Origin of the sequence: Streptomyces sp. NPDC048269, assembly GCF_040652395.1 — a bacterium.
In the GTDB taxonomy this organism is placed as follows: Bacteria; Actinomycetota; Actinomycetes; order Streptomycetales; family Streptomycetaceae; genus Streptomyces.
This window is the reverse complement of sequence record NZ_JBEZLW010000022.1, coordinates 56,898-110,660: the sequence shown is the minus strand read 5'-3', so window position 1 is coordinate 110,660 and position 53,763 is coordinate 56,898. Positions and strand designations below refer to the sequence as shown.

General features: G+C 69.2%; 43 protein-coding genes and 8 pseudogenes (1 of these 51 cut by a window edge). 18 read left to right on the top strand and 33 right to left on the bottom strand.

Annotation, left to right across the window (positions count from 1 at the left end; all coding sequences use genetic code 11):
* Positions 1-138 precede the first annotated feature (138 nt).
* Positions 139-303, bottom strand: coding sequence for a hypothetical protein (locus AB0D48_RS23485; protein ID WP_362400123.1), 165 nt, complete (start codon positions 301-303; stop codon positions 139-141).
* 708 nt (positions 304-1,011) lie between these two features.
* Between AB0D48_RS23485 and AB0D48_RS23480 the strand changes: the two genes are divergently transcribed.
* Positions 1,012-1,548, top strand: coding sequence for a GNAT family N-acetyltransferase (locus AB0D48_RS23480; protein ID WP_362400150.1), 537 nt, complete (start codon positions 1,012-1,014; stop codon positions 1,546-1,548).
* Here the strand turns inward: AB0D48_RS23480 and AB0D48_RS23475 are convergent.
* Positions 1,532-2,406 (bottom strand): annotated as a pseudogene (locus tag AB0D48_RS23475) (IS5 family transposase). The gene AB0D48_RS23480 and the pseudogene AB0D48_RS23475 overlap by 17 nt on opposite strands.
* A gap of 1,050 nt (positions 2,407-3,456) precedes the next feature.
* On the opposite strand from AB0D48_RS23475, the gene AB0D48_RS23470 reads away from it, so the two are divergent.
* From AB0D48_RS23470 to AB0D48_RS23455, 4 genes are all read left to right on the top strand, one after another.
* Positions 3,457-4,713, top strand: coding sequence for a hypothetical protein (locus AB0D48_RS23470; protein WP_362400120.1), 1,257 nt, complete (start codon positions 3,457-3,459; stop codon positions 4,711-4,713).
* Between the two features lie 700 nt (positions 4,714-5,413).
* Positions 5,414-5,893, top strand: coding sequence for a pentapeptide repeat-containing protein (locus AB0D48_RS23465; protein ID WP_362400117.1), 480 nt, complete (start codon positions 5,414-5,416; stop codon positions 5,891-5,893).
* Positions 5,894-5,975: 82 nt separating this feature from the next.
* On the top strand, positions 5,976-6,356 hold the full coding sequence (locus AB0D48_RS23460) for a pentapeptide repeat-containing protein (RefSeq protein WP_362400114.1): 381 nt from the start codon (positions 5,976-5,978) through the stop codon (positions 6,354-6,356).
* Positions 6,357-6,505: 149 nt separating this feature from the next.
* Positions 6,506-7,516, top strand: a complete 1,011-nt coding sequence (locus AB0D48_RS23455) for a recombinase family protein (RefSeq protein WP_362400111.1) — start codon at positions 6,506-6,508, stop codon at positions 7,514-7,516.
* A 15-nt stretch (positions 7,517-7,531) separates the two neighbouring features.
* On the opposite strand, the gene AB0D48_RS23450 is transcribed toward AB0D48_RS23455, so the two are convergent.
* The gene (locus tag AB0D48_RS23450) at positions 7,532-7,819 is read right to left on the bottom strand and encodes a hypothetical protein (protein WP_362400108.1); all 288 of its coding nucleotides are present in this window, start codon (positions 7,817-7,819) and stop codon (positions 7,532-7,534) included.
* Positions 7,820-7,890: 71 nt separating this feature from the next.
* Here AB0D48_RS23450 and AB0D48_RS23445 point away from each other — a divergent pair, with 71 nt between their 5' ends.
* Entirely contained in the window at positions 7,891-8,346 is a 456-nt protein-coding gene (locus AB0D48_RS23445) for a hypothetical protein (RefSeq protein WP_362400105.1), read from the top strand.
* Between the two features lie 97 nt (positions 8,347-8,443).
* On the opposite strand, the gene AB0D48_RS23440 is transcribed toward AB0D48_RS23445, so the two are convergent.
* From AB0D48_RS23440 to AB0D48_RS23425, 4 genes and pseudogenes are all read right to left on the bottom strand, one after another.
* Positions 8,444-8,923 (bottom strand): hypothetical protein, encoded by a 480-nt coding sequence (locus AB0D48_RS23440; protein WP_362400102.1) that lies wholly within the window; start codon positions 8,921-8,923, stop codon positions 8,444-8,446.
* A gap of 745 nt (positions 8,924-9,668) precedes the next feature.
* The gene (locus AB0D48_RS23435; protein ID WP_362400099.1) at positions 9,669-10,091 is read right to left on the bottom strand and encodes a hypothetical protein; all 423 of its coding nucleotides are present in this window, start codon (positions 10,089-10,091) and stop codon (positions 9,669-9,671) included.
* Positions 10,088-10,918 (bottom strand): hypothetical protein, encoded by an 831-nt coding sequence (locus tag AB0D48_RS23430; protein ID WP_362400096.1) that lies wholly within the window; start codon positions 10,916-10,918, stop codon positions 10,088-10,090. The genes AB0D48_RS23435 and AB0D48_RS23430 overlap by 4 nt, the downstream gene beginning before the upstream one ends.
* Before the next feature lie 55 nt (positions 10,919-10,973).
* Positions 10,974-12,028: pseudogene (locus AB0D48_RS23425) on the bottom strand (transposase); the annotation flags it as partial.
* A 5-nt stretch (positions 12,029-12,033) separates the two neighbouring features.
* Here AB0D48_RS23425 and AB0D48_RS23420 point away from each other — a divergent pair.
* Positions 12,034-12,684 (top strand): annotated as a pseudogene (locus AB0D48_RS23420) (pentapeptide repeat-containing protein); the annotation flags it as partial.
* A 129-nt stretch (positions 12,685-12,813) separates the two neighbouring features.
* Here the strand turns inward: AB0D48_RS23420 and AB0D48_RS23415 are convergent.
* From AB0D48_RS23415 to AB0D48_RS23405, 3 genes are all read right to left on the bottom strand, one after another.
* Positions 12,814-13,029, bottom strand: coding sequence for a hypothetical protein (locus AB0D48_RS23415; RefSeq protein WP_362400093.1), 216 nt, complete (start codon positions 13,027-13,029; stop codon positions 12,814-12,816).
* Positions 13,030-13,241: 212 nt separating this feature from the next.
* Positions 13,242-13,916, bottom strand: a complete 675-nt coding sequence (locus AB0D48_RS23410; RefSeq protein WP_362400090.1) for a hypothetical protein — start codon at positions 13,914-13,916, stop codon at positions 13,242-13,244.
* 160 nt (positions 13,917-14,076) lie between these two features.
* Positions 14,077-14,298: a hypothetical protein gene (locus AB0D48_RS23405; protein ID WP_362400087.1), complete on the bottom strand. Its 222-nt coding sequence runs from the start codon at positions 14,296-14,298 to the stop codon at positions 14,077-14,079.
* A gap of 1,492 nt (positions 14,299-15,790) precedes the next feature.
* Between AB0D48_RS23405 and AB0D48_RS23400 the strand changes: the two genes are divergently transcribed.
* A complete protein-coding gene (locus tag AB0D48_RS23400) occupies positions 15,791-16,072 on the top strand; it encodes a hypothetical protein (protein WP_362400084.1) in 282 nt (93 codons plus the stop codon).
* Positions 16,073-16,292: 220 nt separating this feature from the next.
* On the opposite strand, the pseudogene AB0D48_RS23395 reads toward AB0D48_RS23400, so the two are convergent.
* From AB0D48_RS23395 to AB0D48_RS23385, 3 genes and pseudogenes are all read right to left on the bottom strand, one after another.
* Positions 16,293-16,577 (bottom strand): annotated as a pseudogene (locus AB0D48_RS23395) (Ku protein); the annotation flags it as partial.
* Positions 16,578-16,642: 65 nt separating this feature from the next.
* Complete coding sequence (locus AB0D48_RS23390; RefSeq protein WP_362400082.1) at positions 16,643-17,878, bottom strand: FG-GAP-like repeat-containing protein; 1,236 nt, start codon at positions 17,876-17,878, stop codon at positions 16,643-16,645.
* A gap of 299 nt (positions 17,879-18,177) precedes the next feature.
* Positions 18,178-18,744 (bottom strand): transposase, encoded by a 567-nt coding sequence (locus tag AB0D48_RS23385; RefSeq protein ID WP_362400079.1) that lies wholly within the window; start codon positions 18,742-18,744, stop codon positions 18,178-18,180.
* Between the two features lie 372 nt (positions 18,745-19,116).
* Here AB0D48_RS23385 and AB0D48_RS23380 point away from each other — a divergent pair, with 372 nt between their 5' ends.
* Complete coding sequence (locus AB0D48_RS23380) at positions 19,117-19,710, top strand: Imm21 family immunity protein (RefSeq protein ID WP_362400076.1); 594 nt, start codon at positions 19,117-19,119, stop codon at positions 19,708-19,710.
* A gap of 199 nt (positions 19,711-19,909) precedes the next feature.
* Here the strand turns inward: AB0D48_RS23380 and AB0D48_RS23375 are convergent, their stop codons facing one another.
* The 4 genes and pseudogenes from AB0D48_RS23375 to AB0D48_RS23360 form a co-directional block, all read right to left on the bottom strand.
* Positions 19,910-20,398, bottom strand: a complete 489-nt coding sequence (locus AB0D48_RS23375) for a hypothetical protein (protein ID WP_362400073.1) — start codon at positions 20,396-20,398, stop codon at positions 19,910-19,912.
* A gap of 2,318 nt (positions 20,399-22,716) precedes the next feature.
* The gene (locus AB0D48_RS23370; protein WP_362400070.1) at positions 22,717-25,641 is read right to left on the bottom strand and encodes an ATP-binding protein; all 2,925 of its coding nucleotides are present in this window, start codon (positions 25,639-25,641) and stop codon (positions 22,717-22,719) included.
* The gene (locus AB0D48_RS23365) at positions 25,638-27,479 is read right to left on the bottom strand and encodes a hypothetical protein (RefSeq protein ID WP_362400067.1); all 1,842 of its coding nucleotides are present in this window, start codon (positions 27,477-27,479) and stop codon (positions 25,638-25,640) included. Before AB0D48_RS23365 ends, AB0D48_RS23370 begins: the two co-directional genes overlap by 4 nt.
* Positions 27,480-27,742: 263 nt before the next feature.
* Positions 27,743-28,235 (bottom strand): annotated as a pseudogene (locus tag AB0D48_RS23360) (IS110 family transposase); the annotation flags it as partial.
* 568 nt (positions 28,236-28,803) lie between these two features.
* Between AB0D48_RS23360 and AB0D48_RS23355 the strand changes: the two are divergent.
* The 3 genes and pseudogenes from AB0D48_RS23355 to AB0D48_RS23345 form a co-directional block, all read left to right on the top strand.
* Complete coding sequence (locus AB0D48_RS23355; RefSeq protein ID WP_362400064.1) at positions 28,804-29,181, top strand: hypothetical protein; 378 nt, start codon at positions 28,804-28,806, stop codon at positions 29,179-29,181.
* A 1,358-nt stretch (positions 29,182-30,539) separates the two neighbouring features.
* Complete coding sequence (locus AB0D48_RS23350; RefSeq protein WP_362400061.1) at positions 30,540-30,923, top strand: hypothetical protein; 384 nt, start codon at positions 30,540-30,542, stop codon at positions 30,921-30,923.
* Positions 30,851-31,003 (top strand): annotated as a pseudogene (locus AB0D48_RS23345) (ATP-binding protein); the annotation flags it as partial. The gene AB0D48_RS23350 and the pseudogene AB0D48_RS23345, both read left to right, overlap by 73 nt.
* 127 nt (positions 31,004-31,130) lie before the next feature.
* Here AB0D48_RS23345 and AB0D48_RS23340 read toward each other — a convergent pair.
* The 3 genes from AB0D48_RS23340 to AB0D48_RS23330 form a co-directional block, all read right to left on the bottom strand.
* A complete protein-coding gene (locus AB0D48_RS23340) occupies positions 31,131-31,538 on the bottom strand; it encodes a hypothetical protein (protein ID WP_362400154.1) in 408 nt (135 codons plus the stop codon).
* 833 nt (positions 31,539-32,371) lie between these two features.
* Positions 32,372-32,914, bottom strand: coding sequence for a TetR-like C-terminal domain-containing protein (locus AB0D48_RS23335; protein ID WP_362400058.1), 543 nt, complete (start codon positions 32,912-32,914; stop codon positions 32,372-32,374).
* Positions 32,883-33,317 carry a hypothetical protein gene (locus AB0D48_RS23330; RefSeq protein WP_362400055.1) on the bottom strand — a complete coding sequence of 145 codons (435 nt, stop codon included), beginning with the start codon at positions 33,315-33,317 and terminating at the stop codon, positions 32,883-32,885. The genes AB0D48_RS23335 and AB0D48_RS23330 overlap by 32 nt, the downstream gene beginning before the upstream one ends.
* A 1,311-nt stretch (positions 33,318-34,628) precedes the next feature.
* Here AB0D48_RS23330 and AB0D48_RS23325 point away from each other — a divergent pair.
* The 4 genes from AB0D48_RS23325 to AB0D48_RS23310 all read left to right on the top strand — a co-directional run bounded on the left by AB0D48_RS23325 (position 34,629) and on the right by AB0D48_RS23310 (position 37,509).
* Positions 34,629-35,291, top strand: a complete 663-nt coding sequence (locus AB0D48_RS23325) for a signal protein (RefSeq protein ID WP_362400052.1) — start codon at positions 34,629-34,631, stop codon at positions 35,289-35,291.
* Positions 35,292-35,440: 149 nt separating this feature from the next.
* Positions 35,441-35,737, top strand: coding sequence for a transposase (locus AB0D48_RS23320; protein ID WP_362400049.1), 297 nt, complete (start codon positions 35,441-35,443; stop codon positions 35,735-35,737).
* On the top strand, positions 35,734-36,402 hold the full coding sequence (locus tag AB0D48_RS23315; protein ID WP_362400046.1) for a transposase: 669 nt from the start codon (positions 35,734-35,736) through the stop codon (positions 36,400-36,402). Before AB0D48_RS23320 ends, AB0D48_RS23315 begins: the two co-directional genes overlap by 4 nt.
* 411 nt (positions 36,403-36,813) lie before the next feature.
* Entirely contained in the window at positions 36,814-37,509 is a 696-nt protein-coding gene (locus AB0D48_RS23310; protein WP_362400043.1) for a peptidoglycan recognition family protein, read from the top strand.
* Between the two features lie 16 nt (positions 37,510-37,525).
* On the opposite strand, the gene AB0D48_RS23305 is transcribed toward AB0D48_RS23310, so the two are convergent.
* The gene (locus AB0D48_RS23305) at positions 37,526-38,842 is read right to left on the bottom strand and encodes a M1 family metallopeptidase (protein ID WP_362400147.1); all 1,317 of its coding nucleotides are present in this window, start codon (positions 38,840-38,842) and stop codon (positions 37,526-37,528) included.
* A gap of 1,338 nt (positions 38,843-40,180) precedes the next feature.
* A complete protein-coding gene (locus tag AB0D48_RS23300; RefSeq protein ID WP_362400040.1) occupies positions 40,181-40,675 on the bottom strand; it encodes a 2'-5' RNA ligase family protein in 495 nt (164 codons plus the stop codon).
* Positions 40,676-41,528: 853 nt separating this feature from the next.
* On the opposite strand from AB0D48_RS23300, the gene AB0D48_RS23295 reads away from it, so the two are divergent.
* Together AB0D48_RS23295 and AB0D48_RS23290 are read left to right on the top strand one after the other, a co-directional pair.
* Complete coding sequence (locus AB0D48_RS23295) at positions 41,529-41,813, top strand: hypothetical protein (RefSeq protein ID WP_362400037.1); 285 nt, start codon at positions 41,529-41,531, stop codon at positions 41,811-41,813.
* Positions 41,810-42,403, top strand: a complete 594-nt coding sequence (locus AB0D48_RS23290) for a hypothetical protein (RefSeq protein WP_362400034.1) — start codon at positions 41,810-41,812, stop codon at positions 42,401-42,403. The genes AB0D48_RS23295 and AB0D48_RS23290 overlap by 4 nt, the downstream gene beginning before the upstream one ends.
* Positions 42,404-42,490: 87 nt before the next feature.
* Here AB0D48_RS23290 and AB0D48_RS23285 read toward each other — a convergent pair whose 3' ends face one another.
* The 11 genes and pseudogenes from AB0D48_RS23285 to AB0D48_RS23235 all read right to left on the bottom strand — a co-directional run.
* Entirely contained in the window at positions 42,491-43,135 is a 645-nt protein-coding gene (locus AB0D48_RS23285; RefSeq protein WP_362400031.1) for a hypothetical protein, read from the bottom strand.
* A gap of 23 nt (positions 43,136-43,158) precedes the next feature.
* Entirely contained in the window at positions 43,159-43,857 is a 699-nt protein-coding gene (locus AB0D48_RS23280) for a hypothetical protein (RefSeq protein WP_362400144.1), read from the bottom strand.
* A 156-nt stretch (positions 43,858-44,013) separates the two neighbouring features.
* Positions 44,014-44,223: a CU044_2847 family protein gene (locus AB0D48_RS23275; RefSeq protein WP_362400141.1), complete on the bottom strand. Its 210-nt coding sequence runs from the start codon at positions 44,221-44,223 to the stop codon at positions 44,014-44,016.
* A 344-nt stretch (positions 44,224-44,567) separates the two neighbouring features.
* Entirely contained in the window at positions 44,568-45,368 is an 801-nt protein-coding gene (locus AB0D48_RS23270) for a polysaccharide deacetylase family protein (protein WP_362400028.1), read from the bottom strand.
* Between the two features lie 1,566 nt (positions 45,369-46,934).
* Positions 46,935-49,307: a methyltransferase, FxLD system gene (fxlM, locus tag AB0D48_RS23265; protein WP_362400138.1), complete on the bottom strand. Its 2,373-nt coding sequence runs from the start codon at positions 49,305-49,307 to the stop codon at positions 46,935-46,937.
* A gap of 66 nt (positions 49,308-49,373) precedes the next feature.
* Positions 49,374-50,003: pseudogene (locus tag AB0D48_RS23260) on the bottom strand (M15 family metallopeptidase); the annotation flags it as partial.
* Positions 50,004-50,351: an NUDIX hydrolase gene (locus AB0D48_RS23255; RefSeq protein WP_362400025.1), complete on the bottom strand. Its 348-nt coding sequence runs from the start codon at positions 50,349-50,351 to the stop codon at positions 50,004-50,006.
* 297 nt (positions 50,352-50,648) lie between these two features.
* On the bottom strand, positions 50,649-51,095 hold the full coding sequence (locus tag AB0D48_RS23250; protein ID WP_362400022.1) for a hypothetical protein: 447 nt from the start codon (positions 51,093-51,095) through the stop codon (positions 50,649-50,651).
* Complete coding sequence (locus AB0D48_RS23245) at positions 51,079-52,104, bottom strand: phosphotransferase (RefSeq protein WP_362400019.1); 1,026 nt, start codon at positions 52,102-52,104, stop codon at positions 51,079-51,081. Before AB0D48_RS23245 ends, AB0D48_RS23250 begins: the two co-directional genes overlap by 17 nt.
* The gene (locus tag AB0D48_RS23240; RefSeq protein ID WP_362400016.1) at positions 52,101-52,991 is read right to left on the bottom strand and encodes an aminoglycoside phosphotransferase family protein; all 891 of its coding nucleotides are present in this window, start codon (positions 52,989-52,991) and stop codon (positions 52,101-52,103) included. The genes AB0D48_RS23245 and AB0D48_RS23240 overlap by 4 nt, the downstream gene beginning before the upstream one ends.
* An 85-nt stretch (positions 52,992-53,076) precedes the next feature.
* Positions 53,077-53,763: pseudogene (locus tag AB0D48_RS23235) on the bottom strand (ABC transporter ATP-binding protein) (it continues 1,093 nt past the right edge of the window).

Below are 53,763 nucleotides of genomic sequence, written 5' to 3'. Positions count from 1 at the left end.
GCCCCACATATACTCTATCTTATCGGCGCCCCCCCCCCCCCCCCCGAGCCCCGTCGCTCTCTCGCCTGCGCCGGCGGGGGGGGCGCGCCCCCGCCTGGCCCCCCCCCACCGCCCCAAACGGCCTGGCACGCCTTCAGATCAGCCGCCGACCTGTTCGACCATGGCGTCGATGCCTTCGTTGTCCTCCAGCCCGAGCGACGCCGCCGTGTCAGTGGGAGCGAGCCGATCCCCATCGGCCAGGAACCGCACGCTCGAAACGGCCTTGCCCGTTTTCGTGTAATACGCATCCATCAGCTTCTTCATAGGGATGTCTGGGGGTGACGTTGCGACCGCCCGGTGGAGCCGATGCTGGCGCAGGCCGTGGAGTCGGTGCCGGGCCCCGGTGTGCCGGGCTGGACGTCACGGTCGAGGACGTGCCGCGGTTCAGGGTGGCCGCAGCGCCGGCCGAGCGGCGGGAGCGGTGCCCCGACCCGTCTGTGTCACCGTCAGGGTCGGTGCGGCGCCCGACCGTGCATGATCGGTTCGGTGAACTCGCTCGCCCGGCAGGAGGTAGGTGATGAGCTACCTGCGCCCCTGAACCCCACGCCTTATAGCGACCGAGGACAGGCGCGAGGGGTGAGAGAGCCCAGGGGCCTCCTGGCGACAGGAATGCGCTACTGGTCCTCGCTTGGCGTGTCGAAGGATCGCCCCCGCCCTGTCCCGTGCGGGCACACCCCGTCGATGGTCTACCTTGACGCGCTGGACACCGCCCCGTTCGAGCCGCCGGCCACGGGAGCCTCACCACACCGTGTGGTCACGGCCCTGGACCCCGGCATGCTCGCACTCGCCGCCGAACGATCTTGGGGCGCAAACCCGTTGGGCATGCCGGTCGAACCACCCGCAACTCCAGAGCAGTGCTCGGGCCCACCGGGCTCCTGGCCGTCACGCAGCTGTGCGTGCTAGGGCGTGTATCGAAAGTGCCTGGTGAGGATGACGGAGAGCCCTTTTGTGATCAAGAATGATTGGATGGTCATGCTTGAGACTCCCCGTTTGATCCTGCGTCGCTGGCGCGAGGAAGACGTTGCGCCCATGGCTGCCGTCAATGCCGACCCCGAGGTCATGCGGTGGATCCGTGACGGCGGCGTCCTTGACGAACAGCAGACTCGCGGCCGGGTCCAGGCGTGGGAGAGCGAGTGGGAGTCACAGGGCTTCGGCCTGTTCGCCGTGGAGATCCGGTCCACTGGCGAGCTGGCCGGGTTCACCGGCCTTTCGGTGCCCAACTACTTGCCGGAGGTACTGCCGGCGGTTGAGGTCGGCTGGCGGCTGGGACGTTCCCACTGGGGGCAGGGCTTGGCCACCGAGGCCGCTGCGGCCGCTGTACGGTTCGGGTTCGAAGAGCGAGAGCTGGAGCGGATCGTCAGCATCGCTCAAGTGGGCAACGACGCCTCCGAACGGATCATGACCAAACTGGGGATGCATCCGGTCCGTGAGACCGTCAATCCCGCCGGTGGTCGGCGAGTACGGGTGTTCGAGTTGTCGTCGGACCAGTACGTCACAACCACTCGTTGATAGCCGCTACGAGGACGGTCGCCTCGTAGCGGACCGCGAGTTTGTCGAAGCGGGTGGCCACAGCTCGGTGCCTTTTGAGTCGGTTGATTCCACACTCGACCGCATGCCGAGCCTTGTAGTCCTCGGCGTCGAATCTGGGCGGCCGGCCACCGAGAGCGCCCAGCTTCTTGCGGTTACGTGCCTGGTCGGCCTTGTCCGGGATGGTGCAACGGATGCCGCGTCGGCGCAGGTAGGCGCGGTTCCTGCGGGAGGCGTACGCCTTGTCAGCCCTCACGCGATTGGGACGGACACGTGGCCGGCCGGGCCCGATGTGGGGCACGCGTACCTTCTCCAGCACGCGTTCGAACTGCGGCGAGTCACCGCGCTGCCCAGCCGTGATCACGATCGACGTAGGCCTCTGGCCCTGTTCGACGGCCAGGTGCAACTTAGTTGTGAACCCGCCGCGCGAGCGTCCCAGCCCGTGATCTCCGGGCTCGGTGAAGACACCTCCGGTGGTTCCTTTTGCAGGTCACCCCGCTTGCGGGCGCCGGCCGCATGCTGGTGAGCGCGGCACACCGTGGAGTCGACGCTCAGGTCCCAATTGACCGCACCCTTCGCGTCGGCCAGGGACTGGAGCCGGGTAAGGACCCGGTGCCAGGTGTCATCCCGCTGCCAACGGCGGAAGAGGTCGTAGATCCGGCCCCACGGCCCGTACTCGACTGGCACGTCCCGCCACGGCACGCCGGTACGGACCCGGAACCTTATACCGTCGATCAGCTGCCGCCGGGGCCAGACGGGCGGCCGCCCCGCCTTCATCCCCTTCGGCAACCACGGCTCCAACACCGCCCACTGTTCATCCGTGAGATCTCCCCGACCCATGAACCGTGATCATCCACAGCTCAAGATCCACTTTCGATACACGGCCTAGGTCCGGACCGCTCGCACACCGCCGCGCTGGCTCGCGCACACACCGCCCAGGCCAAGGCGACCACCACCCCTACGACCCACGCCCGGCCCACGCCCGGCCCACGCCCGGCCCACGCCCGGCCCACGCCCGGCCCACGCCCGACCCACGCCTCACGGCGCCGGGCGACCGGCGAGCCGGCTCGATGGCGAGACGGACTGCCTCAGGTTCCGGACAACGGCTGGAAGTACGCGCACCGATCACCCCGGCCAACGATTGCGCCTCGGCCCGGTAGCGGCCGCGGTGATCTACGGCGGGTGCGCCGATCGCCCGGCCTGGGCAGCGGTGCGACGGCCGGTAACTTCTCGGCGACATGGTTGATGAACTGGCGGGTGTGCTCCGGGCTTAGGCACTGGGCCTTGAAGGGCACGAAGTCCAGGCGCCGCCCCACCACGGAAACGGTGGCCGCTCTGCCGGGTCAGCCGACGGTCGCAGCCAGGCGCTGCACGCCGGCCGGGGCTGGGCAGCCGGGAGCTGTCGGAGCGAGCGCCTGGGCTGCCTCGGCGGCATGCTCCGATGGGGGACGGGGGTAGCCGGACCATACCCCTCGCTCCCTGTCGCGTCGCTGTGTGCGGCGTGAGGCAGGCACCGCGCGCGCGGTTTTCCGGGCGGGGTCTGCAGTCGTTGGGGCGGGTGTTGGCCGTCGGCGTGGCGTGGGAGAAAGAATCGATTCGGCCAACTTGCCCTGCTCTAGCCTCATCTTGGGCGTTTGCCCTGAGTATCGGATGAGGGGCTGTCATGACCGCGAGGAGCCGGCACTGCAAGACGTGTCGACCGGCGTGGAAGACGGGGACAGGCATGGAGACCGGGTCCTGTACTGGCGGTCGCCGCAGCCGATCGCTGCCAGCCGCTCCCGGCTTGGACGGGAACGCGCCCCTGGTGCCCACCGCACGGCCTACCCCTCCGCCACTGCCCGCCGGGCCGCCTTCGACATGACCAGCCACACACGAAGGAGTCGTCGCACTATGTCCACGCCAGTTGTCAATATCTGGGACGCCCGTACCCCGGGAGCCCGCTCCACCACCGCGAAAGCACCCACGAGCGACGCGACCTGGAGGCTCGAGGGGCTCCGGGCTCAGGGGACCGCCTGGGTGTACTACAGCTCACCGGACCAGAAGCACCTCAGGCGGCCGGTGATCCTGGCCGACGGCTTCTCCATGGGCGCCAGCAGCCTCGACATGCTGTGGGACGGCCTGGAGAACGGGCAGTACCCGTTCGTGTCCAAGCTGCGCGAGCAGGGCTTCGACGTGATCCTCCTCGGATTCGACGAGCGTTCCGCGTCCATCCTCGACAACGCCGAGCTCGCGATCGCCTGCATCCGCAAGGCGATCGCCGAGCGCGAAGGCTCGGCCAAGCTGACGGTGGGCGGCTTCAGCATGGGAGGACTGGTCACCCGCTACGCCCTGGCCAAGATGGAGACCAACAAGGAGGAGCACGAGACCTCCACCTACCTCTCCTACGACACCCCGCACCGCGGCGCGTGGCTGCCCATCGCCGTCCAGGCGTTCGCACACTTCGTGAAGGACAACTGGGGCGACACCCCCAACTACGGCGAGCACCTCAGCCGCTTCTCCCACATGGTCAACAGCCCGGCCGCGCGCCAGCTGCTGCGCTGGCACATCGCCACCGTCGGCGCCGAGGCAGGCGAGGACCAGGAGCGCACCGACTTCCTGGAGGCCCTGGAGCGGGTGGGAACCTGGCCCCAGCGCCCCCGCCTGCTCGGTGTCGCCAACGGAGTGGGCACCGGAGTCGGCAACGGCATCCCCGCCGGCACGCCCGCGATGATCAGCCACGGTGAACACCTGGGCGGCACCCACCTCGACACCCAGGCGGAGGGAAGCCCCGTCGTCGCCCAGCTGTGCAAGGCGGGCGACCGCCCGATCGACGTCTCCACCCGTGCAATCCCCGACATCGACGGCGCCCCGGGCGGCCTGTTCCCCGAAGCCGCCCTGTTGCCGGGCCGCCCCGCCAACTTCGGGACCGCCGCCATGCTGGTCGAGCTCCTCGAGGGCCAGGCACCGGAGCTGGTGTACAACGCCACCACGTTCGTGCCTACCGTCAGCGCTGTGGCGACGGGCGACATCGACAACCGCGACACGCTGTACAGCAAGGTCGACCGGGACTCCAGCGAGCTCCACGACTTCGCGTGTGCCGGCGACAATCAAGGGCACACCGTCATGACCGAAGAACTGGGCCAGTGGATCGTGGACCAGCTCCGCTGAGCAACCACCAGTAGGGGCGTCTCCCATCGGGGTGCGGAGACACCAGCAGGCCCCGGGGCCAGCCCCGGGGCCTGTCTCCATTTTCGATGGCGAATTGCTGGTGTGGGATGCCGAGGCCGGGCAGCTCAGCTTCGAGGGGTTACAGCGCCCGCAGCCCGCAGTCGTACCGCCCCCGGGCTGACGGCCCGCTGGCCGGCCTGCTTCGTGGCGTTCGACGTCCTTCAGGCCGACGGCGTCGAGCCCTCACCCTGCCCTACCGGGAGCGCCGCCGACGACTGAAGGTGCTTTTCACGGCCCGGGCTCTGACGGCGGCCCCGTGGACGCTTCGCTCCGGTTCAAGCGGCTGCGCCTGGACCTCACGGCCGAGGATGTACCCCGGTTCGGCCAGGGTCCGGTCGCGGCGTCGGGCTGACCGGCGCATCCTGCTGCCGGTCTCATCGTTTGGCTGGGCATGAAGATCCTTGCTTCCTGGTCGGCCCGGTCGTCCGGTGCCCGTTCGCCGGGGGGCGGGGACTCTCGCTCCCGCCTGGTCGTCCATGTGCCGTAGAGCGCTGCGAGGGCGGCGGCGATCACATCCAGCCATTCACCTGCCGCATCAGGGCGGTGGTCCAGAGGATCGGGGTTGGTGCCGCACACGCTGGAGGCACGAGTGCAGCCACGGTCCTTGCAATTGCCCACTCCCGCTTGATCTCTTCTCCTGGTGACCACGACCTCGCCGAACCTGGAACTGCCGCCCTGGCCGCACTGCGCCGTCGGAGCAAGCCCGGAGGATCCCGTGGGCTGTCGTGGCCTCATCGTCGACCCGCACGACGCCTGCCTGACCCACCTGCCGGAAGCCTTCCGCGCGACGTACCTGGCCGGCCTGGCCCCCGACACCGAGATCAATCACTCCGGCACGACCTTCACCGGTGATCTGCTGCATCGGCTGCTCCACGCGCTCAGAGACCCGCGCAGGGGGCATCTGTCGGTCAGTCATGCTCGCTTCGAAGCCGCCACGTTCTCCGATACAGCAGACTTCGGCGGAGTGGCCTTCACGGACGTGTGGTTCGACGGAGCGATGTTCTGCGGCGATGCTGTCTTCCGCGGGGCGTCGTTCGCCGGGAACGCCGGGTTTAGGAAGGCGACGTTCGCAGGAAGCGCCGGCCGACGCTGCGTTCGTCGGGGCGGCTTTCTCCGGTGACGCCTGGTTCGGTGCGGCGGCTTTCTTCCATAACGCCCACTTCGACCGTGTTACGTTCGCCGAAGCCAGCTTCCGTGGTGCCGTGTTTTCCGGGAACGCGGGGTTCAGCAGGGCGGCGTTTTCCGGCAGGGCTCTCTTCGACGAGGCGGTGTTCTCCGGAGGGGTTAGTTTGCGCGAGGCGGTGTTCTCCGGTGAGGCCGGGTTCGGCGGAGCCCGGTTCGTCGGTGACGCCTGGTTCGGCGTGGTGACGTTCGCCGGCAGCGCCTGGTTCAGCTCGGCGACACTCGCCGGAAGCGCCCGCTTCGACGCTACGAGGTTCTCCGGCGAGGCCGCCTTCCACAGGACGGCGTTCACCGGCGGCGCCCGCTTCGCCGGGGCGGTGTTCTCCAACAGCGCCGATTTCGGCGGGGCGGTGTTCTCCGGTGACGGCCTCGGGGACCAACGGAACAGTGGTTGGCGGTAGCGCCGCTTCCGGTTCGCGCGTCTCACAAACGAACATCTGTGAGAGTTCTGCGAGACCCCCCGGAGCGATCACGTTTCCGCAGGTCGCCGTTCGCGAAAGTCCTCTCGAAACCCGCGCGTTGTGCGAGGCACTTCTGAGAGACTCCGGCTATGGATCTCACGCCCGATCAGGCCGCATTGGCGGTAGAACGTCACGACTGCCCGAACTGTGACGCGCCCGCCGGCAGCGCCTGCCGCACCCGGGGCGGGAAGACCGCCGCGAAATACCACACCCCGCGCTTCGTCCTCGTCCCCGCGCTCCGGGAGGAGCTGGAGATCCCCGTCCCCGCCGACCGGCACCCGGGCCGCGCTTGGAAACCGGGCCCCGCGCTCGCAGTGGTGCCCGCGCCCCGCACCGAGCGCCCGGTCCGGATCGGGTACGCCCGCACCTCGACCGCGCGGCAGGAGCTGGCGAGCCAGCTCGAAGCCCTCCACCGGGCGGAGTGCCACAAGGTCTTCAAGGAGCAGATCAGCACCCGCATCAAGGTGCGGCCCGAGCTGGAGAAGGCGCTCGCGCTGGCCCGCCAGTTCAAGGAAGCCGCACCCGAGACGCCGGTCATCTTCACCGTCCACGAGCTGAAGCGTCTTGCCAGGAACGCGGCCGAGCTGATGATGCTGTCCGCTGAGCTCCAGGCCGGTGGCATCCAGCTCGAACTCCTTACCGGTCCGCTCACCGGGATCTACGACCCCAACGGCATGGGCGCCATGTTCTTCGCCGTGCTCGCCGTCGCCGGGCAGATCGAGCGCAACTACATCCGGGAGAAGACCCTCGAAGGCCAGGTCACCGCAGCGGCCAAGGGCAACCACGGCGGACGGCCGAAGGTCATCGACGACGACATGCTCACCTTTGCCGTCGCGCTGAAGGACAAGGGCGTCCCCGTCCCGGAGATCGCCAGGAAGCTGGTCATCAAGACCGGGAAGAACGCGGGCAAGAACCCCTCGGTCGCCTCGCTCTACCGGGCATTCGCCGAAGCCGAGGCCGCCGCGACGGACGACGGCCTGCCGCTGCGGCCCAAGCCCGTCCGCATCCGACGGCCCGAGGACCCGCTCACCCCCGAGGAGATCGACCTCCGCGAACGCCTCCAGGCCGAGCCCCACCCGAACTCGGAGATCCGCAGCTAGAGCCCATGATCGTTCTCAGCGCCAACGGCTGTACCGATGTTCCCCAAGGCCGGACTCGCCCGTCTCCGGGTCCGTGCAGCACACCACGAAGAGCAGCTGCAGGGTGCGTACGCAGAGCTGCGCGAGCTTGGCGACCTGGCAGTCCAAGAAGCAGACGCCCCGCCCGTGCAGCGTCTGCAGTGGCGCATTCAGGACGGCGAACACGCGCTCAACCAGTCCGAGGTCGCGATGGCGCTGACTGAGCATCGGCTCGACAGCCTCCGAGAAGGCGCCTGACAGGCGGTCCCGGTCAGCCAAAGTCACCTATCCGTAGGTTATTTTGACTGCCTTCTATCTCAAACCGACCTATCCAGAACGAACGAAGGGGGAACATCATGAGCATCACCAGGACCGCACGTAGGACGCGGGCCAAGATCGCCGCGTCCATCGCGGCCCTGGCCGCGGGCTCACTCATACTCACCGCCTGCAGCGGAAGCAGCGACAGCGCCAGCGCCAGCAAGCTCGACGGTACCTACTACATCAAGGACGTCAACCGCACGTCCCACCTCGGCCAGCTGGTCGTCAAGGGCAACAGTGTCTCGCATCATGAGTACGACTGCGATGGTGTCTACGAGAAGCCGGACGTGACCAGCACCGGCGAGTTCAACAAGGATCAGTCCCAGATCATCTGGACGGTCGCCGGAGAGGACAGCCGCAACAAGCGGACCGGCAGCGAGTCAATCGCAACCAGCAACACCTCGATCAGCATCAGCGGTAGCGCGTACGTGCGTGACAACTCCGATGCTGGCAAGGCTCTGCTGGACGGCTTCAAGACCAAGTGCGGGAAGTAACGTCGACGTCCCGCTCGGCCGGCCAAGCAGCACAGAACCCCGTGGGCATCGCGTCCACGGGGTTCTGTCCTTCCTCGGCTGGTCAAGCCTCTGACGTCTACTCCTGAAGCTGCTGCGCCCGGTATTCCTCGATCGTCTCCGGCGGCCGGCCGTACTTCGGGGCATGCTGCTCGACGAAATCGAGCTCGGCCCATGCTGCTGGCCTCCGAATCCTCGACTGGGCGGCCACCACGACGAACACCACGCTGACGCCGATGTTGGACGGACACCACCCAGTCAGCAGCACCATCAGCACCACAGGCAGATCGTCCTCGATCGGCATGGTGACCAAAACGCCCAAGCCTGCATCATTGACCAGAATGCTCGACACGTACCCCTCGATCGTGCCGGCCAGACGCGCCAGGGTCCGCGGCTCGTCGCGATGCCGCACGGCGCGTACCATCTCGCCGACGAACACCACGGTGGTCACAGCTGCCACAGTGCTCAGTGCCAGCTCACGGATTCCGGTGATCCACCATCGCGCCGAGCGCCACCAGCCACGCGGGAACTCGCCGCGAAGCCTTGATCCGAGCCTCATGCTCCCCTCCTTCTCACGCGCCTCAAAGGACGACGCACCCGGTGAGGTTGATCGTTCTCACCGGGTGCGTCAGGCCTCCACGCTCGCCCTCGATCGGACGATCAGTCCTCCTCGCGCCGGCCTCGGCGGAGGCCACCGGCCGGCCGCTGCTGCGGCTCCGGGGTCTCCAAGCTCTGAGGGGTCGGATCGGCAATCCGGCGCGGACGCGGAACCGGAGCCTGCCGCGGCGAAGGAGCCGGTGCAGGAGCCGGCGGCCGCGGAGCATGAGCCCGCGGGGAAGGCGTCTGGCGCGGCGTCGACGTCGACGCCTGGATCGAACCCGGCTGACGCGCTGCCTGCGTCCGAGCCGGAGTCCGCGCACCAGGCGCAGCCGGAGTCTGACCCACAGCCGGAGCGCCGGCTCCTGGCTGCCTCGGAGCCGAGGCGCCGTCGCGGCGGGCGTTGATGACGGACAGCAGCCGGTCACGGTTCGCCTGCGCCTCGGCCTGCTCCTGCCGTGCCCGGGACCGGATGGGGGTCTGGGCCTGAGCCGGGGCAGGGGTGCCCTGAGCGGAGCGCGTCGGACGCGTGCTCGGCGCACCCGACTGCGTCGGAGCAGGAGCCGGGGCAGGCACAGCGTCGCTGCTGAAGCGCTGCGGTGCAGCCTGCTGGTTGCTGCCCTGTTGGCTCTGCGCACCCTGGGAACCCGTGCCGAACTGCGTCGGTCCCGTCTGACCGGCGACAGTCTTACGGTCGCCGCTGGTGGTCACAGAGTCGGTGCTACCCACACTGTTCTGGCCCTGAGCCCCACGGCGAGAGCTGACGGATCCGTGGACGAGGCCAGAACCTCACCGGCGATGACCTTGTTGCCGTCCGAGGTGTACCCGAGGATCGACAGGCCGCCCTGGTTGCTCAGACCCTGCGCAGTCTGCTTGTCCGAGCGCGAGCTGCCCGCTCCACCACTCGTCAGCTGCAGCGGACTACCCTTGTCGTCGGGTCCTTCGCTACCGGGCGCGCTCTGAGCACCGGCGGGACCACTGCCGACCGGCAGAGCCTTGACGTCGTCACTGCCGCCGCCGGAGCCACCACCACCAGGGCCACCATCCAGCGCCGGGCTGTCCGGGCCATCCGGTCCGTCCTGGCCGTCATCCCCGAGGGCCAGCGGCTGCTGACCAGCGGTCAGTGTCATGGCGTCACCGTTCGTGCCGCCGGCGTTCGTCGACGCCGTCTTGCCCGCGGGCTTGCCCGTGCTCGGGGACGCCGGACCGCTGGTCTTGCTGTTGAACCCGTTGGCGAGCTTGTTGCCCATGGCCATACCGCCCCAGCCCCTGCACCCGCGGCCAGAGCAGGCATCAGCCCGCCCTTGTCCGGCTTCGGCACGGTGTTCGTCTCGAGGAACTTGTCCACGAGCTTGGTGACCACCTCGTCCATCGCCTGCAACACAGCCTTGCGCACCCGTAGCAGGGCGAAGGTGATGCCCATGATCACCAGCGAGGAGATCAGGGTCAGGATCACTACGATGATCCCGCCGAGCGCAGCGCTGCCCCACAAGCCGCTCGGGCTCGTGAAGCTCGACACGGGTCCAGCCATGATGTCCGGGACCGAGATCAGGAACTCCGAGACGAACTGGTAGATGAACAGCGTGAGGAGGACCTCCAGGATCAGCGCCATGGAGTAGACGATCACTTTGGCGATCGCCTGCATCGCGCCCAGCGTCGCGAACGGCACGGCGGCCACCAAGCCGAAGATCCGCTTAACCGAGCCAGCCAGCATGCCGATGGCGTACCAGAAGCCAAGCAGGACGATGGAGCCCAGGACCGTGGCCGCGTTGCTCCAGTACATGAACTTCGCCGGCCCCGTACCCACCTGGCTGACGGCCATGTGGCTCTCGCGGGTGAACCCGCTGGTGGCGTTGTTCGACGAGTACATGGTCAGCGAACTGGGGCTGAACCCGGTGTTGAGGTAGTTGTACGCCGTCAGCGGGGACAGGTTGCACGAGGAGGGCGTCTTGCCCACCGTAAAGCCACAGCCCGCAGGAGCAGATCCAAGGCCAACTGGCGACGCCAGGGTCCTACCCCTCGTCGTCCTCGTCGAGCTCGATCGCATCCGGGTCGCGTAGCGGCCGTAAGCCGCCGCCAGCCGGGGTGGAGACGGTGAAGCTGTAGCGGCCGAGAACGTTGAGGTTCTTGTGCTTGAGCGGGGATAGCCGGGCGATGTCCTCGTCCTTGATCTCGTAGCCCTCGGCGCGGAGCTGGGCGACAGCGGCGTCGATGTACCGGGTGGTCCACAGGACCACGGCGTTCAGGACCAGGCCGAGCGAGCCGAGCTGGTCTTCCATCCCGTCCCGGTACGCCTGGTGGATGGTGCCTTCTTGCCGTGGCAGATGTCGCGGGCGAGCTTGTGGCGGGACTCCTGGACAGTGAGCTGCTTGTGCATCTGGCGGCGGTAGGTGTCGTCGACCGGGTCGACGACGGCGAGCAGGTGCAGGGTCTTGGCGATGCGCCCGTACTCGGCGAACGCCTGCCCCAGCGGGGTGGGGTGGCCTTCGCGGCCGAACATTCGCAGCAGGTCGTAGGCCCTCACCTGGTTGGTGACCAGGGAGCCGGCCACCCGCAGCATGTCGGGCCAGGCGGTGAGGACCTTTTTCACGTTGACCTTGTTGCGGGCCAGCGACTCCAGCGGCCCGTACCCGCCCGCCGTCTCGGCGCCAGGCATCTGGGCCTTCCAGAACCGCTGGTCTTCGAGGTCCTTGAAGCGCGGGGAGAAGCGGTAGCCGAGCATCTTGAAGATGCCGAAGACCATGTCGGAGTAGGAGGAATTGTCGGTGGCGACCATCTCCGGCTTCACTCCGCCGTCTAGGTTCAACAGGGCGTCCAGGATGAACAGGGAGTCGCGTGGGGTGCCGGGCACGACCATCTGCCCGATGTCGATGACCTGGTCGTTGATGGCGTTCAACCAGGTGATGCCCTTCTTCTTCGCGAAGTACTTGGGGCTGGGGGCAGCGTTGATGGTGCGGACGGGGACAACGAAGCGCAGGCCGTCGACGGAGGCGAGCAGTCCCTTGCCCCAGTACTGGACGATTGGCACCAGGGCCTGGGCCTCGATCAGCGCGGCGTTCGTCGCGGCGATGGCCGACCCGCTGGACACAGCGCCGCACCCTCGCTGAGGAACACCACTGGCGCGCCGGCACCGGTTCAACCGGCTGGACACCTGCGTCTTCAGGGATGTTTCGCCAACAGCCTGCTTCTCTCGCCCCCGTGTACCGCCAGCTGCGTAAGTCCTTCGAGGACGCCAAGAACGAGCCGGACGCGGCAGACTTCTACTACGGTGAGATGGAGATGCGCCGCCACGACGGCGACCGCCCCCGCCCCGAGCACGCGCTGCTCACGCTCTACTGGGCCGTATCCGGCTACGGTCTACGCGCATCCAGGGCCCTTGCATGGCTCCTGGGAGCCATGACCGTTACCGTCCTGATCATGATGCTGTGGGGCATCCCCCCGGATGACCCACAGGCCGTGACAACCGGACACCTGACCGGACAGCACATCTCACTGACCACGGAAAACCCCACCCCCGTGAACCCTTCCGGCCCGCTACGCTCCCGACTGACCTCCCAGCGCTGGGAGAAGTCCCTGCGGATCGTCGTGAACTCGGTCGTCTTCCGCTCCTCCGGCCAGAACCTCACCACAACGGGCACCTACACCGAGATGGCATCCCGCCTGACCGAACCCGCGCTGCTGGCCCTTGCGGTGCTTGCCGTGCGCGGACGAGTCAAGCGGTAGGAAGCGTCGGCGGAGGGGCATTCAAAGGCGAAAGAAGGGATGGCTGTCACCGGTGATGCGGATCTCGAATTTTGGCTCTGACCGGAGTTCCGTGAAGCCGGGATCAACGGAGTGGGCCACGACTGGCCGTCAGGTGTCATGGCCAGCCAGCCAGCCAGCCAGCCAGCCAGCCAGTACGTAGTCGCAGTACTCGTCGCCTGCTACGGACTGGTCTACCCAGCGTTCGCGTGCTGCTCCAGTTTGGGCCTCGGCAGCGTCCAAGGCGGCGAGGGGATCGTTCGTGGTTGCCAAGAGGAGGCCGAAGTCCTCTTCCTCGTCCTGAAGCAGCGGTGGCAGCGAATCCATGTCGCCAGTCAGGGGTTCGCAGTCGAGTGCACGTGCAGATAGACCTCGCAGTAGGTCCCTTGGACCGGGTGTATCGCGACCCAGTGGATCCCCAGTCTCTCGGCCGACAGTTGAATACGCGAGCCCACCAGCACCGGGGATCCAGAACGGCGCCGGCCCCCTGCCCCGCGCTGTGGCGGGACGGGGGGCCGGTGTCACGCGAGAGCCGTGGCTCAGCCTGCCTGGACGAACGTACGGCCGGTACGGGACCCGTCGGAGCAGGAACGCTTCTCCGCAGCGGTCATCTTGCGGCTCTTGACCACCACCGCATTGGTCTTGCCGTCGGTGCCGTTCTTGGCCGGACCCGTGATGGTGTCCTGGAAGAACCAGAAGTAGTGCCCCCACTTGGGGCTGTCGTAGTGGGTCTGCCAGGTGCCGGAGACCCTCTGCATCACCTGGGCGCGCGAGATCCAACCCACCTCGCCGGGCTTGACCGTCATGTTGAGCGAGCTGCTCTCCGAATGGGTGCTCGACCAACTGTGGCTGTAACTCGCCGTTATGCTCAGGTCAACGATGCCCGCGATCTTGCCGCCCGCAGTGACGGAGACGCCCAACGAGTCGGTGGAACCCACCGTGTCGTCCCAGGTCATCGTCTGGGTGGAGTCGGACGAACTGCAGTTGTACAGCGAATCCGACACCTGTCGGAGCTCACCAAGGTACGCCTCTTCGAGCTTGGGCGAGTTGAACGTGCACTTGCCTTCGCCCGAACCGCAGTCCGCCATGAGCTGCTGTCGTGTCGGCTGGTCGGCGGCGGACGCCGGAAGGGCCGTCGCCGCAGCGACGGCGCAGGCCGCCACCGTCATGGTCAGCGCGCGGGCTACGCAGCGCCTGACGCGGGTTGTTGTCATCGTGGTACCTCTCACCGTGCCGGGGGGTCGGTGAACGGCCGTACGACGGAGGCGATTTCGAGCGCCACCAGCAGCACGAACGATCACCGCCTGTTGCTACTGAGATTTTCTCGGCCGGTCCGAGGGGTACGGCGCGAATGAGTCAACCCGCGGCACGAGTTCAGTGCTGTTCGACGCGGCTTGGAGCCGGGCGGAGCACCGCGACCTCCGGGCCGAAGGACCCTACGAGCCGCCCACCGGGCGCAGCCCCGAGCGCGCCCACCGGAAGCGGGAACAGGTACGTGTCCTCAACGGTGCGTCCGGTGACCAGGTCCACGAAATGCAAGCTCTGGCCTTGGGCGGTTGCCACCACCGGCCGACCGTTCCTGACGGTGATGGCCATGGTCCCGTTCGGGTCCATGTCACAGGTCGCGCCACCGATCTGCATCATGGTGGCGTGAGGAGGCGGCGTCGATGAGGGCGGCGATGAACATGCGTGGCCCGGGCGGCACGGTGGAGCGACAGTTCGTGCCGGAACCGTCCACAACCTTCTCCCGGGTCTGCTCACGCAGCAGGGCCGCCGCGGTGGGCGCTGCTGCTCGGGCCTGACCCGCGCCACAGACCGGCGTCGTACGCAGCGGCCGAGTGCCGCCGTCGGCGGATGACGACAGCCTTCCACGCGATCAGCGGGCCGCCACCGTCGGTCGCGAAGAGCGGCCCCAGCCAAGGGCGTCTCACCAGTCGCCGAGGCGGCGGCTGAATTGGCCGTCTACGGGCAGGGGCCCGCCTGCCCCGCGCCGCCGGCCGCCCGGCTCTTCGGTGGCCTGGATAATGGGCCGCCCTAGCTGTCCCGGCGGGGTCGAGCCATCGACTCGGCATAAGGGGGTCTGCTGTAGAGCCTTGCAGCGGTCGCAGGGGGGCTTCCTCCGGCCCCGTACCGACAACACGGCTGGTGTGTTGACTGCACCGACGACGATCAGTTCCACTCTGCCCTGCCCGGCCGGAGTCCGGCGGCAGATCAGTCGGTGGGGCCTTCGAGGAAGTGACGGAGGTCGGGGGCAAAGGATGCCATCTGCTCAACTTGATCACAGCCCGCCGACGGGTCCCGCGGCGCCACCGCGTACACACCCATTGGGGACGGCACCACTGGTCCGATCCGCTGACGCCTCCGCGAGGCGTCCCACCACCTGTGATCCCGATCCCCACGATGGCCGAGGTAGCCCGGAACGGGACCCACCGGCATCGTGCGATCCGGTTTCGAGAAAGAGCGGCCTTACATGAGCCCCGAGCACAAGACCAGTACACCCCTTGGACCCCTGCCCAGACGCAGCAGCTGGCTGACTGGCGGCACCCTCGCCTCGCTTGCCCTGGTACTCACGGGAATCGCCGGCCCCGCCGTCGCCACCGCCCAAACCATCCAGGCCACCGAAGCAGTCCGCACAGCGAGCCCCACAGGAGGAGGCGACGAATGCCGGCCGGATCACAACCGGCCCGATGACTACTGGCCCCGGACAGTGGCCGGCGAGGACGACGACCACGAGTGCCAGCCGGGCGCCACCGGTCCGACGGGCGCCACCGGCCCCCAGGGTGAGCCCGGTGCAACGGGCCCTACCGGTCCAGCCGGCGCTACCGGCACCCAAGGTGAGCCCGGTACCCCGGGCGCCACCGGAGCCACGGGCGCCACCGGAGCAACAGGCGCCACCGGCGCTACCGGCGCCACCGGCACCCAAGGTGAGCCCGGTACCCCAGGCGCCACCGGAGCAACAGGCGCCACCGGCGCTACCGGCACCCAAGGTGAGCCCGGTACCCCAGGAGCCACCGGAGCCACGGGCGCCACCGGAGCCACGGGCGCCACGGGCGCGACCGGCGCCACGGGCGCCACGGGCGCGACCGGCGTGACGGGCGGCAGCGGCCCTATCAGCACCCACGAGGTAATCGGCAACTTCACAACGACACCGGCGGGCAATTTCGGGACGGCTACTGTCACGTGTCCGCCCGGCGAGACCGCGATCAGCGGCGGTTTCTTCCTGTCCGGGAGCGTCTTTCCCTTGCGGTCTGAGCGGACCACCGTCAACACGCCCGGCGACACCTGGCTAGTCGACTACCAGAACACCAACACGATCGCCGCCGGCGGCGCCGCCACCGTGATTTGCTCACCCGACGCGACAGGGAGCTAGCCTCCGCCCCCGGTCGAGCCCGGCCGCGCCAAGCGGGCGCTGAGCACCGCTGAGGAGCCGGGGCCCTCTCCGCGCGCCGGCCTTCCTGCCCGACGCCCACGTGGCTGATCGAGCGGGGGGTCGGAGCGGGCCGGCTGCCGGTCCGCCCGCACGCCGGGGACTGCTGGGACACTGGTCGAACAGCAGATTCGAAGACGCGGGGGCTAGCCAGCGCCCATGCTGCCGAACCCAGGACCCGGAGCAGCCCGAGCCGCTCACGGTCCCGCATCGCGAACTTGGCCACCGCCACCTTGCTGCTGCGCCCCAGGGCCTGGCGCAGCAGCTCGTACGGCTTGGCGGCGACGCCCTCGGCGGCCAGGTAGTGGGAGGCGCCGATCTGGATCGGGCCGATGGACGAGGCCGGGACGAACGCCACGATCTCGATCGCCTTCGCCATGGGCAGCGGCAACGCGTCCAAGTCTTCATCACTGACCGGGACGATCGTGCCGACCGCGGTCTCATAGCCCCCGGGGTGACCTCACTCTGGTCCAGCTCACGGCCGTCCAGCCTAGGTCAGCCCCGAACCCCGTGTCATTGGTGCAGAGAAGGTGGCAGCGGGCGCACGGCGCTCGGTCTGCGACGGGGGCCGGGCAGGCCGCCGCTGACGGCCCCGGACCGCGCGACGGTGTCGCCGGGTATGCCCTGGCGGCCGTCGCGGCCGCCTGGCCGCGGAGGAGCAGCCATGCTTGGCCGGCGACTGCCACTGCGGCAACTCTTGGGCTGCCCGCTCATACCTGGGTCGGGGTGCCGGTGGTGGACACGGGCCCGGCCGGCCGGCTGCGCGCGGTGGCCGTGGCCGTGCCCTTGAAGGGGAACAGGTTGCCGGAGGTGTCCCGGGCGAGCAGGTCGGCCCGCCCGTCGCCGGAGTAGTCGCCCGCGCCGACGAGCGCGTCGTAGCCGTTCCAGCCGGTGCTGACCTTGATGCGCGCGCCGAGCTTGGTGTACAGCGCACCGTCGCCGGGGTGGAGCCACAGAGTGCCGCCGGAGTTCGCGGCTGAGCAGGTCGTCCTTGCCGTCGCCGGTGAGGTCACCTGGGCCGACCATCATGGTGTAGTTCCTCGTCGTGCTGACCCGCCGGCCGCGGATGTACAGATCACTGCCGATGTTCCGCACGTAGCTCGCGTGGTTGTGGTTGTTGAGCGTGGTGGCGTACGTGTTCCGGGATCTGGGCGTCTCGGTGCCGGCCGCGACCGGCGGCATCAGGTAGTAGCCGTTGGCCAGGGCGCTGTACTTGGCGAGGGTGTTGTTCGCTTCGGTGGCGAGGTTCTGTGCCTTGCCGTAGAGCTGCGTGGTGCCGGCGCCGACCATGAACTTGTTCCGTTCCCACCCGCTGCCGTAGTAGGTGGGGGCGGCGAACTTGCCGCCGCCGATCGACTTGTAGAAGTACTGCTTGCCGTCGCGGCTGCGACCGATCAGGTCGCTCATACCGTCGCCGTCGCCGTCGAGGTCGTCCGGGCCGCTGATCACGTTGTACGTGTTCCAGCCGGTGCCGACCTTGACGCGGGCCTTGAGCGGGGCGGTGGCGCTGCCGGCCCCCTTGTGGAACCACAGCTCGCCGCTCAGCGTACGGGTGAGGACGTCGCCGAGGCCGTCGCCGTCGACGTCGCCGACCAGCTGGTCGCACATCCCCCAGCCGGAGCCGACCTTGACCCGCGTGTTGAAGGGTTTGCTGACGCTGCCGGTGCCGGTGTACAGCCACAGGTAGCCGGCGTGGTCGCGGACCAGCAGGTCGGGGTGGCGGTCCCCGGTGAGGTCGCCGGTGGCCATGACGCGGTTGTAGATCTGCCAGCCGCGGCGTGCCGCGGTTTGCCGGCGGTCACCCGCGCCGACTCCGTGGCGCGGCCGGTCAGGACGACGCTCGGGTACTGGCGGTCGTTGCGCGGTGCGGCCGCGGAGACCGGCTCCGCGGTGGTGTGTGCCGCCCGCCTCCACCACCACACCCACGGCGACGCATGCCGAACACCCCACGCCACAGACGACTCTCTGATGCCCGAGCGACCGGTCCACCGATCGGGCCCCGGCTGGCGCTGCGGGGTGGCGGTGCTCGGCGGCGTGAAGCAGGACGGCTAGTTGTGCGCAGTAGCCGCACGCTCGTTCGGCTGGGTGCAGAAGCCCAGAACCCGGGCTACCGCGGCCCTGAGGTTGATGCCCCTATGGATGTCAACCGGCGTTCTCGGGGCGTCCTGGCTGGCCGGCCGGAGTGCTCGGGGAACGATGAGCCGGTAGATCTCTCGTGCGACATAGCGTTTGAGACGTCGCCGCAGGTAGTCGCGGGACCGGTCGTCCCAGCGCAGACGACTGAGGACGATGCGGTAGAGGGCAGCGTTGGCCTGACGGTCACCACCGCGGTTCAGCCTGCGCCGCTGGGTCTTGCCAGAGGACGCCTCGACCGGACTGGTGCCACATAAGGCCGCGAAGGACGCCTCGCTCGCGAGCCGCTCCGGGTTGTCGCCGGCCGAGATGAGAAGGGCTGCGGCGCTGTCCGGACCGACACCACGAACGTCGAGCAAGCCCGGCGTACTGACTTCGACGGCCTCGGCTATCCGCTCGTTGAGATCGTCGATCTCCTCGGTCAGGTGCTGGATCCGGCGGGCCAGCAAACCGGTGGCCGTCGCCGGGCTGGGGGCGGTCAAGACTGTGACGGTGCCTGTCGCGAAGGCCCCTATCGGGACACGTCCCCTGCCCGGCGCCAGCAAGTACCGCCCCAAGCAGTGGCCGACAGATCAAACTCAAGGCACCAGGGCCAGTCGTAGCGCGAGTCAGGCCACCGCTCGGAGCGGCACCCGAACATCCTCACAGTCGTAGCGGACCTTCCCGGTCGGCACCCCTCTGATATGCGGGTCTCGATGTCGAGCCACTGGTCGTGCCGACCGGGGTGAAGTGTCCGGTCTCATGTGACCCGCTCGGATGTGATCAATGTTGGGCTGCCCGCCGAGAGGTGTCGGTGAAAGCTGTTTTTCGCAGCCCGAGGAAGCATTGTCAGTGGCCGAGGAGACACTGGTCTCATGAAGACCTCCTCGCCCAGCGCATCCTGTTCAGCCGAGCCTTCCCTGACGTGGGTCGAGTCGATGGGCGGTCCGCTGATAGCCATACCCGTTTCCGCATTGGACGGCTGGTGGGGTTGCACGGAGTCGGGGATGGTCATAAGTGACGGGGATGTTCGGGACGATTACGACCGCGCCTGTGACGTGGAGGGTCTGGCCGGAGTGATTGCTGTTGGCGAGGAAGGTCGGCGAGGGCTCGTCCTGGCAGACGAACCGGCCAGGAGCTGCTATCTGCCGGGACACCACGCCTTCGTCCGCTGGCTCGCAGCCGACTCCGAGGCCGATCTGATCGCCGCAGCCAAGGTTGTCCTCGCCGACCCCACCACAGAGTGGGAGGAGTGCGGTGTCTGGGAGACGGACGGCCCAGCGGTGCTCATGGACTCCGTCACTGCCGGGGCTGAATTGGACGTTGAGTACCCCGACGGCGGAGGGCTGCCGGAACAGGCCCCTGTCACGATAGGGCCCGGTCGCTGGACAGTCCGCGCCATCCACACCTGGGCAAACGAGGACACCTCGGTGGGCTTGGTCCAACTTCTGCCCGTGCCCGAGAACTGACGGGAATCAGGAGGCGTCGCCGTCGAGGTGCTGGAGGAGTCCATCGAAGATTGCTCCCGCGCGACCTCATGGCGGCGCCACAGCCACATGGCCAGGCCCGTCGCCGGCGCGGAGGCAGGAGGTCGAGCCCAGGACCACCCCCAGGATCACGCCCGCGTCCTGGGTCAGCCCGTCGTCCTTGAGACAGCGAATCCGCAGGTCACTCGTCGCCGGGTGAACCTCCAAAATCTTGGGCCACCTCGCGCACGTCCGCGTCGACGTGGTCACGTGCTCTCGCACACAGCGCCCGCAAAGCAACGTGAAGCCCGAGGTGCTGCAACAGCTCTGCCATGCGCCGATAGGCATCGCCGTCATTTTCCTTTTCCAGCAGATTCCACACCGCGTTAGGAAGGACCTCTTCGGCCTCGGCGTAGGGAAGTCTTCCGAAAAGGTTGCGGACCCGGAGCGTGTCCCGATCACTCAGCGCGACGACGAGGAGCTCATCCACCAGTGCTGAGGTGAAGTCTGTGTTGAGTGACCCAATGATGAACAGGGCTTCTCGTCGCGTATCAAATCCCGCAAGAGCCACTCTGGCGGAACCCAGTACTGCTGACCGGTCCCGTCGCAGCTCAGGTAGGGATCGTTCGAATGCTTCCGCAGCACTGGCCGCATTCAGCCAGTATTGCCATTCTTTCTCAGCGTCACTCACAGGGTCACTTCCCCTTCGGTTTGGTTCCACGAAATTCCCACGGAAGTTTGGCGACTTCCGCTATGAAAGTTTCTGCCGACATGGGGCGAGTTGGGTAGATAGTGCGATGACCCCACGGCTCAGGGCCTCCTACATCCTCGCCATCTGCGTGGACCCCCAAGCCTTCTGGCATTTCATACCCTGGCGGAAGGGCGAGATATTTGCCAGTCAGTGGCGCTCTGTCGGGGTCTATATAGGCCGACGCCCCGCGAACTTTATCAGATGGTGCTTTAGGTGCATAAGGGCCGACGATTTGATCTGTTGATTCAACACCTAGATCCCTCTCCGGACGGACTGGGCGGGGGGTTGTTCTGTTACCGAAGGCGTGTAGCTTTTCCTCAACTCCCGGACCGGAGTCGGGCATGTCCTCAACTGAGTCAGGTGAATCGGCAAGGGCGGGCGCACCATGCTCTGCTGAGCCCAAGCCATCCCCCTCCGCCGGTTCTGCTCCGTCGTCTTCTCGGGCGCCATCCGTAGCCATGCCTTCGGCCGCCCTACTGCCGCGCGCGGGCTCGACAGGATGATTTGCTGTTCGCTCCTCTTGCAGGGACGGTTCCGTTAAGGAGCCGTCCTCGTCGTTCGCGCTCGCCGAAACACGGTCGGAATCGCCTCCTGCTCCGGTCTCGAAAGGCAGAACGCTGTCACTGTCACCGTCACTGCCATCGGCGCCTGAAGCCCCGGACGCCTCGTTGCGCTCATCAAACGCCAAGGCGTCCTGCTGTAGCACGGTCCCAGGCATGGCTTCTGGCACTGGTTGTGGTGCCTGATCTCCGCCCGTGAGTTCATCTTCGGAGTCGCCCGCGGCAGTCCGCCCCGCGTTGCTGTCGCCCCTACCGTCCCTTCGGGGACTGTCGGTGGCCACCACGCTGTTGAACTCTCCCTCGTCACTGCCCTCAGGGCCGTCCCCTTCGGACGCGCCGCCGTCGGGATCTGTCGACTCGTTCCGGCGCGAAGTCTCGGGGCGCTGATCCGGCGCGCGGGTGCCTGAACTCCGGTCCCCCCTCTCGCCCCTGCCCGGGGCCGCCGCGGGGCCGGACTCGGCGCCAGCGGTGGTTTCGGAGACCACTGCCCCTACGGCCGCCGTGACGGCGCCAGCCGCCTCCGCAACCGCCTTGCCCCCGGCCGTCGTGATCTTGACAGCGCCCTCAGCTGCGGCGTTCATGCCCGTATCGGCACCGGAGCCGTCCGATTCCACCGCGGGAGGGCTGCTCCCGTCGGGGTGCTCGTTCGGCTCGGAGCGGCCATCGGGGCTGTGCTCCGGGCCCTCCGGTTGCCCGGAGCTCTCGGGTTGTCCCCCTGCGCCGTCGCCCGGATGTGCGGGCCTTTGCTGCGGCGCCTCCCCGCTCGACGGGTCGGATTCGCCGGCCCGGTCCTGGCCTGGTCCGCCTTCCTCGGCGGGGCGGTCTGGAGCCCCTCCGTCGACGGGCTCCTTCGGATCAGCACCCGGTGTTCCCGACGAAGGGCTGTCCGAGCCTTGCTGAACGGGTTCCGGCTGCCGATCGGGACGTTCGGCGGTGGCCTGCGGTTGCGTCGCCGACTCCGTGTCAGCCTCGGCGGAATCGTCTGCCCCCGCCGCCCCCTTCCCTTCCGGCTGCTGGTCCGGGACCTCCCGATCGGACGGGACCTGGTCGGGCCGCTCAGGAGGCGTTGACCGGCTGCCCGTGTCCGCATCCGAAGGAGGGTCCTGGATCTCATCCACCGGCGGCCGGGCCGGTTGGTCCGGCCCGTCCGGCCCGTCAGGTTGGTCAGCCCGGTCCGGCTCGTCCGGCCTCGGGCGGTCCTCGTCCGGGTGCTGGCGTGCAGGCGGGTCCTGGGTGTCGTCGTCGGCCTGTGGCAGAGGCTGGTCCTGGGGGGTGGCACCGTCGGGCGGCGATGTCCCGTCGTCCACCGGCGGATCGTCGTCGAGGTCCTCGTCGCTGAACTCGGCACCCTCCGGAGGGTGTTTCCAGTCCTCCTCCTCGCCTACCGGGGGCTTCTCGTTGCGTTCGTACGTCTCGTGCTCCACTTGACCGACGTGCTCGTCACCGGACGCAGGGTTGGCTTCAGCCTTCCAGCTGTCGTCGTCCCCGGCCTTTGCCTTTTCGTTCTTCTCGTAAGGCTCGTTCTCGGTGTCATCGGTCCCGTTACCTGCCCCGGAGCCCCTTGCCTCCCGGCCCGAATCCTCGTCGCTCGCGTAAGGGTCGTCCGCGCCCTCCTTCGGCCTGCCCGAATCGCCTCTGTCCTCGTTCGCCGTGGGGTCCGGCAATGGTGGGGGCGGCGTGTCCGAACCGAATCCGTGATCACTCATCGGCACACTCCTCGACGAAACGCCCCACGAGCCGGGACAGGGCGGGAGCAAGTGGCTCGCCCGTGCAGGCGAGTTGGAAGGCGCGTGTCACTTGGGTCTCGGTGACGCCGCCGGTGAGGGCGAGGACCGCGTCACGCATACCGCTGACCCTGACGTCGCCGACCCGCGCGGCGACCCGGTCGTCCGCGTACTGGGGCAGTTCCTGGATCTCGTTGACGCGGGCCGTCGGAGTGGTGGCGGTGAGGACGAGGCCCCGTGTGGCCCAGTCCGCGACCTCCGCGCGGTCGATGGTGTGCCCGGGTCCCTGCCTCCGGGCCCTGTGGAGGGACAGCAGAACGTCCCGCCAGCGGTAGTTGCCGTACGCGAACCGGCGCGGGTCCCCGGTCGGCGGAGGCCCGTATCCGAGGGCGTGTGCGAGCTGAGTGATGAGGCGGTCGGCGAAATCGCCGGGGTCCACCTCGGCGCGCATGTGGGGCTCGCGGGCGCTGGTGGCGCGTTCGGCCGCATAGGCGAGGACGCACTCCCGCTCGCGTACGGGCAGGGCGGTGAGTCGTTCGCGCAGGACGGGTGCGGGATCGGGGGCCGCCATGCCCATGGCCTGCGTGGACGCCACGGCCTCGGTCCAGAGGACGAGCAGGGGGTCTGAGCTCTGGTAGGTGGCGTCGTTCATCGCGCGCAGAGTGCAGGGACTCGCATGGCACCCGGCGGAACACAGCGGGCTGCGGCTGCCCAGGAGGGGCGGGGCGGTCTTGGCCTCGGCGGAGCTTTCACGGTGTTCGTCGTGGGGGACGGCCAGGAGGACGGGGCGGTCCATGCCGTCTGCGGTGACGGCCGCCCGGCCCGGCGGGAGAGCGACGACGTACTCGCTCTGTTCGCTCTGGAGGTTCATGGTCGCGCCGACCGCCTGCCGGTCGTCCGCGGCCGGGAGCCGGTGCATGACCTTCAGTGCGCTGTTCTTGATGACGTCGGGGAGGATCTTGCTGGGAATCTGTTCGACGATGACGACGCCCTCGCCGTAGGCGCGGATCTCGGCGAGCAGAGAAGCGAAGAGTTCGACGGCCGCTGCGGCCGGCCCGTCTTCGACGTTCTTCAGGAGCCTGTGGGCCTCTTCGACGACCACGATGTGGCGCAGCGGGCTGCTTCCGTTGCCGTGGTGGACGCGTAGGTGTTCGACGAGCCGGATCAGGACGGTGCCGATGAGGAAGGCCTTGTCCTGGTCGTTGGTGATGGATTCGAGTTCGAGTACGACGTTGCCTTCGAGGAGACCGGCGATGTCCAGGGGGTGGCCGCCTTCGAAGAAGCGGCCGGGCGTGCCTTCCCTCAAGCTGCCGATGCGGACGTCGACGAAGCCTCTGACGTCTGCGGTGACTTCCTTTCCGTATCCGATGGTCTCCACGACCTGCTGTGCGGTCTTCTGGAGGTCACCAAGGGTGGGGTAGGGGGCGGTGCGCGGTTCGTCGGGTTCGGTGAGGCGGAATTTGGGTTTGTGGGCGGGGCGTGGGTCGCCTGTGACGAGGTCCCAGCCGGCGGCGGTGTAGCACTGGGTCAGGGCTCGGGCCAGGACTTGCGGGAAGGGCTCGTGGCCTTCGAAGGCGGCGAGGAAAAGTGCTCGGACGAGGTCGACGTGGCTTTGGAGGGGGAAGCCGGGCTCTGGTTCGAGGGGGTTGAGGGAGGCGGGGGCGACGTCGACGGCGCCGGGGCGGATGACGGTGACGGAGCCCTTGTCGCCCAGGCGGCCGGCCATCCGTGCGTATTCGGCCTTGGCCGGTTCGATGGCCAGCCAGGGGATGGGGTGCTCGTGCGTGGCGAGCGCGGTGAGCAGGCTTCGTACGGTCTGGGACTTGCCGGAGCCGGTCGCCCCGCAGACGAAAGCGTGACGGTTCAGGGTGGGCCGTGAGATCCGGAGTTCGTCCGAGGGGTGCAGGGACTCGTCGAGTATGCGGCCGAGTGTGAACCCCTCGTCCTCGGTGTCCTCGGCCGTGACGTCGAAGGTGCTGGGGGTGATGGTACGGATCCCGGGCAGCTCCCGGGCGGGTGGTCTGGCCAGTGCCGCGACCAGGTCGGCAGGGGCCACGAACGGCGAACTGCCTGGTATTTCCGCCGAGAGCACCGGCAGGGCGAGTGTCTGGTGCAGGGGCGCTGTCCGCCGGGTGGGAGCGAGGAGGTACGGAAGCTCGTCGAGGTCGCCCGCACCGCACAGGAGAGCCGCGGCGGCGTGGGCGGAATTCGTGTCCTGACCCGCCACGAGGACGTGTACGTTCCACAGGCCCGTGCCGAGTGCCAGGGTCAGCTCGCGGTGGCGTGATTCTGCCCGTTCGAGAGAGAGGCGGTCCATTGCGGAGTTCTCGCGCTGGCGCAGGCGGGGGATCTGCAGGCTGAGGGCCGTGCGCTCCTGTTCGAGCCGTTCTGCTGGAAGGGGTTCGGCGATGACCAGCCAGGCGAAGGCGTTCGGGAGGTGGGCGACGGCGTCGTCGAACGATCCGCGGCGTCCGGCGGGCAGCACTCGGTCGTCGCTTCCCAGGCGCAGTGCGTCGTGAAATCCGGTGCAGCGCAGCCAGTGGGGGAACCGGTCGAGGAGTTCGGCGACCTCGCGGGGGTCTGCCGGGTCTGCCGTGGCACCCGGCGGGTAGAGCACGGACCTGCCGGTGTCGGTGGAGGGAGGGAAGAAGGGCCGTCCGCCGACGAGGATGTGCAGGGGCTTGCCGGGCCCGGGCCGTACCCACGCCGTGGCCATGGCTGCGGACGGCCCCTGTAGGCCGAGTACGGCGTGGGCTGCGGTGACGGCCGCCGTCAACTGTGCGGGGGTGCGGTCCTCTTCGCCGGGGTCGTCGGGGCGCCGGGGCAGGGTCCTGATCCGGTGGAAGCGGTAGGACCCGAACGGGTCAACCGCCCCCTGCGTCTCGAGGTCTTCTGTCACGGCAGGGCCGGCCGGGGCAGCGTGGAGAGCCGGGGCAGTCCGGCAATGCCCGGGTTGCAGTCGGCGAACACCGCACGCCGCCCGTGGGGGCCGGCTTCGACCACCACCATCCCCGTCGCGGGAAGAGCCTGCAGCTGGGTGGGCTCCACCGTGAACTCGTAGACCCGTGAGAGGTTCTCACCGTGAGTGGTTGATCGGGCCGTCGAGGTGTTGGTGGTTTCCTGCCAGCTCCGCGAGAGCGAGGTGGTGAACGTCCGCGAGGTGCCCCAGTTGCGGCCGGACGTGGCGCTCAGGAAGCCGCTGCGGGAGAAGGAGCCGCCCTTGTTCGACCCAGTGGACGTGGATTCGGCGTCCTGCTCCCCGTAGCTGCTGCCGCGTCCCTCGGTGAACGTTTCACCGACCTGCTTGGTGAGCTGGTTGACCAGGAATTTGTAGTCCTGGCCGATGAACTGCGCCGCGTCGCGGGCCTCATGGCCGTTGCCGATCCGCATGAAGATGGTGGCGCTGTCCGACCCGCCTGCCACCTTCACCGTGTCCTCTCGTAGGTGCTCGAACAGCAGGGTCAGCCGGATGTCGGCCGTCCGGGCCTGCCGGGCCATCGACTCCAGGGCGGCCCGACCCAGCTGATCGGCCCCAGCGATCACCAGCATCCCGGTGCCCCCGGTGAACCGGCGCTGCCGCAAGTGGTGCAGCAGCTGGAAGAAGGCGATGCGGTCGGTCAGGTCCTTGCGTCGCTCGACGCGGTCGTCGGTGGCGAGGATGGTCAGCCGGCCCGGCTGCCACAACTCGGAAAGGGCCAGATTGACGTCGGCCCGCGCGGGCGACTTGGCCATGAGCTCCATGAGGCCGCGGACATGACGCAGCTCGTTCTGGATGCGTTCGCCTTGCCCCACGAAATCGATGGCCTGCGACAGTGCCTCGACTTCGCGCGGGCTGAGGGGTCCGCCGTCCGCGCCGGGTTCGTAGATGCGCAGCAGTACCCGCAGTCCGGCGGCTAGCCTGGCGTAGGTCACGGGTGCCTCGAGTGACCGGGCGGTTGTCTCGATCAGCTCGGCGTCGATGGAATGCAGGTCGACTTCGGCGGCCTCCGGCCGCATCGACCGCAAGGCTTCAGCCAGGCACTCCGCAAGTTCCTCAGGGGTGAATCCGTCGAGCAGGTCTGCGGTCACAGTGGCAGCCGGCAGCGGAACGTGCTGCACATGAACGTCGCGATGGGCGGCCAGGACCGCCAGCTCGAGCGCGATCGACTGCTGGCTGAGGTCCATGACCAGCACAGGCTGCCCGCTCGCGAGCAGGGGGCCGCCGACCGTGGCCAGTAGACTCGCCCAGCCGTTACCGGTCCCGCCGAACACGTCGATGCGGCCCGGCCGGGAATCCAGCCGCAGCGGATACCAGAGATCGACCTCAGCTGAACGCAGTCGGTGCTCTGCTTCGTGCTCCGCCAGCAGGCTCTGCCAGTGGTTCAACCTCTGCTGGTGCTCTCGCCACAGCCGCTCGCGCCGGCGTTGCGCCGCGCTCCGGGCAGCAAGGAGAGTCAGCCGCGGAGTCATGAAGATCGCCGTCAAAATGATCAGCAGCAGGAGGCCGTACCAGACGCCACCGAAGACCCCGATGCCAAGGGTGAGCACGATCGCGCACCCGATGCCCTTACCGGACTTCTGTCCGGCCGCCGTTTCCCTGCGACGCAGATCCGGATCCGACGGCTCCTTCCATACCGGTGGCGTGTTCGCCAAATGGTGAGGCACGAGTACGGGCGGCTCAACATACTCCCAGCCCCATCGCTCCTCACCCGCGAAGACCTGCTCGGCCAGCTGCCCGCCGCCTTCGTCAGCCTCCACTCCTACGCCCCCGTCACTCACTCGCCGCTCCTCCCCATGCCTGCCCGGAATCGCAGGTATGCCACGAACCCGGTCACGCAGTCATCAACTTGGCCTGAAGAAACCGCAATTTAGGCTCGATGTGGACAACGGTCCGACCGAAGCGTGGAGAAGATCTCCGCTGGCGTCCTGACCAGAGCGGACCTTGGCGAGGACCTCGACTGCCCCCGGTGGACGCCACCGTCTGCCGGGCTCACCAACACGCCGTCGGAGCCCGGCCTGGGGTGGAACTGGGTGAGCAGGCCGCGCATCCGGTTGGAGGTGCGGGTGGCTTCTGCGGCGAGGTCCTGGTCGAAGCCGGTCAGGACGGTGAGCTCTGCGGTGACTTCGTCGATCAGCTCGAGCGAGCCAGGGTGTGGGGCATGGTGCGGGTGGCGTCCGCGATGACCGCGGCGTCCTTCGCGTCCATTTTCGCCTCCCTGGATAGAAGTCGGCGATCCGCCGCATCGCGAGTCCGGGCAGGTAGGCGACCTGGCAGCCCGCGTCGCGGGCGACGGTCAGCGGCAGGGCGCCTACGGACGCGGGCTGGTCCACGATGACCAGTACGGTGCCGAACTTGGCTTTGAGTTGGCCGAAGACGGCCCGCAGCTTCGGTTCGCTGTGGGGCATCGGCTTGTCGAAGACCTTCTTCCCGGCCGGGGTGAGCCCGTGACCGTGGTGTGCGGTCTTGCTGACGTCCATCCCAAGGAAGACGTCCACGCCTTCGGCGTCCAACATCGCACTCTTTCCAGGTGGTTGACCGTCTCGTCTCGGCGCAGGGCCCGCGCCCACGCTCGGCGAGCCGACACCCTCGGCGGGGCGGCCCGCACTGCTGCGCTCACTCCTTGCTGGTATCCGGGTCCAGACTGCCGGCTCGCCGCCGCGCCACGCGATCAGCAGTGCATCGTCCAGGCGGACGTTGTCCGGGTCCAGGCCGGCCTGGCGCGCGAACTCCAGAAGGCCGCCGGGGCCCAGGATCGCCATACGGGTGTCGGCCTCAGCGGTGGTGCGGTCCGTGGGGCGGGTCGCGGGTCGCGGGTCGGGTCGCGGGTCGGGAACCGTTCCGCCGGATCCTGCGTGAGCTCTTGATGGGCAGTCGGCTGGTGGAGGGGATCTGATGAAAACGCGAACGATGGTGAGCGTGGCGGTGTCGGCATGCGTGGCGCTGGTGGCGTGCGGGTGCGGTCCGGAAAAGGCGAAGGAGAACGCTGACGCGAAGCCTTCGCAGCCGTCCGCGTCCACACCGGCGAAAGTGCCGTCGGGCACGCCGTCCGCGTCCGCCGGAACCGAGAAGCCGTCGGCCACTGTGACTGTTGACGGGCCCGCGCCCAGGACGAAGGAGCGCGCGATCCAGCGGTACGAGCAGTACCTCCACGGCCTCGGGCGTGAGGACATCGACACGGTCTGCGAAGTGGCCGGGCCCGGCGCGAAGAAGGCAGAGGAGCAGGGATTCGGTCCGTGCACGTCGACGTACGTGATCGTGTTCCAGATGATCTCACCCGAGCAGAAGAAGGCCCTGCAGACTGCGACGGTCGATCCGCAGCGCGTCCCCGTGCGCACCCTCGACAAGATCGAGATGCCGCTCGAAGCGGTGAGGTCCTCCGTCACCTTCTCCGAGGAAGAGCTGGGCAGCTACACCCTGGAGTACCTGAAGAACGACTACTACGTCACCGACGGAAAGTGACCCTCCGTACGCGGAGACCCTGGCCGCGGAATTCGCGTGCCACAAGTTCCCTCGGGAGGCATCAGGTTGAGCCCCGGGCGCTACTCGATATCGAGTGGCTGCCGTCGGTCGCCTTTCACGGTGAGGCCGACGGGCGGGGTGGGGATCGCGTCCCGCCTCGGCACTGAAGGGACGGCCGCCCCTGCGACTGGCGGCGGACCGGATCCTGGCCGAGCGAGAGTGAGCCCCGCCCAGATGCCGGTGACGTGGGATGGTGCCGGATCGTTTCAGCCGATGTGAATGACAGGTTCCGTTGCTCTGTGCCGGGTCCCCGGCGCCCGACCCCCGGCAGCCCGTCCCACGGGCCCTACGGCTCCCCGTCCACCTTCTGACTCCGTACAGGGAGGCAGTGTGAGGGGACGGTACTTCTACTGGTGCCGCTCCTGTCGGCAGCCGCTCTGTGCCACCAGCTCGGCCGTAATCCCGGCGGACCGGGACTGGGAAATCGACCACCAGTAGCCCGGCGACTGCGCCAAAGAGCATCTGATGCCCCTGACCGGCACGGCGGTCGTCCCGGGAGACCTGCCCAACGCCCCGCGCGTCCTGCGTCTCTTCGGATCCTGTGCGACGGCACCCGCGGGACGATTACCTCACCATCGAACACGCGAAAATCTATGTTGGCTGGAGTAGACATTGGGCGATGGCCTGGTTATGGTTTCTCTCGTAGCCCAGAGAGACGGCAGGGCTCGGCAGAGACGAACTGCCGGGCAGCAGTACGCGCAGTGGCAGTTCGCAGAGCGGTGCGGTGGTGGAGTTCCGAAGCCAGAGCGGTAGCAGGACGGCGACGGGACTGGCGACCGGACCGGGTGGCCCGCAGTGATCAGGGGCTGCCGTGAGCAGGACCGTAGTTAGCGCAGTGGCAGTACCCGCAAGTGCAGTTCGCAGTACGCAGCAGTGAAGTCAGTGAGCGGTACCTCGGTGAAGGCGTCGGCTGCGGGCGCGCGCACCGGGAGGTTCGGCAGTGGGGTTCTAAGCCAGAGCAGATGCAGGATCGGCGACGGGGCTGGCTGTCGAAGCGTGGCGCTTGGTCAGGTCGCGAGCAGTGCAGGCGGTTCGCAGTACAGCAGTACCAGCAGTAGGCAGTTCCCCGTTTGGTAAGTAGTTGATCACCGAGGGAAGAACGGAGGAATCCACGCCATCAGGATCGCCCGGGCGGAAGTCTGAGCCCGGGTACCGCAGGACATCGATAGTGAGGTGGTCTCCGGTCAAGCAACCGCGATCCCCGCACCCCCGACAGCATCCAGGTCGGGTCCGCGGACACAGAAGGCCGGCGCAACACTGGGGCCGGCAGATGGTGTAGCAGTTCCTTCGGGGCCCTGGTGCCGTATGGCACCAGGGCCCCTCCACGCGTTCCACTCCTGGTCAACGCCTCCACCGGCGGCGGCAAGTCGGTGACCCTGCGCTGCATCGCCTGCCAGATGCTCCACCACGGCTCGTTCGTGTTCGTCCTCGACACCAAGCTCGCCCAGGCCCTCGGTCACCTCGCCGTCCGCCAGGGCGCCCACCTCCGCTTCGCCAAAACCAGCCGCATCCTGGCGGATCTGGCCGGCGGCCGCGCGGACCGCACCTGGGACAAGCGGATCCGTGAACTGGTATGGCCCGACGTGTGCTCATCCTCGACGACTTCGCCATGCGCCAGCTCGGAGCGTCCCAGGCTGACGACCTATACGAGCTGGTCAGCGAGCGGCAGGGGCGGTCCCTGACCATCACGGGCAACCGGGCACCCAGCGACTGGTATCCGCTCTTCCCCAACCCCGTCGTCGGGCAGTTACTCCTGGACCGGCTGATCAACACCAGTCACGAGGTCATCATGAACGGCCTCAGCTGCCGCCCGAACACGCGCCCCACGAACGCGACCGACAAGCCTGCCAGGCGCGATCACCTAGTAGTGCTTGGTCGCGGGCGCGGTGTCACAGGCTCCACGGCTCCAGCACACTCCATGTGCCCTCAACCGCCTCGAAGACCAACTCCGAGCCTTCGAAGACCTCCTGCCCACTCCCCGGTCGAAGGCTGCCGAAACGCTCAGCGCACAGGTCGACCTGCATCAGCCCGTCGAACCGGGTGAACTGCGGGGGATCGTAGAGCACCCCCCCAGGAGAGCCCTGGCTCTCGTCGATCCGAAATCGCTTCACGTCGACCAGGTCCAGGCACACCGGCTCCCACCGCAGGGCCTCGTCCACCACCCGAACGTCGATCACAAGTCTGATGGCCCGCCCTCGCGGTTTCCGTCCGAACTCCTGGTCAAGGATCACCCGGCGGATACAGGAATCACCGAACTCGTAGCGTGCCAGCAGTGCCGCGATCCCGTCATCGGTCAACGCGTACGGCCCAAGCCTTCGAGACGGTACCGGTGCTCTGAGATCCACTCTGCTCCCTTGTCGAGGTGCCCATAGTAGGAGGAACAGCCAACTGAGACGACGCGGCAGGCCGCGAACACTCAGCGCATCGCCACAGCTGAACCCGACCTGGGTCCGGGGTGAGATCGTTTCCCGCATGGCCGACAGACGAAGCAGAATCCGACGTCGAGCACGCCGTCATCGCTCTCTATCGACTGGCCGATGACGGCCTCGGCGAGCCAACGGGACGTCGTCCGCCAAGCCCAGTCCCTCCTGACCGAGGCGATCGAGCAAGCCGACGTGGCGAGTTCGACGGCAACGAGTACGGAGGAGGCGAGGTGGTCCTCTACGCCTACGGACCGGACACCGATGCACTCTTCGCTGTCATGGCACCCATCCTGAACGACCGGCCGTTCCGGCCAGCACGCATCGTCTTGCGCTACGGCTCTGTCGATGGCCCATCGGCTGCCGGGCACCGCGTCGAGCTCTGAGCAGACGAGTCACCAGCCCCAGCCAGGAGGGCACCTGGGGAATTACGTGAACTTGCCCCTGGGGAACCACGCGAACGTCCACACATCCGCAAGGGCAAGCACGGCGGCCGGCCCCCGGTCATCATCGACGACAATCTGTGCGGTGGCGGCCTTTGTCGTGCCTGGAGGCGGTCCGAACCAGAGCTCATCTCGCCGAATCGGAGTTCCACGGAGGCATGCCGGGCTCCGCTGCCGCAGCCTGCCGATGCACCCCTCCAGACCTGCGGGCCCGGCCACAGTGCCGGGGAGGGCGGCAGTCAGGTTGCGGGGTCAGCTGCTGCAACGTCAGCTGCCGTGGGCCCGCAGGTTGTCGAGTTCGGCGGCGAAGAGCAGGGCGGGGTCGAAGCCCATGGCGGCGAAGTGGCCGGCGAGTTCCAGGGACAGGACGCCGTGCAGGCGGGTCCAGACGGCCAGGAAGCGGTGGAGGGCCTCGGGTGGGGCGGGGTGGCCTCCGGCCCATTCGCGGTGCTCCGCCAGATGGGCGGTGAACGGCGTCGCGGGGGCAGGCGGGGCCGGTGCCATGCAGGCGTCGAGCAGGGTGGTCATGATCTCGGCGGAGATGGCGGTGGTGTCCTCGGGCGCGTGGTAGCCGGGGACGGGGGTGCCGTAGATCAGGAAGTACCGCTGGGGGTCTGCCAGGGCCCAGGCGCGCAGAGCGTGTGCCAGCCCGGCCAGGTCGGAGCCGGCGCTCCGGCAGCGGGCCGGTGAGCGGATGCCCCCGCCCGGCGGCCGCCCACCCCGTGCCGGAATATGAGGCGGGGCCGGGGGTGGGGACGGCCGGTGCAGCGGGCCCGTCCTACTTGCCCACGCGGTGGAGAGTGTGGCCATCGATGGTGATGGTGCCGGTGGCCTTGATGGTGCCGGTCAGGTCCGTGAGGTTGCCGTCGAGGTGGATGGTCTTGCCGTCGGTGCGGTACGTGCCCTTGTTGAGGCCGATCTTGAAGACGGGGCAGTTCTTCTGGTTACAGACGTACTTGTTGATCTGTTCGAAGCGGCCATCCGCGGTGAAGGTCAGTTTCTCGATGTAGTGGGTGATACCGGGGCGGTTCTCGTCGACGGGCTCAGACCAGCGACCGATCAGACGTACATCGCGGGCGGACGCCGAGGTCTCCCCGACCCTCGCCGCGGACACGGACGCGGGGGATGCGGCGGCCGGCCCGACGGAAGTCAGAACGGTAAGGAGCAGCAGCGCGGTGATCAGCCCTGCACGGGATTTCGTTGTCGTCGTCATGGCGGGAGAGTCTCCTGTCAGTGGTGGTGGCGGGTGCATTCCCGCCGGGGTTTCACCCAGTCGCGTCGCATCGCTGCCGCTCGGGGCGTGAGCAGGCGGGGCGGTGCTGCTGTCGGACCGGTACGGGTGTCGGCCGACACGGTTCGGGGTTCCGGCAGCGGGTCAGGCCTCTGCGAGAGACGTGGGTTCGCCCGGGACCGGCGGGTGCCGGTGCCTGCGCGCCCGGTCCCGGGCGGGTTTTGCGGAGCGGCCTGCCGCAGGCCGAGCGACAGCCCAGGTCAGCCGAGGGTGTTGCCTCCGGGTGCGCCACGTGGTTGCTGGCGCATGCGGTATCGAGGAATTCGACGGGGTGGTTCGGTTCGAAGCGTGCCGGTTGGGGTGCGGGCTCGTCGCCCACGAGATACCTCCATGGTCAAGGGGGAGCACCGACCGTAGCCCTGAACCACCTCGGCCTGTATTCCGGCGCCCGCCGTCACGGCTCGTTCCAGGTGCCGTTCGGATGCCGAAATTGGCTCACCGAGACGCTCTTACCTGCTCACTCCTTCCCTTCGGCGGGCCGGCGGCGCCTGTTGATGATCGGCTGGAGATGCACCACTCGTCCGGACCGGTCCCCGCCGAGGCGGTGCTGGTGCCCCGTAGCCGTTCTGTGCGCCCCTACGCCGGGGCACTGGCTCGGCGCGGCCCGCCTCAGCCATGCCTTCACCGGTGCCCATTGCCTTTTCCTTGCAGCGCCCCGAGATGCCCGGAGGCCAGCGCGCTTTGGACACCGCGGAGGCATGAGCGGCTGGCGCCGGCGGGGGCTCTCAGCCGATCTGATTCCCGTGCGTGCAAGCAGCGGCGTGCGGCAGCACCGGGCGGGCTGCCGCTCCCCGCTTGCCGCCCTTGCCGCCTTGCCCCTCTCGTCCCGGGCCGGGACAGGGTGTTGCTGGCGGAGGTGGGGCGGATTGCTCGGGTGGGGCGGCCCGCGGTGGCGTGCCGGCGCGCCGCCACTCCGACTTCCCCGAGCCTGCCCGGTGGGTGCGGGGTGTGCGGCGGACCGGCTGACGGAGGCTCTGGGGGTTCCGCTTCCGCTGCGTCGGCCGAGGGCGACGGCCTCGGCGGTCGGTCACCTCGTTCGGGCAGGCCTGCTGGTCCGCGTTGGCGGGGGAGTCGAGTTCCACGAGTTGTACCCGGACCAGGTGGCCGTGAGTACTCCGGCCGTAGATCGTGATCCGGCGTCAGATCCTTGCGTCGCAGTCCTTGTGGTACGGAAGCCGCGCGGGCGCCCGCCCTCCTGCGGGCAAGAGGGTCACGGCCTCGTACTCTTCGCTCATGCACCTCGGAAGATCCATAGCCTTGCTGATCGGCGCATCGGTCCTGGTCAGCGCATGCTCGACCACGTCTGCCCCGCCCGCTACGGACACAATCAGCTCCCCGGCCGGGGCAGTGACCCCGTCTGCACTGCCCGCAGCAGGTTCTCCAAGCGCGCGAGCCAAGCTGAGCGCTGCCGATCTGCAGGGCCGCTGGTGGACCTGGGCGGCTTCGAGCGTCAGTGCCTCGAACCCTGTCTCAGATCAGGACGGCCACCTGTGCGCTCAGGGGCAGGTGGGAGGCATCTGGTTCCTGGCCGGCACCTTTGGCGGGACCGTGACGCGCTCGTGCACAGTGCCTGCAGCGGTGCCAGTGGCCTTCCCCCTGGTGAACCTCGTCGGTGAAGCAGGCGACTGCACCGCGTTCATGACCTCTGCACAGGGGAGTGCCGTCCTCGACGGCCAAGCTCTGGAAGCCGAACGATACGAAGCGACAGCCGTGCAGGTCAGTGCTGTGGATGGCAATCCGCTCACCCAGGGCGGGGGGCGCTTCCGAACCCAGGCCTGCGGCCTCTGGGTACAACTGGAACCTCTCGCACCTGGTAGCCACACACTGAGCATCAGGGGATCATCGGGATCCTTTGCCGTCTCCGTGGATTACAAGCTTCAGGTCTCGGCCGGCTGAAGGACAGCTCGTACCTCAACTATTGATCTTGCTGGTTGGGCGCGTGCCCAGACAGGTACGGGCACCATTGATCATCGGGGGTTGTGCGGACCCCCAAAGATCAGCCGGTGGCCGTAGCTCATGGCGTGGACCCCGCCCGGTGGCAGTTGATGTTCGAGGATCTGATGGGCAGGATTGCTGGCCGGTTCGCGCGGGTTGAACCGCGTCGCCGGGCACGGGCGTTCGTGCTCGGGCTGCCGTGGGACCTGCCGCTGTCGGACCTGCCGCGCAAGAACTGCTGGATGATCGCCGAGTGGGCCGACGAGGCGACTCCGAGCGGGATGCAGCACCTGCTGGGCCGGGCCAAGTGGGACGCCGATCTGGCGCGCGACGATGTGTGCGACTACATGGTTGAGCATCTGCACAACGACCAGGCGGTGCTGGTGGTCGATGAGCCGGGGACGTGAAGAAGGGCACCCGCACGGTCGGCGTCCAGCGCCAGTACAGCGGCACCGCAGGCAGCAACCGAGAACTCGCAGGTCGCCGTGTACTTCGTCTACGCGGACGCGCGCGGGCACGCCGCGGTGGACCGGGAGTTGTCCGTCCCGCGCTCATGGACGTCGAGCCCGACCGCTGCCAGGTCGCCGGGCGCGGCGATCAGGCCATCTTCGCCACCAAGCCGGAGCCGGCGGCCCGCATGATCGGCCGCTTCCTGGACGCCGGGCGCCGGGCCCCGTGTGTCGCAGGCGACGAGGTCTACGGCAGCAACCCGAAACTGCGGGCCGTACTGGAGGAACGCGGCCGCGGCTACGTCCTCGCCGTCGCCCGGACCCACGAAGTCCCCACCCACGCCCGAAAGTTCCGGGCTGACGCCCTGGCCAGGAAGCTGCGAAGCGGGCTTGGCAGAAGCTGTCCGCAGGAGCCGACGCGAAGGGGAACCGCTTCTACGACGGGGCGGTCCGCCGGCGTGCACTGTCCTTGTCTCCCTGCTTCCACCAGGTCGGCGCTCGGCTACCTAGCGCAATGTAGCGCCGGTTGTGCGTTGTCTCGGCGAGACCAAGAACCGCCGTTCGATCCGCGACTGCGGCAGTCGCGGAGTCTTCATCGGCATGGATGTCGGCTCGGTTGCTGAGCGCACAGGCGCGGCCCTCGTCCCCGGCGTACTCCGAGCCAGCACGACCCTCCCCCCCCACCAGGCTCAACTTGCTAGAACCGCAGGTCAGGGCGTGCCTTCCCGCCGCATGAGAACGGCCTCACCTCGGGCTGTCGCCGGGATCGGGTGCCCCCGCGGCGGGTTGCGGGCGGGGTCCTCATAAGGCCCTCGAAGGCCATTGAGGACCGTATGGCAGTGGAACGGGGTGGCGCCTGCCGGCGGAAGCGGGCCCGGTCAGGGGTGAGGGTGTGCGCCGATTGGTGGGGGATCGGCTTGCTGGGATGCGGGCACTGGTGAAGGATCAGATTACGGGATGTGCGGCCTATATGCCGTGATGTCATGATCCATGGCGTGTCGTCCCTGTCCTTACTCGACTCATGAGGAGTGGCCATGGAACGCAGTCCGCTCAGCCGTCGAGCGCTGTTGTGGGGTGCTGCGGGCGCGGCGGGTACGGCTCTGGCCGCTGTCGGGCTGCCCCGGCTGATGGGGCCCGAGGAGAAGGTGAAGGCAGCGCTGCCGAGCCCCGTGCGCAAGGGCCCAGTCGCCGCCGCCGGGCCGCCTGCGGCCCGGCGGCGGGAGGCCCTGTTGGACTACGCCCCCGCCGTCTGGGTCGAGGCCTCCGAGTCCAACTACACGCCCTCCGACCGTCCCGAGGCCTATCCCATCGAATACGTCGTCATTCATCTGACAACGGACCACTTGCCGATCATGCTCGGCATGTTCAAGGACCCCGCCGAGAGGGTGTCCGCGCACTACGTGGTCAGTGCAACCGGCACGCGGATCGCCCAGTGCGTGCGCGAGCGCGACGTTGCCTGGCACTCCGGCAGCGTCTGGTACAACCACCGGAGCATCGGTATCGAGCACGAAGGCTGGATCGACCAGCCTGTTTACACCGACGCGATGTACGAGGCATCCGCCGTGCTCACGGCCACGATCTGCGCGAAGTACGACGTGCCGGTCGACCGGGACCACATCCTGGGCCACATCGAGATCCCGCTGTCCACTCACGAGGACCCCGGGCCCGTGTGGAACTGGAACAAGTACATGAAGCTCGTCGAGACCGCCCACCGGCGCATCAGGACCTGACACCGCGTCGACCCCATTACGCGGGCTTGCCGTCGCCGTAGAGCCACGGGTCCCAGATCGAGTCGAGGTCCCGGCCGGCCTTGGCCTCCGCGTACGCGGTGAAGTCGTCCGTGGAGGCGTGGCCGTGGCGGTGGCGCAAGTGCCAGCCCCGCACCAGGGTACGGAAGGCCTTGTCGCCTACGGTCTGGCGGATCCTGTGGATCACCATCGCGCCGCGCACGTACACCGGCTGGCCGGAGATGTCCGAGGCGCTCGGCGGCTCGGCGGGCGGGAAGTCCCACTCGTCGTCATCCGCGGCCTTGGCATGGTTGCGGTCGAAGTGCTCCTGGGCGCTGGCGCCGCCGTGGTCCTCGGTCCACAGCCACTCCGCATAGGTCGCGAAGCCCTCGCTCAGCCACATGTCCCGCCACGTCCGCGGGGTGACGGAGTTGCCGAACCACTGGTGGGCCAGTTCGTGCACCATGTTGGTGGTGTGGAAGATGTCGGCCGGAATGGTCGGCCTGGTCTGGGTCTCCAGGGCGTAGGGCACATCGGCCGCCTGATCGACGATCACCCCGCCGGCGGAGAAGGGGTAGGGACCGAACCACCCCTCGGCCCATTCCATGATCTCGGGGAACCGGCCGAGGACCGCTCCGTCCTCGTCCACGCTCGCGGTCGTGTCCATCGCCGACACGACCGGGACGCCCGATCGGGTCCGGGAGGTCCTGATGTCGTAGCTGCCGATGGCCACGGTCGCCACATAGCTGGCCATGGGCTCGGCCTGGTGCCAGTGGAAGGTGGCGCGGTCGCCGTTGGTGCGCCGGGCGCGCAGCCGCCCGTTGGAGATCGCCTGCACCCCCTTGGGGACCGTGACGGTGATGTCGTACGAGGCCTTGTCCGAGGGGTGATGGTTGCCTGGGAACCAGGACATGGAGCCCGTCGGCTCACCGAACGCGACCGCTCCGTTGTCCGTCCTCAACCAGCCTTCGCGCCACCCGTGGTCATGGGTGATCGACTCCGGCGTGCCCGCGTAGTGCACGACGCCGCGGAAGGCGGCGCCCTTCCTTAGGTGATCGCGCAGCTGCAAGGTCAGCTCCTGCCCGTCCCGCCGAACCCGCGCCTCGCGGCCGTCGACGGTGGCGCTCAGCACTTCCATGCCGAGCAGGTCGAGATTGAAGGCGCTGAGGTCCTCGGTGGCCTTCGCGGTGATCTCCGCAGTACCCTCGAGGCGGCCGCTGCCCGGGTCGTAGGCCAGGGTCAGGGCGTAGTGGGTGACGTCGTAGCCGCCGTTGCCGAGCTCCGGGAAGTACGGGTCACCGGCGCCTGCGGCAGCGGGGTGCCCGCCCCGGAACACCGTGCCGGCAGCCCCCGTCCGAGCAGTGTCCGCGCCGGTACGAACAGCCGCCCCACCGCCGCCACGGCCGTCGGACTCCGAACACGCGGGGAGTGCGGCGAGTAGGCCCGCGACCGCGAAGGCGGCCAGACGTCCGGAAGTCTTCACGCAGCCGATCATGACCCAGCCTGCAGGTGCCCCCCACCCCGCCACGCCGTGCGCATGACGCCGATGGCCGATGCCGGGTAGGGGACGACCTCGGCCACGGCTACCTGCACCCGTGAACCAGCCCGCATCCACCTGCCCGCCCGGGGCCGCGACGCCTCGTGGCGTAGGCAGGTGCGCACGCGCGCTTGAGTAGTGGTACTCAGGCGCGCGTGCTGCACCGTTTCGATACTGGCTACCGGACGAACGGGGGAAGTCGTGAGACGACGTCCGTCAAGACTTGCAGTGTGGGTTCCGGCCGGCTACTTGGCCGTGGTGGTCGGGCTGTTGGTCTGGGTGGACGTGCTCGTCCGGACGGGGGATGCCGGGTTCGCCGCTATCTGGCCGGTGCTGGCCACCGCACCGCTCAGCCTCCCGGCCATGGGGCTGATCGTGCCCGATCCCGAGTCGCTCGGGTCGCCGGAGGTCACGCCGCCCGTCCACGCGGGCCCCGTGCCGCCCGAGCCCCGGCCCGCGCCCCTGCCCGGGGAGACGCCCGAGCCCGTGCCCGTGGGGCCGCTCCCGACTGACTCGGGAGTGTACGACCTGCCCGGCGCCGACTGTCCGACATGTGGCTTGGGTTCGGGTTTTACGGTGTGATCCTGGCCTGCGCCCTGGTCAACGCCGCGGCGCTCCGGGCGCTGGTACGTGGCCTGACCGGTCTCCTCGCACGCCGTCGGCGGGCCCCCGGACAGGCACAGCCCTGACGTCACTTCCGGCTGTCATTGCGGATCTGCAGTTGGTTGTCACTGGGGGAGCCGTCAAGTGGACGGCTCTTATGACCGGCCTTTGGAGTAAGGCCTGGTGGTCCCTGCGACCTGGGCGTGTTCAGGTTGACTGGCTGGTGTGGGCCTTGGTGGGTCGCTGCCGGGTGGTCGGGGGCTGGCGGGTGGAGGGTGTCGTTGGTCAGTGCAATCTGGGCAGTGGTCATGCTTGTGACCTGGAGTTGTGCAGTTCGGTTGAGCGGCTTGGTGGTACCGGTGGCTCGTCGAGTCGGGCGTCGTCGGCCGTCTGGCCTGGGTGATTCTCGGTCTGGGGGCGTGGCTGTGCAGGTTGTTCGGTCGTTGCGCAGTTCCACTGGCTCTCGGGAATGTGGCCAAGGTGGGTGCCGGCCTCCGGCTGTGGTCAGGGCCAGGGGGGACTGGCGGACGGTGTTCACCGTCCGTCCGGGCCGCCGAGCGGCGCGGTGAACCGCGGCCGCCAGCCTTCCTCCGTCAGCACCACCAGCTGGACCGCAGCCGCCCGGGTGCGCAGAGGCAGCAGGCTGCCGACCACAGCGCGGACATGGGCGGAGGCTGTCGGGTTGTCTGCACCCATAGCGACCGTGACATGGGCGGCGGGCCGCGCCCCGAAGCGGCCTCTGTACGGGCGCAACCCGGGCCACCGGGCGCGGAACGCATCAACGATCGGTTGGAGTTCCGGAACGGTGACGGCGACGAAGCCGGACGCCGTCACGAGCTCCTCCAAGAGCAGATCAGCTGCCGGAAAACTCGCCGCCAGGGAACGCACGCCCATCTCGTCCTGACCTGTCAGCGCCGATTCCGGCACGAACGGGTAGAGGAGCGAGACGTGTGCCGGCACGCCATGACGCACCAGCGCCGGGTCGATACGCCACGCCGCATCGAGGAGCGGGGCGGCATCGGGCAACACAATGACGACGGCAGTGGTCCCTGGCTCTGGCACTTCATCATCATCGCAGGCCAGGTACGGGACCCGAGAATGTCAGACTGGGGTTGCGGCGTGGTTGGGAGTCTGGCCCAAGCTGCGTGACGTGGAGTCATGGAGCGTCAGGCCGGAAGGACGCGCGCCTGCCCGCCCGGCGAGCTTGCGCGCCGCCTGGTCGACACGACCTTGCGCGCCGAGACCGTGACCGGCCCGCCCGGTCCCGGTGCATGCCGCAGCGAGGCAGTTCGAGGCCCGTTGAGGCCTCACCCCGATGTCACCCTGAACCGCACCGCGCGCCGGCGCCCGGTCACCGGCGAGGCGGAGAAGGCCGCCCGCCGCGGCCTGGCCTCATGGAGACCGCGCGGGGGTCTCTGCAGCGCACCGTGCGTGCCGCGGCCGCGGCCGCCCGCGGCGACGTCGATTTCCTGGAGCGGCTCCGCGACGCGGGCCTGCGCGTACTCGAGCGCTTCGGAGAAGGCGGCGTGCTCGTGGGGTACGCCGTCGCGTTGCCCGGCGGCCGGGCCGACAGCGGCAGCCGCCTAGTCTGGTTCGCCGGTTCGCCGGTTCGACTCTCGCCTACGACCTGTCCCTGTCGCGGGTCCCGCGAGCACTTCGAGCCGGATCTCGTCCCGGCCGACTGGGCGCTGGTCGAGACGCGTATCCGGGAGGCGTCCGCACTATGGGCGGCGCCCGCGACCCGTGAGGTGCGCCTCCCACAGGACGGGTATCCGCCCCCACCGCCGCTCCCGGCACCGCACCCGCTGCTGGGTGCCGTGGTGCGGGACGTGGATGTCAAGGAGTTCTTGACAAGTCGGCTGCGTCAAGGTTTCCTTGACGCATGTTGATCTTGAAGTTGAAGGCCCGGCACCGGGACCTCTTTCCCGCCAACGCATCAATGGCCGCCGTGCTCCCGCTCGCGGTGAGTCTGCCGGCCGTGACGGTGATGTCCGGCGGCCGGTTCGGCACCTTCGCCACCGCCGCCCTGATCGTCGGGGGTCTCGCGCTCATCGCCTGCACGGCCGGTCTGTCCGCGCGGGCGGCGGCCCGCAGCTCCGCCGGGCAGGCGCGCCGCGACGAAGCAGTCCTCGACGCCCTCGAACCCCTTGCCGGACTGCGCCGATGAGCGGCGGACCACTGCTCCACCCGGCGGAGATGGACCGGATCCGGGAAGGGATCGCTGCAGCCGTCCTCGGCGCCCCCGAGGGGCTGGCCGACTCGCTCGAACACGACGCCCACGGGTACCTGCGCCTGCTGGACGCCTCGCGCGTCGGCGCCGAGGAGGCGAGTCGGCTGCTGCGCGAGGCCGTCCAGGCCGCCAGGGCCGCCGGCCACAGCTGGGACACGGTGGGCCGCGTCCTGGGAGTGAGCCGCCAGGCCGCCCAGCAGCGCTTCGCGGGCAAGGCCGCGGGAGCGGGTCCGTCGGCACCGCTCGCCGGGGGACCGGACGCCCCGAAGCGCCGCACCCTCGGCGGGCTGACCGCGTTCAACGAGATGGCCGCCCTGGAGGAGGCCGGCCGCGACGGCTGGCACATGGTCGGCTACGGCCCCTTCTTCCACGAGGTGGAGGCCTCCGGCCACCCCTGGGAGCACTGCCGGGTCACACTCCCCTCCGTCGCGCGGCACCGGCGGATGGAATCGGAAGGATGGATCCCGGTCGGCGCCGGATGGTTCCCGTGGCGGTACTACAAGCGGCCCGTCGACCCCGGCACCTGAAAGGTGCTGCAGAATGCTCCGCCCTTCCCGGTACGCAGGGGTGGAGCCCCGGCTGCAGGTCGGTGTCTGTCATGTCGACGGCGCCGCTCAAGGTTGGGCCTTCAGTGGGCCCAGTTTGGGGATCAATGTCTGGAGGAGCTGGGTCATCGCGGTGAAGGAGTCGCTGATCTCGGTGTCGGTCAGCGGCGTGGTCGGCTTGGCCTCGACGTCGCAGTCGAGATTACCGGCCCGGGCTTTCATTCCGATGGTGGGACTGTTCGAGGCGTGGTACCGGAAAGCCTTGTCCCCCAAGCCGGTGACCGTCTCCGGGTGCCCGTATAGGGCCTCCAGACTGCCTTCGAATCCCTCGATGGCCTTGTCCACGTCTCTCCAGGCGCTGCAGAGAACGGTGACCTTCACCAGGTCCGTGCCGCCGCGGGACATCGACTGGTCGCACATGGAGCCGGAGACCAGCTCCGGCTCCATGCCGGTGTTGTATCCGTCGCGTGCACCTTGGAGCTGGAACACGCTCGCGAACTCCTTGAAGTCGAGGTGTTCGCAGATGTATCTGGGAGGGGGGTAGTCGCCAGGCTTGACGGTCATCATGCCGCCGTGGGGCGGCGGCGGGCTCCCGGTCGGTATGGTCGACGAGTGGGAGCCCCCGGAGGCTATCGCCAACCGGATCAGCAGGCCGACAGCGACGAGTGAGGCCCCGATCAGCGCCCAGACCTTGCTACGGCTCGTACCTGACATGGCGTCCCTTCCCCTCGGATGTCTCAGGACACCCCCACGCTACCGAGAAGCACTGACAGAGCATCAGTGGGCGGTGCGTGGCTCGGAGGGCATACCTGCACACTGTCCACAAGACCGTTGCGGGCTGCCACGAAAGCCGCCCAGCAGGCCCGGTGGTGCGACGGGCAGCGCTCGCCCGTGCGTGTCCGTCGACCGGCCTCATGGGTGAGATAGCCGTCCTGGCGTCGGAGCCACAGCTGGCTGAGCGTCAGCTCCAGCAGGGGGAGCACAGTCACGGGTGCCTGTCGGGTGGACGCTTCCTCGGGATTGGTGGCCAGGACGTCGGTGACGATCCGCTCCGGCAGCCCTGGTTGAAAATGGAGACCCACGTCCCGGGCAGGGAGAGTGATGATGTCGCCAGGTCCTGCGGGTTCAAGGTGCCTGGAACGTTGAGGAGTCCTGCCGTTGCTGCTTTCACCCTCCGCCGGCGCCCGCAGCACCCCCGCCTGGATCAGCGAGGACTTGCCCGACCCCGACGGCCCGAGCAGCAACGTCAGCCGTCCCAGCCCCCGGTACGGGCATACCCCCCGCTCCGCCAGCTCCGGCAGGATCTCCCGCAGTACCTGCGTCGGAGTGACGGAAGCCACGTCCTCCTCCTCGGCGGCACGCCGCAGCTGGCCGGTGACCCACCCCTCTGCCCGGTCTCCGCACCCCTTACGTGGGGAAGGCCAGATGCACCACATCCTCGGGCCCGCCATGCGCGCAGGTGACCACGACCCCGTCGGCCACCACGAACCCCACCCCGGCCGCGCCTCCGTCCGGCCGAGGACCTGACCACGGCGCCGAGCAGGTCCGATGTGGTGCCGTCACCCGGTTGCCTCTCCGCGCTGCTCACCGGATCAGCCCGTACTCGTGCCTGCGTGAGGGTGATCGGATCTGTCGCTCTTCCAGGAAACGGTCACTTTCAGGTGGCAGCTGGCCTGGCTCTTGGTAATCACAACCCCGGCCTCGAATGCCGGGTCGACGCCGCACTCGACGGTGATCTGGTCGGGACGGGCCTTGCGTAGCTGGCCGAGGGTGGCGCGGGCGGCCTCGGTGACCGGCTCCAGGGCCCTTCCAGGGTCGCTGGCGGCTCGCGTACGGCGTCGCCGATGCGGCTTGCCTTCACCGGCCGTCCCACTCGGCCTGCTGCTCGACCAGAATGCAGCCCCCGCCGTCCAGCGGAATCCGGGTCAGAGGTGTCAACACGCCCCCGTCGGCTCTCGTGCTCGCACACCTGGGATCTTGGCCGGCATGCCTTCCACAGCCGCACGCTAGAGGAACGGCTAACCCGAAAGCCGTGCCTGCCCCAGTGCGACCCGCTTTCAGCGGCTGACGCCCCCGCCGGACCGGCATGACCCCTGAGGCGGGAGGCGGGAGGCGGGAGGCGGGGGCGGGGGCCTGGGGGCAGGGGCTACGCGGTACGGGCAGGGAAGGTGAAGGTGTAGCCCTGGGCCGAGAGCCATGGCAGGTAGCGGGTCAGCGCGGCGACGGTCTGTGAACGGTCGCCGCCTCCGTCGTGGAACAGCACGGTCGGCTGGGCGGGCAGCCCTTTCTCGACGGCCGAGAGGATGGAGGGCAGGCCGGGCCTGCTCCAGTCCTTGGGGTCGACGCTCCAGCCGAGGGGTCGCATCCCGCTTGCGGCTGCGATCTCGCGGCTCGCGGGGGTGAAGGCACCGCCCGGTGCCCTGTAGTAGTCGACGGAAACGCCAGGGGCCGCCTTCTCGATCATCTCCTTGGCCGCGAGGATCTGCTGGCTCTGGTAGGCGACGGACTTGTGATCCATCGTGACGTCGTGGTCCACGGAGTGGTCGCACAGCCGGTGTCCGGCGGCGGCGACCTGGCGGACCAGCTCCGGGTGAGCCTGCGCCTTGGTGCCGATCATGCAGAAGGTGGCCTTGACGTTGTTCCGCCGCAGCACTTCCAGCACCTGCGGGGTCCAGCGGGGGTCGGGGCCGTCGTCAATCGTGATGGCGATGTCGTGGCCGGCTCCCTGAGCGAGGCGGGATATCCCGACCGGCACCTGCGCGATCGCAGCGTGCGGCGCCTGCGGCCGCGCCTGGACGGATCCGGAGCGGGAAGCGGCCGGCGGCTGCCCCCCGGTGCCGCCGGTCGCGGCGAGCGCCGGTGTGCCGGCTGAGGCCAGCAGGCCCAGGACGGCTGCCGTCACGGCGAAGCGCGCCCGGCGGCGGCCTCCGGAGGTGGTGGTGCTCATGGATGCGCTCTTCCCTTGCCCTCGCGCTTCGGACTCTCGTTGCTCGTCCAGGCTAGGCGGCCGACGGTTTGACCCACTCGGTCGAGACGCCCTTTTTCGCCGCTTGGGGCTGTGATGGTAGTCACTCCGGCAGCGGGCGAAACGGCCGTCGTTCCCTTACGAGCGGCAGGGCGGGGCAGTAGCAGGAGGGGTGGGCGGCCCAGGTGGCCGCGCTGGCTCGCCGCCGGGACCTGCCCCGTGCTGTCTGGGGCGGTGACCTCGGCCGGAGCACCCACCATGGCGAACCGGCCCTTGTCGCTGCCATTGCCTGCGGCCGATATCGCGAAGTAGGACCGGCTCCACCACCGCAGTCGAAGGGCTGCTCGTGGCCCTCTCGGTCTCACTGCGGTCCGCGCTCGCGCCGGCCACGACCGTCCACATGCCCTCGTGCAGAACCGCACTGCGCACGGCGACGGTCCGCGCCGCGACGGAAACGGAGGCCGTGCGGGGCTGGTTGGGACGCTCGGCCTCCGGAGCGAGTGACCGCACCGCGATCGTCACGGCAGTGTCCGGATGCGTACCGTCCGCACGCAGCCACAGGTCCGCGAACATCTCGGCGACACGGCCGGACCGGCTGGGGTACGGGCCGTGTCTGTGGCGCGCGGGGGCGGGGGTGGCCTGGGCGACGGTGGCCCGCGGAACGGCGAAGGCGATGGCCAGTGCGAGCGGACCGGCCGTAAGGGCAGTCGAGATCCCGCCTCGGACCATGCGCGGCTCACGGGAGACAGTCCGGCCGACAGGCACGGTCTGTGGACGCTCTGCGCGCGGCCGCAGCCGCAGCCGCGGCCGCAGCCGCAGCCGCAGCCGCAGCGACTGCGGTTGCACGGCCGGGCGGCCGGGCGGCCAGCGGTACGGCGGCGGGGTGGGAGAGGGGTGTGGCCATGAGGACGTCTTCCGCCCTCGAACCCGTGCCGCGCCTATGCGGCTATCTCCTCACTGGGGAATGGCACCACGGACAGGTGCTGGTCATAGCTTCCCTGCTCCCACCGGGCGGCTGTGATCTCGTAGCCGTAGCCGTAGCCGTAGCCGTAGCCGTACCGTAGCCGTCGCGGTCTGCAGGGATACAGCAGGGACGGCGGGATGACGAGCACGACGGCGACCAGGCGCGGCCCTGCGGCCCCAGTGGTGGCCGCGCCCGGCTCCGCGGGGCCGACTCAAAGGTGCGCGAGCTCGGTGATCTGGTCGGGACAGCTTCGACCTCGTCGCGGACCGCGGGCAGGTGGAGTAGTTCGGCTGCACCCGGCAGGTGGGCGTGGTGGGATCGGCGCGGTGAAGGATCCCTTTGGCTGTGACGAACCGGCTCTCCTGCGTGCTCCGGGACCGCGGACCGGGCGGCGGCGCGCCGCGGTTGCTGCACGCGCCGCCGGCGCAAGAGATCTGGCGCTGCTGCTGGAAATACTCGGGCTGCTGCCCGACGCCGGCCCAGGGCCGTCGCGCCCACCGGGGTGGAAGGCTGATCCGCATGGGTGATCCGCAGGGCCCCGCCATGAGCGAGGTGAGGGTTTCGTGAGTAGTTGATCCAGATGATCACTGTTCGTCGGACCTCCCTCGCGTCGTGCTCCGTCCAACGCCGGGACCTGCGGCACCGTCACGGCCCGGCCAGCTGACCACGATGCGGCAGTCGGCCTTCTCGACGACGTCTCCGGGGGGAAGTGCAGAGTCGGGGGTGCCTGCGGGCATGACCGTCAACCGGGGCGTGACCCGGTCACGCAGTTCCCGGTCCCAGGTGTGGACTGCAGTGGCCATGGCGTCCACGGCAGCCTTGCCGTCCGACCCGAAGCCCTGCACTCCGAACTCCCACGTGGACGTACCGGTGGCCTCGTCGTGCTGGCGTCGCTCCACCATCAAGCAGGCCAGAGAGCGCCCGAGGACGATGGCTTCGGCACCCGACCGTTTCGGCAGCCGTACCGGGCCGGAGCGGTCCGGGTCCCCGGTCATCCGGCAGAAGCCGCTCAGGGAGGAGGCCAGCCACAGCTGCAGGTCTTCGAACGACTCGCCGCCTCCCACCGTCACCCCGGTCCACAGCTCCACCCCGCCTGCGGCGAGAGCACGGTCCAGGCCGTCCAACGCCGCCGGCCGGGTGTCCTCCCAGCGGATCCCGTAGCCGGAGTCCCCGATGGGGACCGGAGTGTCGTCCCACCGGCCGGCACCCTGCATCGGCACGAACCCGCACGGGCTGATTTCCGTGGACACCAGCACCGAGTCCTCCTTGCGGAGTCCGACGGCCCGGGTGAAACCGCCGATCCGCAGAGGCACCACCAGGCGCCCCCCTTCTGCCAGCTGGTTGGTCCAACGCCAAGGCAGGCCGTTCGAGGCGACCGTGACGACGATGGCGTCGAAACCGGGCTCCGGGATCAGGTACCCGGGGGCTCCGTGGTTGCCGTCGCCGAGGACGGGCCGGACTCGGTCCGCATACCCGGTCTCGGCCAGGAAGCGCTCTGTGCGGGTGTGCACGTACGGGTCGATCTCCATGCACACCACCGACCCGGACGGGCCGACGAGCTCGGCGATGAGGCACGCGTTGTAGCCGCCACCTCCGATCTCCAGCACGTTCCCGCCCGGCCGGAGGTCGGCCCGGCGCAGCATGGTCGCTTGCATCTCGGGCTGGGACACCGAACTCATCGACTGCCCGGTGTCCTCGTCGAACACCGTGGCCACCGCCTCGTTGACGTACGCCCGCGCAAGCGGCTGCTCGGGCAGGAAGGCATGACGGGGCACCGTCGTGAACGCCCGCCGCAGCTCGGGGGTGTCGGTCCACCCGGCTTCCGTGAGGTCCCGGACCAGCTGCTCGCGGAGACGGACCGCCGTCGCCGGTTCTGTGAACGTCATCGGCACGTTTCCGGCGGGCCTGGGCGTGTGGTGCGCGGGCGGGACCTCGGGCAGAAGGCCGGGCCACACCACGTTCAGGGCTTGGGCGGAAGCGGTGAAGAGCGGTTGCGGGAGATTTCGCAAGGTGGGAGGGGTGTGCCACTCCCACCGGCTGATCAACTCCGGTTCCCGTGCCGTGGGCTGGCCGGTGTAGTCAGTGATGCGGGCGATCTCGGTGATGCGGGTGAAGCCGTGGGTGGCGTCGCACAACGTCCCCAGCAGGAGCACGGACTCCGACCGGGCGTGCAGACCGGCTTCTTCGGCGAGTTCGCGTACCGCGGTGGCCTCGAACGCCTCGCCCGGCTCCACCTTCCCCGCGGGAAGTTCCCACACGCTGCGGGACGGGTTCCAGCCGAGGAGTACCTGCCCGCGGTTGTTGGTGACGACGACCGCGACACCGGCCATCGCTGCTGGCTTCGGGGTCCGCTTCTCGCTGTAGGCGACGGGGTCGGTCTTGGGCCCGCGCAGCAGTAGGACGGTGGAGTCGTCGGCCTCGATGCGCTCGGCGTGCTGCCAGCCGTCGGCGAGGAGGTCGATCTCGGTGTCGTCCAGGCAGATCCCGCGCAGCTCCGCCGTGTGCCGGTCGGCGTGCGGGGTGATCACGCACAGCGTGCCGTCCTCGTCGAGCATGGCGGCGAGTTCGGCGACCGTACGGGTGCGGTCGGGCAGGTGGGCAAGGGCCCGGCGCATGGTGATGAGCCGGTAGCCGCCGTTGGACGGGGAGAGGGACGAGAGGTCCCCGCTGGTGATGTCGAGCTGGTGGTAGGTGACCTGGTCCGAGGCCGCCGCGGTGGCCCGCCCGACGGCGGAGCGGGCCCAGTCCACCGCGTCGACCCGGTACCCGGCCGCGGCGAGGAAGCGGGCGAGCTCGCCGGTCCCGCAGGCCACGTCCAAGGCCCTGGCGTCCGAACCGTCCCCCGTCAGGGCCAGGTGCTCGGTGAGGATGACCTTCTCAGTGTCGGTCAGTGGTCGGAAGTCGCGGCCGGCCTCGTAGTGGGCGTGCCAGTCGAGCGCGGTGTGTGTGGTGCTCATGTGGTGAGTGCTCGCTTTCGTCGGGTTGCTCAGGAACGGTCGGCGGGGTGCAGGGACGCGGGTCCAATACAGCGCGGTCGGCCGGCCGCTCATCAGTGCCCAGTAGCGGTCGCCGAAGGACCAGTGCCACCACTCCGTGCCGTAGTTGACGAGCCCTGCGGCCGTGAGCGCGCCGCTCAAGGTGGCGCGGTGCAACCGGGCTTGGCGGGGGAGGCCGTCGGCGAGGGTGCAGCAAGCACCCGCGCTTTCCTCCGGGCTGGCGTTGACACGGGTGCCCATGTCCAGCTCGGTGCCGTCCGCGTCGACGAGGGTCAGGTCGACGGCAGCGCCAGCGCTGTGTGGGGCGATCTCCGGCGGTGACACGTACCGGCTCGCCTGCGCCCTCAGCTCCTCCGCGCTCCAGTCGGCATTGGCGGCGCGCAGCTCGGCCGCGTACTCCTCGAAGTACCGCTGCTGCAGCGCCGGCGGCCGGAACCCCTCGACGACGAGCAGACGCAAGCCGTCGGGCAGAAGCGACTGGGCGTGGAGCAGCCGGGCCAGGACTCCGGAACGGAGACAGGCGAAGGCGCACGCCGGATCGGAGCGGCGGCCATCGAGGAGCAGATCTCCGCCGGCGCGGGCATCGGCGAGGGGCTCGCCGTTGTCGGCTACCGGGATCGCAGCGACCCGCGGGTCGGACATCAGGACGATGCTCATTCAGACCTCCCAGTCCCAGGTGTCGAAGTACGTAGGGATCCCGGCGCGGCGGGCGGCCACTACGGCCTCGAGCCGTGCGTGGTCCCGTCCCGGCATCAGGTCCCGCCACTCGGGCACGGTCAGGGCGCGGACCTGGTCGTGCTCGTCCGGGTCCAGCACGATCGCGGCGAGCTCTCCGGACGAGAGCCGGCCGCCGTCGAAGACGAACCCGGCGGTGGCCGGCGGCCAGTCCTTGCCTAGCCCGAACACCGTGGCCAGGAGCCTCGGAGGTCCCGGCAGGTGGAATCCGGTCTCCTCCCGGCACTCGCGTACGGGGGTCTCCCAGGGGCGCTCGCCGTGCTCGGCCACGCCGCCCGGCCACTGCCACGGGTGGACTTCGGGGTCGGCAGGACGGCGTGGACCAGGCCGAGGGCGCAGGTGGCGAGCCCGCCGGTGGGGAGTCGACGACGTACGCGCGGGCGTCACCACCGTCCTGGAGGCGTAAGGCGATCTGGTCGGCGCACGTGGTGAGCCAGGCTTCGTCGAGGGGTTCGGTGAGGATGTTCGCCGAGCGCAGGCGGGCGATCTCGGCGGCATCGGCAGGGGTGGCGAGGCGGGGTTCGGGCACGGGGGTTTCCTTCCTCCAGGGGCCCGTGGGCCAATGGATTACGGGTGGTGGGCGGTGTAGAGGCGGCGCAGGGTGCGGTGGCCGCGTTCGGTTACCTCCGGGTCGTCGTGGCTGGTGCCGTAGGCGATACCGGAGACGGCGTCGAAGGCGGCCTCGCAGTCCAGGCGAAGCTCCTCGGCGGGGGTGAGCGGTCTGCCATGGCCGTCAAGGAACGCGGCGCGCAGGTGCTGGCGGCGCTTGGAGTGCCGGTCGGCGAGCGCACCGGCGGGCAGCGCCAGCAGCGCGGGCGGGAGCTGTCCCAGGAACACCAACCAGGCGACCTGTCCGGTGGTGGCGTCCAGCTCGAGCACGGCCAGCACGGGGAGTGCCATCGCGGTGATGGAGCTCCCGGCCACGCCGGCGGTCTGGCCGGTCAGGTAGCGCCGGAAGTCGCGGTGCCGCCACAACGCCCCGGGCGCGGTGGCGGAGTCAGGTGAGGCGGTCACGGAGCACCTCCTCGGCCTCGTGCAGACGCTCGGTGAGCCCCCTCACGGCTGCGTGCCGGTCCCGCCCGTACCTCTCGAGCTCGGGGGTGACCGCGGCCGGATTGTCGAAGGGTTCGGACAGGGGGTAGACCGAGCAGGCCATGTAGCCGGCCGCCACCCGGGGCAAGGCGAGCAGGTCCTCCACCGGGAGCCCGGGGTTCGCCTCTCGGTAGGCCGCGACCGCCTCGCACAGGCCGACGGGCCAGTCAGGGCCGGCGAGCACCGTGCGCGGATCGAGGACGATCCGGCCCAGCTCCCACGCAGCACTGCGGTGACAGGGCGGACGGAAGTCGATCAGGGCCGCCACCTCCTGCTCGCGCAGCAGCACATTGGGGGAAGCCAGATCCCCGTGCACGATCTGAGCCGTCAACATAGGAGGCAGGCCGCTGAGCATGGCCGCTACGCGGGGCAACGCGGCGAATCGCTCCTCCGCGGCCTGGCGCGCCCACGCGGCGAACTTCCCGCCTGCGGCTCCTCCCTCGTACTGGGCGAGCAGCCGCTCCATGCGCTGACGCCCCCGCGCGACATCGCAGACCTCGCTTGCCGGAACCGGCCGCGGGGGCCCGGCTGGATGCTGGGCCAGGGCCCGGTGCAGCTGACCCACAGCCCTTCCGACCGCTGTCCACCTGCAGCCGTGCAGGCCGTCTTCGGCGGTGTGCGCGCCATCTACGTACTCGGAGACAGAAACCGCCGTACCTTCGGCAGTCACGATGAGCTCGCCATCCCGTGACCGTCGTACCGCTGGCACCGGAACCCCACTACTGCGTGCGAACTCGCCCAGCCGCAGCGCCTCCTGCTCGCCCTGGAGGTCCATGCCCGGCGGATAGGCCTTGACGAACCAGCGTCGGCCGTCGTGCTCCTCGGCCAGGTAGTTGCGCGTCGCCGTACCTCGCGGACCGTGGATGACCGACGTAGGGACGATCCGGTAGCAGCGCGGCAGGATGTCTGCCACGACCTTCACCTCGTTCACGGGTGATCCTCCCGCATCAGCAGGTCCAGGGTCCGTCGGCCGCGGGCAGTGACGAACGGATCGTCGTTGTCGGGACCCCACGCGAGGCAACTGGCAGCGTCCAGCGCGGTCAGGCAGCGCAGTGCGTACTGCTCGTCTTTGGTCAGCTGACGGCCGAAGCCAAGGAAGAACACCTGCATCCGGTCGGGGTGGCCGAACCAATGGCCTGCGGCGAGGTTGACGAGGTCCTGAACGGTCGGCGCCGGGCGGGACCGCTCAAAGTCAACCAGCGCAAGGCGGCGGTCTACTCGCGACCACAGCCAGTTTCGCGGCTGATTGTCACCGTGGATAAAACCGACCGGCACCCGGCCGACACCACGGAGCCGCTCCGCATAGTCGCGGACCAGCTGCTGCTCGTCGGGGCTGATCCGGTCCCCGGCCCGGGCCAGATGCTTCTCCGCACCATCGGCCACGGCGGAGAACGCCGCCTCTGCGGCCGCACGCGCCTCCCCCTTGACATCTCCGGCCTGGTGGAGACGCGCGATGATTACTCCAGCCTGCCGGTGTACGGCCCGCTGCTCACCCGTGGTCATGTTCAATCCCTTGACCGGGGTGCCAGGTACGGCGGTGAGCAGGAGTGCGAGTTCTCCGGCATGGCTGTCGACCAGCTGGGGTGCCCGGCCGTGCCCGAGTGCGGGAACTGCGGACTGGTAGGCCAGGCTCTCCCGGGTGAAGGCCGTCTCGCTCGGCGACACCTTCAGGTAGAAGCGGACACCGTTGCCGCACCCCAGCTCCCACACTCGGGAGGACGGCCGGTCGTGCGAGGCGTTCCGTGCGGTCACGGTCGGTCCGAGGCGTTGCTCTGCCCACCTCTTCAACCCGGCGGGGAGGGTCTTCGGCTCGCTCACGCCCCGCACCCCGCAGGACGATGCGGGGTGGGCATGGCCACCGCTCGGTGGCTGTCGCCCACGGCTGAGGTCTGGGTTGTGGCCATCATGCGAGGTCCCCGGCGGGCAGCGTGTCGTGGGCGCCAGCGGGCTGGGCCGGGATGGGGGCGTCGAAGGCGCCGGCCTGGACGAGGTAGGCGTCGCGGAAGTCCCCGGTGCCGGTCTTCTCGTCCATCAGCTCGGTGAAGGTGCCCGACTCCGCGACCCGGCCCTCCTTCAGGACGTGGATGAGGTCCGCGTGACGTACGGAGTGCAGGCGGTGGGTGATGAGCACGATCGTCTGACCCGTGGTGGCGGCCAAGGCCCGGATCTGGTCGAAGACCCGCTGCTCGGCGACCGCGTCCAGCGCGCTGGTGGGCTCGTCCACGATCAGGATCTCGGCCTGCCGGTACTTCGCGCGGGCGATCCCGACCCGCTGCCACTGCCCGCCGGAGATCTGGTGCCCGCCCCGGTAGCCGCGCGCCAGCAGCGTGCCGAGCCCACGAGGCAGGCCGGCCAGGACCTCGTCGGCCCCGGAATAGGCGGCCGCCTCCTCCACCGCCCGGTCGTCGATCGGCCGACCGGGCTGGCCGATGCCCACGTTGACGCGGAAGGTGAAGGGCCAGTGGAAGAAGTTCTGCGACATCAGCGCGACCCGCGAGAACACCTGCCCGCGGTCCGCCTTTCGGGCATCGACGTCATCCCACCAGATCGTCCCGCCGTCCCCGTCCGGCAGGTACAGCCCGGACAGCAG

Coding starts and splice junctions, on each gene's coding strand:
- AB0D48_RS23435 (WP_362400099.1), bottom strand. CDS start 10,091: ATGACACTGACCGCTGGTCAGCAGCCGCTGGCCCTCGGGGATGACGGC.
- AB0D48_RS23285 (WP_362400031.1), bottom strand. CDS start 43,135: ATGTCAGGTACGAGCCGTAGCAAGGTCTGGGCGCTGATCGGGGCCTCA.
- AB0D48_RS23470 (WP_362400120.1), top strand. CDS start 3,457: ATGTCCACGCCAGTTGTCAATATCTGGGACGCCCGTACCCCGGGAGCC.
- AB0D48_RS23390 (WP_362400082.1), bottom strand. CDS start 17,878: ATGGCCACCGGCGACCTCACCGGGGACCGCCACCCCGACCTGCTGGTC.
- AB0D48_RS23480 (WP_362400150.1), top strand. CDS start 1,012: ATGCTTGAGACTCCCCGTTTGATCCTGCGTCGCTGGCGCGAGGAAGAC.
- fxlM (WP_362400138.1), bottom strand. CDS start 49,307: ATGAGCACCACACACACCGCGCTCGACTGGCACGCCCACTACGAGGCC.
- AB0D48_RS23325 (WP_362400052.1), top strand. CDS start 34,629: ATGCACCTCGGAAGATCCATAGCCTTGCTGATCGGCGCATCGGTCCTG.
- AB0D48_RS23295 (WP_362400037.1), top strand. CDS start 41,529: ATGTTGATCTTGAAGTTGAAGGCCCGGCACCGGGACCTCTTTCCCGCC.
- AB0D48_RS23440 (WP_362400102.1), bottom strand. CDS start 8,923: ATGAGGCTCGGATCAAGGCTTCGCGGCGAGTTCCCGCGTGGCTGGTGG.
- AB0D48_RS23405 (WP_362400087.1), bottom strand. CDS start 14,298: ATGGCCATCACCGTCAGGAACGGTCGGCCGGTGGTGGCAACCGCCCAA.
- AB0D48_RS23380 (WP_362400076.1), top strand. CDS start 19,117: ATGAAGACCTCCTCGCCCAGCGCATCCTGTTCAGCCGAGCCTTCCCTG.
- AB0D48_RS23290 (WP_362400034.1), top strand. CDS start 41,810: ATGAGCGGCGGACCACTGCTCCACCCGGCGGAGATGGACCGGATCCGG.
- AB0D48_RS23310 (WP_362400043.1), top strand. CDS start 36,814: ATGGAACGCAGTCCGCTCAGCCGTCGAGCGCTGTTGTGGGGTGCTGCG.
- AB0D48_RS23410 (WP_362400090.1), bottom strand. CDS start 13,916: ATGACAACAACCCGCGTCAGGCGCTGCGTAGCCCGCGCGCTGACCATG.
- AB0D48_RS23320 (WP_362400049.1), top strand. CDS start 35,441: ATGTTCGAGGATCTGATGGGCAGGATTGCTGGCCGGTTCGCGCGGGTT.
- AB0D48_RS23445 (WP_362400105.1), top strand. CDS start 7,891: ATGAGCATCACCAGGACCGCACGTAGGACGCGGGCCAAGATCGCCGCG.
- AB0D48_RS23270 (WP_362400028.1), bottom strand. CDS start 45,368: ATGAGCACCACCACCTCCGGAGGCCGCCGCCGGGCGCGCTTCGCCGTG.
- AB0D48_RS23280 (WP_362400144.1), bottom strand. CDS start 43,857: ATGTGGTGCATCTGGCCTTCCCCACGTAAGGGGTGCGGAGACCGGGCA.
- AB0D48_RS23335 (WP_362400058.1), bottom strand. CDS start 32,914: ATGGCCACACTCTCCACCGCGTGGGCAAGTAGGACGGGCCCGCTGCAC.
- AB0D48_RS23455 (WP_362400111.1), top strand. CDS start 6,506: ATGGATCTCACGCCCGATCAGGCCGCATTGGCGGTAGAACGTCACGAC.
- AB0D48_RS23330 (WP_362400055.1), bottom strand. CDS start 33,317: ATGACGACGACAACGAAATCCCGTGCAGGGCTGATCACCGCGCTGCTG.
- AB0D48_RS23485 (WP_362400123.1), bottom strand. CDS start 303: ATGAAGAAGCTGATGGATGCGTATTACACGAAAACGGGCAAGGCCGTT.
- AB0D48_RS23415 (WP_362400093.1), bottom strand. CDS start 13,029: ATGGATTCGCTGCCACCGCTGCTTCAGGACGAGGAAGAGGACTTCGGC.